The 57,671-nt window shown below is 61.1% G+C and carries 45 protein-coding genes and 1 pseudogene (1 of these 46 running past the window's edge); 11 read left to right on the top strand and 35 right to left on the bottom strand.

Annotated elements, in window-relative coordinates:
• Window positions 1-276: 276 nt before the first annotated feature.
• Window positions 277-582 (top strand): hypothetical protein, encoded by a 306-nt coding sequence (locus X756_RS140070; RefSeq protein WP_245264575.1) that lies wholly within the window; start codon window positions 277-279, stop codon window positions 580-582.
• Between the two features lie 41 nt (window positions 583-623).
• On the opposite strand, the gene X756_RS140065 is transcribed toward X756_RS140070, so the two are convergent.
• From X756_RS140065 to X756_RS140005, 14 genes and pseudogenes are all read right to left on the bottom strand, one after another.
• Window positions 624-2,243, bottom strand: coding sequence for an ABC transporter ATP-binding protein (locus X756_RS140065; protein WP_023687204.1), 1,620 nt, complete (start codon window positions 2,241-2,243; stop codon window positions 624-626).
• Between the two features lie 47 nt (window positions 2,244-2,290).
• Window positions 2,291-3,418 carry an ABC transporter permease subunit gene (locus X756_RS140060; protein ID WP_023705465.1) on the bottom strand — a complete coding sequence of 376 codons (1,128 nt, stop codon included), beginning with the start codon at window positions 3,416-3,418 and terminating at the stop codon, window positions 2,291-2,293.
• A gap of 9 nt (window positions 3,419-3,427) precedes the next feature.
• Window positions 3,428-4,351, bottom strand: coding sequence for an ABC transporter permease subunit (locus X756_RS140055; protein ID WP_023684574.1), 924 nt, complete (start codon window positions 4,349-4,351; stop codon window positions 3,428-3,430).
• Window positions 4,352-4,525: 174 nt separating this feature from the next.
• Window positions 4,526-6,118, bottom strand: coding sequence for a peptide ABC transporter substrate-binding protein (locus X756_RS140050; protein WP_023670734.1), 1,593 nt, complete (start codon window positions 6,116-6,118; stop codon window positions 4,526-4,528).
• Window positions 6,119-6,567: 449 nt separating this feature from the next.
• Window positions 6,568-8,217, bottom strand: coding sequence for an alpha-glucosidase family protein (locus tag X756_RS140045; protein ID WP_023731346.1), 1,650 nt, complete (start codon window positions 8,215-8,217; stop codon window positions 6,568-6,570).
• Entirely contained in the window at window positions 8,217-10,217 is a 2,001-nt protein-coding gene (gene glgX, locus X756_RS140040) for a glycogen debranching protein GlgX (protein ID WP_023731347.1), read from the bottom strand. Before glgX ends, X756_RS140045 begins: the two co-directional genes overlap by 1 nt.
• A 271-nt stretch (window positions 10,218-10,488) precedes the next feature.
• A complete protein-coding gene (locus X756_RS140035) occupies window positions 10,489-12,117 on the bottom strand; it encodes an alpha-D-glucose phosphate-specific phosphoglucomutase (RefSeq protein WP_023731348.1) in 1,629 nt (542 codons plus the stop codon).
• A gap of 3 nt (window positions 12,118-12,120) precedes the next feature.
• Entirely contained in the window at window positions 12,121-13,566 is a 1,446-nt protein-coding gene (gene glgA / locus X756_RS140030; RefSeq protein WP_023731349.1) for a glycogen synthase GlgA, read from the bottom strand.
• A gap of 19 nt (window positions 13,567-13,585) precedes the next feature.
• Complete coding sequence (gene glgC, locus X756_RS140025) at window positions 13,586-14,851, bottom strand: glucose-1-phosphate adenylyltransferase (protein WP_023670729.1); 1,266 nt, start codon at window positions 14,849-14,851, stop codon at window positions 13,586-13,588.
• Window positions 14,852-14,958: 107 nt separating this feature from the next.
• A pseudogene (gene glgB, locus X756_RS01000000166020) lies at window positions 14,959-17,248 on the bottom strand (1,4-alpha-glucan branching enzyme).
• Window positions 17,249-17,318: 70 nt separating this feature from the next.
• Entirely contained in the window at window positions 17,319-19,781 is a 2,463-nt protein-coding gene (locus tag X756_RS140020) for a glycogen/starch/alpha-glucan phosphorylase (RefSeq protein WP_023670727.1), read from the bottom strand.
• Between the two features lie 140 nt (window positions 19,782-19,921).
• Complete coding sequence (locus X756_RS140015; protein ID WP_023670726.1) at window positions 19,922-20,704, bottom strand: ATP-binding cassette domain-containing protein; 783 nt, start codon at window positions 20,702-20,704, stop codon at window positions 19,922-19,924.
• Window positions 20,701-21,762, bottom strand: coding sequence for an ABC transporter permease (locus X756_RS140010; protein WP_023670725.1), 1,062 nt, complete (start codon window positions 21,760-21,762; stop codon window positions 20,701-20,703). Before X756_RS140010 ends, X756_RS140015 begins: the two co-directional genes overlap by 4 nt.
• 150 nt (window positions 21,763-21,912) lie before the next feature.
• Window positions 21,913-22,929 carry a sugar ABC transporter substrate-binding protein gene (locus X756_RS140005; RefSeq protein ID WP_023670724.1) on the bottom strand — a complete coding sequence of 339 codons (1,017 nt, stop codon included), beginning with the start codon at window positions 22,927-22,929 and terminating at the stop codon, window positions 21,913-21,915.
• Between the two features lie 225 nt (window positions 22,930-23,154).
• On the opposite strand from X756_RS140005, the gene X756_RS140000 reads away from it, so the two are divergent.
• From X756_RS140000 to X756_RS139985, 4 genes are all read left to right on the top strand, one after another.
• Window positions 23,155-24,381 (top strand): ROK family transcriptional regulator, encoded by a 1,227-nt coding sequence (locus X756_RS140000; protein ID WP_023692756.1) that lies wholly within the window; start codon window positions 23,155-23,157, stop codon window positions 24,379-24,381.
• Window positions 24,382-24,828, top strand: a complete 447-nt coding sequence (locus X756_RS139995; RefSeq protein WP_023684581.1) for an RbsD/FucU domain-containing protein — start codon at window positions 24,382-24,384, stop codon at window positions 24,826-24,828. It begins immediately after the preceding gene.
• Window positions 24,825-25,748 carry a carbohydrate kinase gene (locus X756_RS139990; RefSeq protein WP_023684582.1) on the top strand — a complete coding sequence of 308 codons (924 nt, stop codon included), beginning with the start codon at window positions 24,825-24,827 and terminating at the stop codon, window positions 25,746-25,748. The genes X756_RS139995 and X756_RS139990 overlap by 4 nt, the downstream gene beginning before the upstream one ends.
• A 298-nt stretch (window positions 25,749-26,046) precedes the next feature.
• Window positions 26,047-27,189: a DegT/DnrJ/EryC1/StrS aminotransferase family protein gene (locus tag X756_RS139985; protein ID WP_023692755.1), complete on the top strand. Its 1,143-nt coding sequence runs from the start codon at window positions 26,047-26,049 to the stop codon at window positions 27,187-27,189.
• A gap of 1 nt (window position 27,190) precedes the next feature.
• On the opposite strand, the gene cysQ is transcribed toward X756_RS139985, so the two are convergent.
• From cysQ to cysD, 3 genes are read right to left on the bottom strand one after another with little or no spacing between them, the layout of a single operon-like run.
• The gene (gene cysQ, locus X756_RS139980; RefSeq protein ID WP_031239434.1) at window positions 27,191-27,979 is read right to left on the bottom strand and encodes a 3'(2'),5'-bisphosphate nucleotidase CysQ; all 789 of its coding nucleotides are present in this window, start codon (window positions 27,977-27,979) and stop codon (window positions 27,191-27,193) included.
• Between the two features lie 10 nt (window positions 27,980-27,989).
• On the bottom strand, window positions 27,990-29,927 hold the full coding sequence (gene cysN / locus X756_RS139975; protein WP_023670718.1) for a sulfate adenylyltransferase subunit CysN: 1,938 nt from the start codon (window positions 29,925-29,927) through the stop codon (window positions 27,990-27,992).
• Between the two features lie 2 nt (window positions 29,928-29,929).
• Window positions 29,930-30,835: a sulfate adenylyltransferase subunit CysD gene (cysD, locus tag X756_RS139970; protein ID WP_023670717.1), complete on the bottom strand. Its 906-nt coding sequence runs from the start codon at window positions 30,833-30,835 to the stop codon at window positions 29,930-29,932.
• Between the two features lie 414 nt (window positions 30,836-31,249).
• On the opposite strand from cysD, the gene X756_RS139965 reads away from it, so the two are divergent.
• Complete coding sequence (locus X756_RS139965; protein WP_031198404.1) at window positions 31,250-32,542, top strand: O-antigen ligase family protein; 1,293 nt, start codon at window positions 31,250-31,252, stop codon at window positions 32,540-32,542.
• Window positions 32,539-33,474, top strand: coding sequence for an NAD-dependent epimerase/dehydratase family protein (locus X756_RS139960; RefSeq protein ID WP_023670715.1), 936 nt, complete (start codon window positions 32,539-32,541; stop codon window positions 33,472-33,474). The genes X756_RS139965 and X756_RS139960 overlap by 4 nt, the downstream gene beginning before the upstream one ends.
• On the opposite strand, the gene X756_RS139955 is transcribed toward X756_RS139960, so the two are convergent.
• The 3 genes from X756_RS139955 to X756_RS139945 form a co-directional block, all read right to left on the bottom strand.
• Window positions 33,462-34,001, bottom strand: coding sequence for a sugar transferase (locus X756_RS139955; protein ID WP_023670714.1), 540 nt, complete (start codon window positions 33,999-34,001; stop codon window positions 33,462-33,464). The two genes, X756_RS139960 and X756_RS139955, sit on opposite strands and share 13 nt — an antisense overlap.
• 17 nt (window positions 34,002-34,018) lie before the next feature.
• Window positions 34,019-34,951: a glycosyltransferase family 2 protein gene (locus X756_RS139950; RefSeq protein WP_023670713.1), complete on the bottom strand. Its 933-nt coding sequence runs from the start codon at window positions 34,949-34,951 to the stop codon at window positions 34,019-34,021.
• Window positions 34,952-35,089: 138 nt separating this feature from the next.
• Window positions 35,090-37,078: a nucleoside-diphosphate sugar epimerase/dehydratase gene (locus tag X756_RS139945; protein ID WP_031239436.1), complete on the bottom strand. Its 1,989-nt coding sequence runs from the start codon at window positions 37,076-37,078 to the stop codon at window positions 35,090-35,092.
• Between the two features lie 515 nt (window positions 37,079-37,593).
• On the opposite strand from X756_RS139945, the gene X756_RS1000000168115 reads away from it, so the two are divergent.
• A complete protein-coding gene (locus tag X756_RS1000000168115) occupies window positions 37,594-38,217 on the top strand; it encodes a class I SAM-dependent methyltransferase (RefSeq protein WP_023731352.1) in 624 nt (207 codons plus the stop codon).
• A gap of 120 nt (window positions 38,218-38,337) precedes the next feature.
• Here X756_RS1000000168115 and X756_RS139940 read toward each other — a convergent pair whose 3' ends face one another.
• The 11 genes from X756_RS139940 to X756_RS139895 form a co-directional block, all read right to left on the bottom strand.
• On the bottom strand, window positions 38,338-41,961 hold the full coding sequence (locus X756_RS139940) for a glycosyltransferase (protein WP_023731353.1): 3,624 nt from the start codon (window positions 41,959-41,961) through the stop codon (window positions 38,338-38,340).
• A gap of 89 nt (window positions 41,962-42,050) precedes the next feature.
• Window positions 42,051-42,791, bottom strand: a complete 741-nt coding sequence (locus tag X756_RS139935) for an ABC transporter ATP-binding protein (protein WP_023731354.1) — start codon at window positions 42,789-42,791, stop codon at window positions 42,051-42,053.
• Window positions 42,788-43,603: an ABC transporter permease gene (locus X756_RS139930; RefSeq protein WP_023731355.1), complete on the bottom strand. Its 816-nt coding sequence runs from the start codon at window positions 43,601-43,603 to the stop codon at window positions 42,788-42,790. Before X756_RS139930 ends, X756_RS139935 begins: the two co-directional genes overlap by 4 nt.
• A gap of 202 nt (window positions 43,604-43,805) precedes the next feature.
• On the bottom strand, window positions 43,806-44,951 hold the full coding sequence (locus X756_RS1000000168120) for a glycosyltransferase family 1 protein (RefSeq protein ID WP_245264576.1): 1,146 nt from the start codon (window positions 44,949-44,951) through the stop codon (window positions 43,806-43,808).
• Window positions 44,952-45,020: 69 nt separating this feature from the next.
• Window positions 45,021-45,524, bottom strand: coding sequence for a GNAT family N-acetyltransferase (locus X756_RS139925; protein ID WP_023731357.1), 504 nt, complete (start codon window positions 45,522-45,524; stop codon window positions 45,021-45,023).
• Window positions 45,521-46,648: a DegT/DnrJ/EryC1/StrS family aminotransferase gene (locus X756_RS139920; protein ID WP_023731358.1), complete on the bottom strand. Its 1,128-nt coding sequence runs from the start codon at window positions 46,646-46,648 to the stop codon at window positions 45,521-45,523. Before X756_RS139920 ends, X756_RS139925 begins: the two co-directional genes overlap by 4 nt.
• 28 nt (window positions 46,649-46,676) lie before the next feature.
• A complete protein-coding gene (gene rfbD, locus X756_RS139915; protein WP_023731359.1) occupies window positions 46,677-47,585 on the bottom strand; it encodes a dTDP-4-dehydrorhamnose reductase in 909 nt (302 codons plus the stop codon).
• Window positions 47,582-48,676 (bottom strand): dTDP-glucose 4,6-dehydratase, encoded by a 1,095-nt coding sequence (gene rfbB, locus X756_RS139910; protein ID WP_023670704.1) that lies wholly within the window; start codon window positions 48,674-48,676, stop codon window positions 47,582-47,584. Before rfbB ends, rfbD begins: the two co-directional genes overlap by 4 nt.
• Window positions 48,677-48,701: 25 nt before the next feature.
• Complete coding sequence (rfbC, locus tag X756_RS139905; protein ID WP_023731360.1) at window positions 48,702-49,256, bottom strand: dTDP-4-dehydrorhamnose 3,5-epimerase; 555 nt, start codon at window positions 49,254-49,256, stop codon at window positions 48,702-48,704.
• A 1-nt stretch (window position 49,257) separates the two neighbouring features.
• Complete coding sequence (gene rfbA, locus X756_RS139900) at window positions 49,258-50,139, bottom strand: glucose-1-phosphate thymidylyltransferase RfbA (protein WP_023731361.1); 882 nt, start codon at window positions 50,137-50,139, stop codon at window positions 49,258-49,260.
• Between the two features lie 271 nt (window positions 50,140-50,410).
• Complete coding sequence (locus tag X756_RS139895; RefSeq protein WP_023705510.1) at window positions 50,411-51,004, bottom strand: biotin transporter BioY; 594 nt, start codon at window positions 51,002-51,004, stop codon at window positions 50,411-50,413.
• 117 nt (window positions 51,005-51,121) lie between these two features.
• On the opposite strand from X756_RS139895, the gene X756_RS139890 reads away from it, so the two are divergent.
• Window positions 51,122-52,030 (top strand): MBL fold metallo-hydrolase, encoded by a 909-nt coding sequence (locus X756_RS139890; protein ID WP_023731362.1) that lies wholly within the window; start codon window positions 51,122-51,124, stop codon window positions 52,028-52,030.
• 2 nt (window positions 52,031-52,032) lie between these two features.
• On the opposite strand, the gene X756_RS139885 is transcribed toward X756_RS139890, so the two are convergent.
• A complete protein-coding gene (locus X756_RS139885) occupies window positions 52,033-52,815 on the bottom strand; it encodes a DUF1499 domain-containing protein (RefSeq protein ID WP_023731363.1) in 783 nt (260 codons plus the stop codon).
• A 122-nt stretch (window positions 52,816-52,937) separates the two neighbouring features.
• Window positions 52,938-54,566 carry a fatty-acid--CoA ligase gene (locus tag X756_RS139880; protein ID WP_023731364.1) on the bottom strand — a complete coding sequence of 543 codons (1,629 nt, stop codon included), beginning with the start codon at window positions 54,564-54,566 and terminating at the stop codon, window positions 52,938-52,940.
• Window positions 54,567-54,938: 372 nt separating this feature from the next.
• Between X756_RS139880 and X756_RS139875 the strand changes: the two genes are divergently transcribed.
• Together X756_RS139875 and X756_RS139870 are read left to right on the top strand one after the other, a co-directional pair.
• Window positions 54,939-55,298, top strand: coding sequence for a hypothetical protein (locus tag X756_RS139875; protein WP_023670697.1), 360 nt, complete (start codon window positions 54,939-54,941; stop codon window positions 55,296-55,298).
• Between the two features lie 159 nt (window positions 55,299-55,457).
• On the top strand, window positions 55,458-55,847 hold the full coding sequence (locus tag X756_RS139870; RefSeq protein WP_023731365.1) for a DUF427 domain-containing protein: 390 nt from the start codon (window positions 55,458-55,460) through the stop codon (window positions 55,845-55,847).
• Between the two features lie 165 nt (window positions 55,848-56,012).
• On the opposite strand, the gene X756_RS139865 is transcribed toward X756_RS139870, so the two are convergent.
• Together X756_RS139865 and X756_RS139860 are read right to left on the bottom strand one after the other, a co-directional pair.
• Complete coding sequence (locus tag X756_RS139865; protein WP_050485822.1) at window positions 56,013-56,783, bottom strand: polysaccharide deacetylase family protein; 771 nt, start codon at window positions 56,781-56,783, stop codon at window positions 56,013-56,015.
• Window positions 56,784-56,872: 89 nt separating this feature from the next.
• On the bottom strand, window positions 56,873-57,671 hold the 3' portion of the coding sequence (locus X756_RS139860; RefSeq protein WP_023670694.1) for a glycosyltransferase family 9 protein. It continues 302 nt past the right edge of the window; 799 of the gene's 1,101 nt are visible here — the last part of the coding sequence; its start codon lies beyond the right edge, outside the window; its stop codon occupies window positions 56,873-56,875.

Genomic DNA, 57,671 nt, shown 5'->3' on the forward strand with positions numbered 1-57,671 from the left:
GCTCTCCTTGCAAAGGGCCGAAAGTGTAACCCATGTCTCCGGAATGAACTGTCACCCATCTCTCGGGAAGGGCAACAGACACTTAGGTGTTTGTTCTCCCGACCCACAAGATAGCTTGATGCAAACCGGCCGCGTCGGCGTCGCTGTCAGCATGGTGTTTTGACGCGACAACCATCCGCGCTAACTCGATAATAGGAATGCCGCCGAGACAGCGGCCCGGAACGAGGTTTGCGGAAGATGAATTTGTTTATTTCAAGCGCAGGCCGGCTGTCAGCGATGCTTGTTCTTTTCCTGATGGCAGGCTGCTCATCGCTGGGCAGCGCGGTCAACCCGGCGAAATACGACCGCATGACATGCGCCGAGCTCAACAATGCGGTGGGCGATACCGCGCGCGAAATCTCGCAGACCGCCATCACCCGCGGCAAGGTCGCCAACACCAGCGTGCCGAACTGGCTGCTCGGCGGCACGCGCGTGAAGAGCGCAGTGGCCAAGCGTGAGACGGCCAGAATCGAACTGCTGAAGCAGCGGCAAGAGGCCATTGTCGCGACAAGGGCCAACAGATGCCCCAGGTCAGCGGGCTAAGCGAACTGGCCCTACCCTGACTATCTGCTGAACGTCACGCCTTAAGCACTCAGCCTGAAGCGCGTGACATCGATTGCCGCAGCCATCAGCGTCTGCGTGTAGGCCGCCTTCGGGTTGCTGAAGATCTCTTCCGTCGGCCCTTCCTCGACGATCTTGCCCTGCCTCATGACGATGATGTAGTCGGCCATGGCGCGCACCACGGAGAGATCGTGGCTGATGAAGAGGTAGGACAGTTCGTGGTCGGCCTGCAGCTTGCGCAGCAATTCGACGATCTGCTTCTGCACCGAGCGGTCGAGCGCCGAAGTCGGCTCGTCCAGCACCACCAGTTTAGGCTTCAGGATCACGGCACGCGCGATGGCGATGCGCTGGCGCTGGCCGCCGGAGAATTCGTGCGGGTAGCGGTTGCGTGCGTTGGGATCGAGTCCGACCTCGAGCAAAGCCTCGACGGCGCGCTGATCGCGTTGCTTGCCTGACAGGTTCGGCTCATGCACCAGAAGCCCTTCGGTGATGATCTGGCCGACGGTCATGCGCGGCGACAGCGAGCCGAACGGATCCTGGAAGACGAGTTGCATCTCCCGCCGCAGCGGCCGCATCGCCTGGCGGTCGGCGGTGGAGATGTCGCGGTCGCCGAAGCGGATGACACCGTCGCTGGGCAACAGGCGCAGAAGTGCGCGGCCGAGCGTCGATTTTCCCGAACCGGATTCGCCGACTATACCGATGGTCTGGTTGCGCTTCAGCCGGATCGAAATGTGATCGACGGCGCGTAGCAGCAGCGGTTCGCCGGCAAGGAAGCCGCCGCCGATCTTGAAGGTCACTTCGACATTGCGGCCCTCCAGCAGCACAGGAGCGCTGGGCGGCGGCGCCGCCTTGGTGCCGGTCGGTTCGGCGGCCAGCAGCATTTTGGTATAGGCATGCTGCGGGTTGGCGAAAAGTGCTTCCGCCTCGCCTTCCTCGACCACCTCGCCATAGCGCATGACATAGACGCGGTCGGCAAAGCGCCGGACGATGCCGAGATCGTGGGTGATAAAGACGATGGCCATGCCGAGCTTGCGCTGCAGTTCGGCGAGCAGCACCAGGATCTGCGCCTGGATGGTGACGTCGAGCGCCGTCGTCGGCTCGTCGGCGATCAGGATGTCGGGGTCGTTGGCCAATGCCATGGCGATCATGACGCGCTGGCGCTGGCCACCCGACATTTCGTGCGGATAGGATTTCATCCGCCGCTCGGGATCGGGGATATGCACCAGCCTGAGCAACTTGAGCGCCTCGTTCCGTGCCTCGGCTGCGTTCAGCCCGCGGTGCTTGCGGATCGGTTCGATAAGCTGGTTGCCGATCGAATAGAGCGGATCGAGCGAGGTCATCGGCTCCTGGAAGATCATGCTGATCTTGGCGCCGCGCACCTTGTTGAGGTCGGGCTTGCTCATGGTCAAAAGGTTGCGGCCGCGATAATCGACGTGACCCGTCGCCTCGCCGTTGGACGCCAGCAGGCTCATCGCCGCCATCATGGTCTGGCTCTTGCCGGATCCGGATTCGCCGACCACGGCAACGGTTTCACCTGCCTTGACGTGGATGTTGATGCCCTTGACCGCTTCGACCGCGCCGTCGAGCGTGCGGAAGCGGACGCGAAGGTCCTTGACGCTGAGGATCGTTTCGGGCGTTTCCATCGCAACGGTCCCCATCTTATCGGTCCCCATCTTTATCGGTCCCATCTTCATCGGTCTCTCGGATCGAGCGCGTCGCGCAGGCCGTCGCCGACGAAGTTCAGTGCAAACAGCGTCGACACGAGGAAGAAGGCGGGGAACAAAAGCAGCCAGTTGGCGGTGCCGATGTTCTTGGCGCCGACGGAGATGAGCACGCCCCAGCTGGTCATCGGTTCCTGCACGCCAAGGCCGAGGAAGGACAGGAAACTTTCCAGGATGATGACCTGCGGCACCAGCAGCGTCATGTAGATCACCACTGGTCCGAGCAGATTGGGGATGACATGGCGCAGCAGGATGCCGCGCTGGCCGACGCCCATGGCTTCGGCCGCCTGGACATACTCCTGCCGCCGGATCGACAGCGCCTGGCCGCGCACGATGCGCGCCATGTCGAGCCACAGCACCGCCCCGACCGCCAGGAACATCAGCACGAAATTGCGGCCGAAGAACACCACCAGCATGATGACAAAGAAAATGAAGGGCAAGGAATAGAGCACGTCGACGATGCGCATCATCACCTCGTCGATCTTGCCGCCGGAAAAGCCGGCCGCCGCCCCGTAGAGGACGCCGATGACCACGGCGACAATGCCGGCAAGCAGGCCGATGGCCAGCGAGATGCGCCCTGCCATCAGCGTTCGCGAGAGAAGATCGCGACCGGTGTTGTCGGTGCCGAACAGGAAGTACTGCTGTTTGACCGACGCAGTCATAGTCAATTCGAGCCCGTCGGCCGATTTGCTCTCTATCTTGGTATCGTCGAAGGCATCGGAGCGGTCGAGATAGCGGATGTTGCGGTCGTCGATCGGTCTGGTCGAGGTGACGGTGACGGTGACGCGACTGCCGTCCAGTTTCCACTCCTTGATGTCGACGCGCATGCGCTTGATGGCATCCTTGAGCGCCGTCTCGATCATGTCGGGCTTCGGATAGGCTGAAAAGCTTGGCGGCGTGCGCACATAGTCGGCATAGATGGTGGTGTACTGATGCGGCACGAACCAGGGGCCGAAGATGCTGATGACGCCAATGAAGGCCAGGTAATAGAGGCTGAACATGGCGGCGCGGTTGGCTTTGAGGCGCGCCCATGCGTCGCCCCAGAGCGAGCGGCCGACGACGGCCGGCGGAGCGGCGGCGGCTGTGATGTCAGTCATAGCGCACCCTCAGTCATAGCGTACCCTCGGATCGACGACCGCGTACATGACGTCGACGATCAGGTTGAAGACGATGGTGAAGAGCGCGATCACCACCACGGTCCCCATCACCAGCGTGTAGTCGCGGTTGAGCGCGGCATCGACGAAATAGCGGCCGACACCGGGAATGGAGAAGATGGTCTCGACGATGACCGAACCGGTGAGCAGCGCCGCGGCTGCCGGGCCGGTGAAGGAAACGATCGGCAGGATGGCGCCGCGCAGCGCGTGCTTGACCACCACCGACCAGTCGGAGAGGCCGAGCGCACGCGCCGTTCGGATATGATGCGAACGCAAGCTCTCGATCATCGACCCGCGCATCAGGCGGGCAACGATGGCGATCTGCGGCAAGGCCAGCGTCAGCACCGGGCCGATCTTGTTGATCAATGCGCCATCACCCCAGCCGCCGATCGGCAACAGCTTCCAGGTCAATCCGAACACCAGCTGAATCACAGGAGCGATGACGAAGGTGGGGATAGTGCTGCCGGCGGTCGCCAGCGCAATCACCGTATAGTCGCCAAGCTTGTTCTGGTTGAGCGCGGCGATGGTGCCGAGCACCGAACCAAGCAGCAGCGCCAGGATCAGCGCGGAGGTGCCGAGCTGGACCGATATCGGCAGCCCCTTGGCAAACAGTTCGGTGACGGTGAAGTCAGGCAAATTGTAGCTCGGCCCGAAATTGCCGCGCAGGAGATTGCCGAGATAGTGGGCATATTGCAGCCAGAGCGGATCGTCGAGGCCGAACTGTGCTTCCAGATTGGCCCTGATCTCGGGACTGAGGCCCCGCTCCTGATTGAAAGGGCCGCCCGGTGCGACGCGTATCAGGAAGAACGCCATGGTCACGATGACGAACAGCGTCGGAATGGCGGTCAAAAGCCGCCGTAAGATGTATCGCAGCATCGGCGCCCCGCTTCGGCCAGAGCGACATACGTCCATACGGACGCATTGCCACGCTCCGGCGCCAAATCTTCGCACCGGGCTTGCCGAAAATCGACCACGACTTTCGGACCGGTGCGATGACCGACCAGTCCGCCGCGCCCAAATGGGGCGCGGCGGTCCAGTCAAGGATGATTATCAGTCCTTGGAGACGAAGCGGGACGGATGGATGTCCATCACATTGTCATCGAAGCCATGCAGCTTCGAGGAAACGATATCGTGGAAGCTGTAGTAGAGAAGCGGAATGTTGCCGACGTCATCGACAAGGATGCGCTCGGCCTCGGTGAGGTCCTTCATGCGCTCTTCCGGCTTGCCGCCGGCAGCCGCGGCCTTGTCCATGGCCGCCTCATATGCCGGGCTGACGTAGTTCGAATAGTTGTTGCCGCTGGCCTTGCGGGTGATGCCGAGGAAGGTCTCGGGATCCTTGTAGTCGGCGATCCAGGCGGCACGCGCCACGTCGTAGTTGCCCTTCTGCTCGAGGAAGGAATAGTGGGTCTTGGTATCGGTGTTGAGCAGCGTGATCTCGACGCCAAGCGGCTTCAACTGTTCCTGGATGGCAACCGCGGTGTTCTTGTGGTTTTCCGAGGTGTTGTAGCGGATCTCCATCTTCAGCGGATGCTCGGGCGTATAGCCGAGTTTCTCAAGGATCTTCTTGGCGGCGTCCTCGCGGTCGATCTGCGGCATGTCGGCGTATTTGGCCATTGCCGGCGTGTAGCCGGCGATGCCCGGAGGCACCATCGAATAGCCAGGCAGCATGGAATTCTGCCAGACCTTTTCGGCCAGGAAGTCGCGGTCGATAGCCATCGAGATGGCGTTGCGCAGCTCGACATTGTCCCAGGGCGCCTTGTCGGTCTTGATCGCGTAATAATAGGTGCCGAGATACGGTCCGACGCGGACCTGATCGCCGAACTTGGTCTTGAGGTCAGCGAGCTGTTCGGTCGGCAGGTCGCCGTAGCTGTCGAGTTCGCCGGCCTCGAAGCGCTTCATCGCCGAAGAGCGGTCTTCGGTCGGGATGTAGTTGACGACGTCCATCTTGACGGTCGCGGCATCCCAGAATTTCGGATTCTTGACCAGCTTCATGTGGTCGTTGGGAATCCACTCGGCCAATGTATAGGCGCCGTTCGAAACGAGATTGCCCGCCTTGATCCAGTCGGCGCCGAGCTTGTCGATCGAGGCCTTGTTGACCGGGTAGGTAGCCTGGTGGGTCAGCATCTCCAGGAAGTATGGCGTCGGCGCCTTCAGCGTCACTTCCAGGGTGTTGGCGTCGATCGCCTTGACGCCCATGTCCTCGGGCTTGCCTTTCTTGGTGTTGACTTCCTCGGCGTTCTTCACGGGATAGAGCATGGAAGCGTATTCGGCGGCGGTCGCCGGATCCTCCAGCCTACGGAAGGAATAGACGAAGTCGTCCGCCGTCACCGGGCTGCCATCCGACCACAAGCCGTCCTTGCGCAGCTTGAAGGTGTAGACGGTGCCGTCATCAGATACCGTCCAGCTTTCGGCGGCGCCCGGGATGAGGTTCGTCTTCTGATCGTGCATGACCAGTCCCTGGAACAGGTCGCGTATGATATCGGCTTCGTAGACGGTCGAGGTCTTGTGCGGATCGACCGTCTCCGCTTCGGCGGCGCTGCCTCTGTTATAGACGGTCTCGGCAAGGGCCGGCGTCAGGAACGTGCCTGCGGCAAAGGTCATGGTCGCGGCGACAAGCGTCGCCTTCAGCATATTTTTCAGCATGAAGTCTCTCCCTGTGGCGCTGCCCATCGGCTGCGCCTTACGAGTGTTGACGCCCCGGAACCGATTTCTGGCCCCTTCGAGCGCGCCGCCGGTTCCCGTTCCGGCAGCTGGTGGCAGGAGACTAGACAGACGGAAATATTATTTCAACCGAGTCTTGCTTGACGCTAAGTGAGCATCCTCACCCTAAACCAGCCATAGCTAATCTATACTATCAGGTTCAATTGGGTGCAGCTTGCGGTTGTCCTGCAATTTTGCATTTTGCCCTCAGCAGTTGTCATTAGCGCAACCATCTGGAAACATTCCAGGAATGCAGTTCGTGGCGAAGCTCAACGAAAGTACCTAAGAAGCCCGAAAATGAAAAACGTGGCGCCGGTGACGTTGCGCGGATCACTCGGCACGGTTGCATGCGGACTCGATCTTTTTTGAAGCCGGACGGCGTCCCTGAAAGATCAGCCAACCTTGCCGACAAACCAGCCCAGGGCCGGCAGCAACAGCCCCTCCTCCTGCAGGACGGCACCGCCACCCAGAGCGATCGCCTCGACAGGCTGGAGATCCGGCGGCAGCCGCCAGTCGGCCGGCTTGTCGGCGAAATTGAAGACGCAGGGCAATATCTCGTCCTCGCCCTGCCGGATGAAGGCAAGGACATCGCCGTCGGTATCGAGAAAGCGGATCGGGCCCTTGACCAGCGCCAGATGCGCCTTGCGCAAGGCGAGCGTCGTCCGGTAGCCGGCGAGCACGGACTTGTCGTCGGCGTTCTGGATATCGACCGCCCGAGCGCGGTGGCTTTCCGGCACCGGCAGCCAGGGTTTTCCCGAGGAAAAACCGGCATTGTCGGCGCCCGCTTCCCAGACCATCGGTGTGCGGCAGCCGTCCCTGCCCTTTACCCCCGGCCAGAAACGGATGCCGACGGGATCGCGCAGATCCTCGAAGGTCAGTTCCGCCTCCTCCAGCCCAAGCTCTTCGCCTTGGTAGAGACAGATCGAGCCCCGCAGGCAGGAGAGCAAAGCGATAGCGAATGTCGCCACCGCATCTGGATCGCCGCCCGGCCGCGTCCAGCGGCTGACATGGCGCACGACATCGTGGTTGGAGAACGCCCAGCAGACCCAGCCGTCGGCGACAGCTGCCTCGAAGGCCTCGACGCAGCCGCGCACATGGGCGGCTGAGAATTGCTGACCGAGCAGGTCGAAGGTGTAGCACATGTTGAGCTTGTCGCCGCCGGATGTGTAGGCGGCCAGCGTCTGCAGCGAACGGCCTTCGTCGCCGACCTCGCCGACACTGGCGCGGCCGTCATATTCGTCGAGCAAAGCGCGGAAGCGCCTGAGGAAACCGAGGTTTTCCGGTTGCGTCTTGTCGAACAGATGCTCCTGGAAGAGATAGGTGTTGGTTTCGCCATTGGTGCCGGCGACGCTCGACGCCAGCGGCGGATTGCTGCGCAGCCAGCGGTCGTGGACATAGTAGTTGACCGTATCCAGGCGGAAGCCGTCGACGCCGCGCTCGAGCCAGAACCGCACCGTCTGCAACAACGCGTCTTGAACCTCAGGATTGTGGAAGTTGAGGTCCGGCTGCGAGGCGAGGAAATTGTGCATGTAGTATTGCCGGCGGGTCGCGTCCCACTCCCAGGCCGGGCCGCCGAAGACCGACAGCCAGTTGTTGGGCGCGTTGCCGTCCGGCCTGGTGTCGGCCCAGACATACCAGTCAGCCTTGGGATTATCCTTGCTGGCACGGCTCTCTACAAACCATTCGTGCTTGTCGGAGGAGTGCGACAACACCTGATCGATGATCACCTTCAGGCCGAGCCTGTGCGCCTCGGCAACCAGCGCGTCAAAGTCGTCGAGCGTGCCGAACATCGGATCGACCGCCTGATAGTCGGAGACGTCGTAGCCCATATCGGCCATTGGCGATTTGAAGAAGGGCGACAGCCAGACGGCGTCGACGCCGAGCGAGGCGACGTGCGCCAGCCGTGAGGTGATGCCTGAGAGGTCGCCGCTGCCGTCGCCGGTGGTGTCCTGGAAGGAGCGAGGATAGATCTGGTAGATGACGCAGCCGCGCCACCAGTCGGCGCTCTGTTCGGGTCCCGGCTGGGCATTGTCGTCGGCCATCACGGACCCTTCCTGGCGCGGGCCTTTGCGGTCCGGCGCTCGATCATGAAACTGACACTGCGGCCGGGCAGCGGCCACGCGAGGTCGACCGCTTGCGCTTCAACAGCCGGCTGCCATTCAAACCCTTGCCGCGCGGGCAGCGTGAAGACGCATTGGCGGCGATCGCCATTGACGATCACAGCCAGGCGGCCTTCCCCGCCATCGCCGAGCAGCATGACGAGGCGATGGCGCGAGCCATCGTTCCAGTCGGCTTCGCCGAGCGGCGCGCCGGTCTCGGTCAGCCAGGCGACGTCGGGCGTTTCAGAACCGGCCGGCGGCTCTCCGGTCAGGAAGCGCGTATCGGAAAGCGCCGGCACCGCGCCGCGCAGAGCTGCGAGCGCGGACACATGGGCTTCCAGCCCGACGTCGCGCCCGGCCCAGTCGAGCCAGGTGATGGCGTTGTCCTGCGCATAGGCGTTGTTGTTGCCCCCTTGCGTGCGGCCGAATTCATCGCCCGCCGTCAGCATGATGGTGCCGCGCGAGGCGAACAGAGTGGCGAGCAGCGCGAAGCGATCATGGGAACGGGCCTCGGCAATCGCCTTGTCCGAGGTTTCGCCCTCGACGCCGTTGTTCCAGGACAGGTTCTCATTGTGGCCGTCGCGGTTCTTCTCGCCATTGGCCTGGTTGTGCTTGGCTTCATAGGCGACGATATCGGCCAGCGTCATGCCATCGTGCGCGGCGATGAAGTTGACCGTGCGGCTGGCGGATTGGCCCTCCCTGCCGAACACATCGGAGGAGCCGGCGAGCCTTGTCGCCAGCGCACCGACCGCGCCGGCATCGCCGCGCCAGAAGCGCCTGACGTCGTCGCGGTAGCGGTCGTTCCATTCGAGGTAAGGCGGCCGGAAATTGCCGAGCTGATAGCCATTCGGGCCGATGTCCCAGGGCTCGGCGATCAGCACCCTGTCGGCAAGGATGGGATCGGTTGCGATGGTTTCGAGCAACGGGGCTGCCGGATCGAATGCGCCATCGACGCGACCGAGGACCGGCGCCAGGTCGAAGCGGAAACCGTCGACGCCGGCTTGGCGGACGAAATGGCGCAGCGTGTCGAGTACCATGTCGCGAACGACCGGATGGTCGCAGGCGATGGTGTTGCCGGTGCCGGTATCGTTGGCCAACCTGCCGTCCGGCTCGCTGCGGTAGTAGGCTTGATTGTCGAGGCCGCGCAGCGACAGCGTCGGCCCGAGCCGGTCACTTTCGCCGGTATGATTGAAGACGAGATCGAGGATGGTGCCAATGCCAACCCTGCGCAGCACCCCCACAGTATCGCGCAACTCGGCGAGGCCGCCGGGCGCCAGGCGCGGGTCGAGCGCCATGAAGGTGACTGGGTTGTAGCCCCAGGCATTGCTGAGGCCCAGCGGCGGCAAATGGCGCTCATCGACCCATGCCGTCACGGGCATCAGCTCAACGGCGGAGACGCCGATCTTTCTGAGGTGTTCGAGGATGGCCGGATGGGCGAGGGCTGCAATGGTGCCGCGCTGCGCTTGGGGCACGTCCGGATGCAGTCTGGTGAAGGAACGGACATTGAGTTCGTAGATCAGACCGCCCGGCTGGAACAAAGGCGCCTTGGCCGGCAGCGGCTTGGGCAGCGCGCGGGCGACGGTCTTCGGCATCAGCGGCGCGGTATCGGTGCCTTCGTTGCGCCGGGCGGCAAGCCGCCAATGATGCTGGTAGGGCCGGTCGATCTCGACGGCGTAGGGATCGGTGAGCAGCTTGTCGGGATCGAACCACAGCCCGCGCTCCGGCGCATATTCGCCGTCGGCGCGAAAGCCGTAGCGCGTACCCGCGGCAAGGCCGGCGACGAACAGCGCATGGACGCCCTCGCTTTCCGGCTGAAGTTCGAGCCGGTCGATTTCACGGGCGCCGGTGTCGTCGAAGATCGGCACCCACAGGCGCCGCGCAGATGACGACCAGGCGGCGAAGCGGATGCCTTCGGGAGTGACCGTTGCGCCGAGTTGGGTCATCGGCGCATCCTCCACCCTCCCCCTTGTGGGGAGGGTCGCGAACGAAGTGAGCGAGGTGGGGGTCGGCGCGGGGAAAGCGCTTTACGAGCACCCCCAACCCGATCCGCTGCGCGGATCGACCCCCCCCNCCCTCCCCCTTGTGGGGAGGGTCGCGAACGAAGTGAGCGAGGTGGGGGTCGGCGCGGGGAAAGCGCTTTACGAGCACCCCCAACCCGATCCGCTGCGCGGATCGACCCTCCCCACAAGGGGGAGGGTAAAGACGTCACCACCCTCAAGTAATCACGCTCGGCTTGTTGCGCCCGGTGTGGCTCTTGATCCCGGCGATATCATCGGCAGCCGCGATCAGGTCAGCGAGCGCCTCTTGCGTGTCGAGATCATGCCGCGCTCTGTCCGGCTCGTAGCGCTCGATGTAGACGCGTAGCGTAGCACCCGACGTGCCGGTGCCGGACAAACGAAACACGACACGCGAGCCGCCTTCGAACAGGATGCGGATGCCCTGGTTCTTGCTCACCGAACCGTCGACGGGATCGTGATAGGCGAAGTCGTCAGCATTGGCGATCTTCAGGCCGCGCACGCTAGTGCCGGGCAGCGAAGCGAGCTTGGCGCGCAACTCGTCGACCAGGGCGTTGGCGCGCTCGGTTTCGACCTCCTCATAGTCATGACGTGAATAGTAATTGCGGCCGTAGGTCGCCCAATGTTCGGTGACGACGTCCTTGCAGCTTTCGCCGCGCACGGCCAGGATGTTCAGCCACAACAGCACCGCCCACAGCCCGTCCTTTTCACGGACATGGTTCGAGCCGGTGCCGGCGCTTTCCTCGCCGCAGATCGTTGCCATGCCGGCATCGAGCAGATTGCCGAAGAACTTCCAACCGGTCGGCGTTTCGTAGATGCCGATGCCGAGCTGTTCGGCGACGCGGTCTGCCGCGCCGCTGGTCGGCATCGAGCGGGCGATGCCTTTGAGGCCGTCCTTGTAGCCCGGCGCCAACTGCGCATTGGCGGCAAGCATGGCCACCGAATCCGACGGGGTGACGAAAATGCCCTTGCCGATGATCAAGTTGCGGTCGCCGTCGCCGTCGGAAGCGGCGCCGAAATCGGGCGCATCCGGTCCCATCATCTCGTCATAGAGATGCTTGGCGTGGACCAGGTTCGGATCCGGGTGATGACCGCCGAAATCGGGCAGCGGCTTGTAGTTGCGGCAGGTGCCATTCTCCGCGCCAAGCCGGCGCTCGAGGATTTCCTTGGCATACGGGCCGGTGACCGCATGCATGGCGTCGAAGCGCATGCGGAAGCCGTATTTGAAATTGGCGCGGATGGCGTCGAAGTCGAAAAGGCTTTCCATCAGCTCGGCGTAATCGGAGACCGGGTCGATAATCTCGACCGCCATGCCGCCGGCGGTCACCGTGCCGATCTTGTCGATGTCGATCTGGTCGATGTCGGCGGTCTTGAAGCTCGAAATCGTCTTGGTCTTTTCGAAGATCGCGTCGGTCAGCTTTTCCGGCGCCGGGCCGCCATTGCCGGCATTGTACTTGATGCCGAAATCCTCGTGCGGGCCGCCCGGATTGTGACTGGCCGACAGGATGATGCCGCCGAAGGTCTTGTATTTGCGGATGACATGCGACGCCGCCGGCGTCGATAATATGCCGCCCTGCCCGACCATCACCTTGCCGAAGCCGTTGGCCGCCGCCATGGCGATGGCCTTCTTGATGACCTCGCGGTTGTAGAAGCGGCCGTCGCCGCCGATCACCAGCGTCTTGCCCTCAAAGCCCTCCAGCGCGTCGAAGATCGACTGGATGAAGTTCTCGGCATAGTGCTCCTGCTGAAAGACAGGCACCTTCTTGCGCAGTCCGGACGTGCCGGGTTTCTGGTCGAGATAGGGTTTGGTGGCGACGGTCCGGATCATGCTTCAGGCAACCCTTTTCGAAAGCAGCAGGCGGTAGAGTTCAACGTATTTGTCGGCGCTCTTGTCCCAGGAGACATCGGCCTTCATGCCCTGGCGCTGGATCTGTTCCCAGACGGCCGGGCTCGAATGCGCATCGACCAGCCGGCGGATGGCGTGCAGCATGGCGCCGCCACTATTGGGCGCGAACTGGAAGCCGGTGGCGACACCGGCCGAGATCGCTGCTTCATTGGCGTCGATGATGGTGTCGGCAAGGCCGCCGGTGCGGGCGACGACCGGCACGCAGCCATAGCGTAGGCCGTAAAGCTGGGTCAGCCCGCAAGGCTCGAAGCGCGACGGGATGACGATGGCGTCGCAGCCGCCCTGCATGGTGTGGGAAAGCTCCTCGTCATAGCCGACGACGACGCCGACACGGCCGCGATGGCGGGCGGTGGCAGCCAGCAGCGCGCCTTCCAGGCCGGCGTCGCCTGAGCCGAGGATCGCCAGCCGCGCGCCGGTGGCGACGACGCCGTCGACCACAGCCGCCAGTATGTCCATGCCCTTCTGCCAGGTCAGCCGGCTGACGACGCAGACGATCGGACTGTCGTCGCGCTCGAGGCTGAAGCGGTCCTCGACAACCGCCCGGTTGGGAAGCCGAGCCTTGAGCGTCGCGGCGGAGTAGGCCGACACCAGATGCTTGTCGGTCTCCGGGTTCCAGATGTCGGTGTCGATGCCGTTGACGATGCCGTAGAGGTCGGAAGAGCGCATGTTGATCAGGCCGTCGAGGCCCATGCCGAATTCCGGCGAGCGGATTTCCTGGGCATAGGTGGGGCTCACCGTGGTGATCGCCCAGGCCGCCTGCAGGCCGGCCTTGAGGAAGCCGACGCCGCCATAGTATTCGACGCCGTCGAGCGCCATCGCCGCGGCCGGCAAGCCGAGCTCGCCAAAAATGCCGGCGCCGAACTGACCCTGGAAGGCAAGGTTGTGAACCGTGATCAGCGACGGCACGCCGACCGCCTTGCCGTAGCGCATATAGGCCAGCGTCATCGCCGACTGCCAGTCATGGGCGTGGACGAGATCCGGCTGGTAGCCGGAAATGGCGCCGCCGGCGATATCGCCACCGACCTGGCTCAGCGCGGCAAAACGCCGCCAATTGTCGGGCCAATCGGCGCCGGCCGCATTGCCGTAAGGGCCGCCGGGACGGTCGTAGAGATGCGGCGCGTCGAGCACGAACAGGTCAAGCCCGGCGATCTTGACGGCATGGACCGAAGCCTTGCCGCCCTGCAGCAGCGGGTATTGGTAGACAGCCTTCTTTTTCTTGAAGGCGTCCATCACCTGGGGAAAGCCGGGGATGAGCGTGCGCATGGTCACGCCCTTGGCGGCCAGCGCGATCGGCAATGCGCCGGTCACGTCGGCAAGTCCGCCGGTCTTGATCAGCGGGAATATCTCGGGCGTGACCGACAGAACCTGCATGCGTTTATGGTACCCCGTCTTACAGCTTCAGCTTGTCGATCATGTCCTGCGTGACCAGGCAGATGCCCTTTTCCGAAACCCGGAAACGCTTGGCGTCGAGAACAGGGTCTTCGCCAACCACCAGCCCTTCCGGTATCCTTACACCGTGGTCGATGACGACGCGCTTCAACTTTGCGTTCCGGCCGACATGAACGTCGGGCAGCATGACGACCTCTTCCAGCGTCGAATAGGAGTTGATGCGCGCGCCGGTGAAGATCAGGCTGCGCTTCAGCGAAGCACCCGAGACGATGCAATCGCCTGAGACCAGCGAGGAGACGGCCGAACCGCGCCGGCCATCCTCGTCATGCACGAACTTTGCCGGCGGCTTCAATTCGGCATAGGTCCAGATCGGCCAGTCGCGGTCGTAGAGGTCGAGTTCGGGAGTGATGTCGGTCAGGTCGATATTGGCTTCCCAGTAGGCGTCGACCGTGCCGACATCGCGCCAATAGGCCTCGTTCTCGGCCGTCGAGCGCACGCAGGATTTGGCGAAACGGTGCGCGATCGCCTTACCGTGCTGTACGATGTAGGGGATGATGTCCTTGCCGAAGTCGCGGCTTGAACCCGGCTCGGCGGCATCGCGGCGCAGCTGCTCCATCAGGAACTTGGTCTTGAAGACATAGATGCCCATCGAAGCCAGCGCGAATTCCGGCTTGTCGGGAATGCCGGGCGGGTCGGCGGGCTTTTCGACGAAGGCGATGATGTTGTCCTTGCCGTCGACATGCATGACACCGAAGCCGGTCGCTTCCATGCGCGGCACTTCGAGGCAACCGACGGTGACGTCGGCATTGGCGTCGACGTGCTGACGCAGCATCAGCTCGTAGTCCATCTTGTAGATGTGGTCGCCGGCGAGGATGACCATGTATTCGGGGCCATAGGCTTCGATAATATCGATGTTCTGGTAGACGGCGTCGGCGGTGCCTTCATACCACTGCGTTTCCGAGACACGCTGGCTGGCCGGCAGGATGTCGAAGCTTTCGTTTCGCTCCGGCCGCAGGAAGTTCCAGCCGCGCTGCAGGTGGCGGATCAGCGAATGCGCCTTGTACTGGGTGGCGACACCGAGGCGGCGGATGCCGGAATTCAGCGCATTGGACAGCGCGAAATCGATGATGCGCGTCTTGCCGCCGAAATAGACAGCCGGCTTGGCCCTGCGGTCGGTCAATTCCTTGAGCCGGCTGCCGCGGCCGCCGGCCAGCACATAGGCCATGGCATCGCGCGCCAGCGGCTGGGTTCTCTTCAAGTCTGCCATTTTTACCCTCCCAAATTACCAGTCTGGAGCATCGCCCGGTCCGCAACGAGTCGACGGACCTAATCCGAAACGAGTTGACGGATCTAGTCCGCAACGAGTTGACGGACCTAGTCCGCAACGAGTTCAAGCATGATCGTCGACAGCGGCGGCAAAAGCATCGTTGCCGAAATGCCTCCTCCTTCCGCCCTGGCTTCGACCACACCGCCATTGCCCTTGCCCGAACCACCGTAGTCCGAAGCGTCGGTGTTGATGATTTCGCGCCATTTGCCGACCTTGGGCAATGGCACGCGATAATTGTCGCGCGGCACTGGCGTGAAGTTGGAAATGACGGCGATCGGGTTGCCGCCGGGCGCGCTGCGCAGCCAGGCGAAGACCGAGTTTTCCTTGTCGTCGACGATCAGCCAGGAGAAGCCGTCCGGCTCGCAGTCGCGTGCATGCAGCGCTGGGCGCGAGCGATAGAGATAGTTGAGGTCGCGCACCGTCTGCCAGACGCCGCGATGCGGGTGGAAGTCGAGCAGGTTCCAGTCGAGCGCGCGCGCCTCGCTCCACTCGCGGCGCTGGGCGAATTCCTGGCCCATGAACAACAGCTTCTTGCCGGGATAGCCCCACATGAAGGCGTAAAAGGCGCGCAAAGTCGCGAACTTCTGCCAGTCGTCGCCGGCCATCTTGCCGAGCAGCGTGCCCTTGCCGTGCACGACCTCGTCATGGGACAGCGGCAGCACGAAATTCTCGGAGAAGGCGTAGGTCAGGCCGAAGGTCAGGTCGTTGTGGTGATGTTTGCGGAAGATCGGCTCCTTGGCGAAATACTCCAGCGTGTCGTGCATGAAGCCCATGTTCCATTTGAAGCCGAAGCCCAGCCCGCCTTCATGCACCGGGGCCGAGACCTTCGGCCATGAGGTCGATTCCTCGGCGATGGTCATCACGCCGGGATGGTGGCCGTAGACCTCCCTGTTCATCTTCTGCAGGAAGGACACCGCTTCGAGGTTTTCGCGGCCGCCCTTCTCGTTGGGGATCCATTCGCCGGCCTTGCGCGAATAATCGAGGTAGAGCATCGAGGCCACCGCGTCGACGCGCAAACCGTCGACATGGTATTTCTCGGCCCAGAACAGCGCGTTGTTGACGAGGAACGACACCACCTCGCGGCGGCCGAAATTGTAGATCGCGGTGTTCCAGTCGGGATGAAAACCCTTGCGCGGATCGGCATGCTCATAAAGCGCTGTGCCGTCGAAATTGGCCAGGCCATGCGCGTCGACCGGGAAATGCGCCGGCACCCAGTCGAGGATGACGCCGACGCCGGCGCGGTGCGCACCGTCGACGAAACGGGCGAAGCCGTCGGGGTCGCCGAATCGCGCCGAGGGGGCATAAAGTCCGGTTGTCTGATAACCCCATGACGGGTCATAGGGATGTTNCGGGGTCGCCGAATCGCGCCGAGGGGGCATAAAGTCCGGTTGTCTGATAACCCCATGACGGGTCATAGGGATGTTCGGAGATCGGCAGGAACTCGATGTGGGTGAAGCCGGTCTCGACAGCATAGGGGATGAGCTGGTTGGCGAGTTCGTCCCATGACAGGAAGCTGCCATCATCGTGCTGCTGCCACGAACCGGCATGGACCTCGTAGATCGATATGGCTTCGCGCCGCGGATCGGCCTTTCGCCAGTAATTGCGATGCGCCTCGTCGCCCCATTCATGCGCCGGCGGCACCGCCGTCACGGATGCTGTGGCCGGGCGCAGTTCAGACTTGAAGGCGAACGGATCGGCCTTGAGCGGCAGGCGCACGCCGTCGGGGGCAATGATCTCGTATTTGTAGGGGTGGCCGGCGCCGATATCGGGAATGAACAGCTCCCAGATGCCGGTGTCGCGGCGGTCGCGCATCGTATGGCGGCGGCCGTCCCATTCGTTGAAGTCGCCGACCACGGAGACGCGCCTTGCATTGGGCGCCCAGACGGCGAAATGGACGCCCGACGCGCCTTCATGGTCGAGGAGATGGGCGCCGAGCTTGTCGAACAGCCTGAGGTGCGACCCTTGCGCGATATAGTAGTCGTCCATCGGGCCGAGCACCGGGCCGAAGGAATAGGGATCGGTCAGCCACCAGTCGCCGCCGGCATTTTTGGCGTGATAGCGCAGCGGCTGACGCTTCTTGATCGACAGTCTGCCTTCGAAGAAACCGGCGTCGTCGCGCCGCGTGAGTTCGCCGGCGTTCTTGCCGGCCAGCGTGTATGCGGTGACGAACTCGGCATTGGGGACGAAGCAGCGGGCAACCAGGCTCTTGCCGGCATCATGCACGCCCAGGATTGCAAAAGGATCGCCATGCGTGCCTGCAACAATTGCGGCGACATCGCCGGCTGACGCCAGCCCGTCCGACCCGCTCGTCGTCGCGGTCGCGCGCGGTTTCTTCATCAGGCGGCGTCCCTCCCTGGGAACCAGTTCTTGTGCACAAGACCCATTGTCGTGGCCTCATGCAATCATATCAGGCGGGCACGTTCCAGATTTCTTTCGCATATTGGCGGATCGTGCGATCGGAAGAGAACCAGCCGACCCGGGCAACGTTGCGGATAGCGCGCGCGTACCAATCGGGGCTGTTGCGCCAGACGGCGTCGACATCGCGCTGGGCGGCGGCATAGGCGTCGAAATCCGCCGCCACCATGAACCAGTCGCTGTTGTAGAGACCGTCGACCAGCTCGCGGTAGCGATCCGGCTGGTCGGGCGAGAACACGCCCGACGATACTGCGGCGACAGCCTGCGCCAATTCAGGGGAGCCCTCGATCACGGCGCGCGGGTTGTAGCCATTGCTGCGCCGCTCGGCGACTTCCGCCGTGCTCAGGCCGAAGATGAAGATGTTGTCGTCGCCAACGCATTCCTTGATCTCGACATTGGCGCCGTCGAGCGTACCGATGGTCAAGGCGCCGTTCAGCGCGAACTTCATGTTGCCGGTGCCCGACGCCTCCATGCCGGCAGTCGAAATCTGCTCGGACAGGTCGGCGGCCGGCATCATCACCTCGGCCAGGCTGACATTGTAGTTCGGCACGAACACCACTTTCAGCAGCCCGCGTACCGACGGGTCGCTGTTGATGACCTTGGCGACGTCGTTGGCCAGTTTGATGATCAGCTTGGCATTGTGGTAGCTGGGCGCCGCCTTGCCGCCGAAGAATTTGACGCGCGGCATCCAGTCCTGCTCGGGATGCGAGCGGATCTGATCGTAGAGCGCGATCGCTTCCAGGATGTTGAGCAGCTGGCGCTTGTATTCGTGGATGCGCTTGACCTGGATGTCGAACAGCGCCGACGGGTCGAGCTTGATGCCGAGCCGGTCGGCGACCAGATTGGCGAGCTTGATCTTGTTGGAGCGCTTGACGGCGGCGAACTTGTCGCGGAAGGCGGCGTCACCGGCAAAGGCTTCGAGCCCCTTGATGGCGTCGATGTCGTCGAGGAAACGGTCCCCGATCGCCGCGCGGGCGAGCGCGGTGAGGCCTGGATTGCACTGGATCAGCCAGCGCCGTGGCGTGATGCCGTTGGTCTTGTTGTTGATGCGATCGGGATAGAGCTTGTGGAGATCGGCAAACACCGTCTCCTTCATCAGTTCGGTGTGCAACGCCGACACGCCATTGATCGAGTGCGAGCCGACAAAGGCCAGGTTACCCATGCGCACGCGGCGGTCGCCATTTTCCTGGATCAGCGAGATGCGGCTGATCTGCTCATTGGAAAACTGGTTGGTGGCGCGGGCCTCAAGCAAAACCTGCGCATTGATGGCGTAGACGATCTGCATATGGCGCGGCAAAAGCCGTTCGAACAGCGGCACCGGCCAGCTTTCCAGCGCCTCGGGCAGCAGCGTGTGGTTGGTGTAGCCGAAGGTGCGCTTGGTAATATCCCAGGCCTGGTCGAAATCCATGCCATGGACGTCCATCAGCAGGCGCATCAGCTCCGGCACGGCGATCGCCGGATGGGTGTCATTGAGGTGGATCGCCGCCTTGTCGGGCAGCGAGGCGAGATCGCCATACTGGCTGAGATGGCGCTGGACGATGTCCTGCAGCGACGCGGTGGAGAAGAAATATTCCTGCCGCAGCCGCAGTTCCTGGCCGGCCTTGTGGGAATCGGCGGGGTAAAGCACGCGCGACAAGGCATCGGCCTTGTTGCTTTCGGCCAGCGCGCCGATGTGGTCGCCGGCGTTGAACTTGTCGAGCAGGATCGGATCGACCGGCATGCCGGACCAAAGCCGCAGCGTGTTGACGCGGTTGGCCCGCCAGCCAACCACCGGGGTGTCGTAGGCGACGGCCTGGACATGCTCGGTCGGCTTCCAGACGTGACGTTCGAGCCGGCCATCCTTGGAGGTGATCGATTCCACCGAGCCGCCGAAGCCGACTTCGAAGGCGCGTTCGCGGCGCTCGAACTCCCAGGGGTTGCCGTGGTCGAGCCAGGTTTCGGGCAGTTCGACCTGCCAGCCATCATGGATCTCCTGGCGGAACATGCCGTTGGCGTAGCGAATGCCGTAGCCATGCGCGGGAATGTCGACGGTCGCCATGCTTTCCATGAAGCAGGCGGCGAGCCGGCCGAGACCGCCATTGCCGAGCGCTGCATCCGGTTCGAGCCCGGCGATGAGGTCGAGGTCGACGCCCAGCGACTTGAGCGCTTCTCGCATATTGTCCATCAGGCCGAGATTGGAGAAGGCATCGCGCATAAGCCGGCCGATGAGGAATTCGAGCGACAGGTAATAGACGCGCTTTTCCTGCTGGGCGTAGGCCTCCTGCGTCGCCTGCATCCAGTGATCGACGATGCGGTCGCGCACGACCTTGATCGAGGCGGTCAGCCAATCATATTGCGTGGCAACGGACGTGCCTTTGCCGACCCGGTATTTGAGAGCCAGCAAGACTTCGTCGGCCAGCGTCTTGGGATCGGGTATTTCGAGATCGGGGGCTTTGGCTGTCATTGTTCGCGTCATACTGCCTCTCGTGATCGTGCTGCGATCATACCGGCTTTCGCTCTCAGTCCCAGCCTATCCTAGTGCATCGCAACATACGTTCAATCGATTTAGACCAGCATGCCGCCAGTTCCCCTGCGGCAATTTATCCGTCGAGCGGATCAGGCAGCGAGTGCAGCCTCCGGCGGAACCTTCGCTCCCGTCATGAAGGCGACGGCGTCGGACATGGTATATTGCTTGGGATCGATGACGCAGAGGCGACGTCCCAGCCGATGGATGTGGATACGGTCGGCCACTTCGAAGACATGCGGCATGTTGTGCGAGATCAGCACGATCGGCAGGCCTCTTTTCTTGACATCGAGGATCAGTTCCAGCACGCGGCGGCTCTCCTTGACGCCGAGTGCCGCGGTCGGCTCGTCCATGATCACCACGCGGCTGCCGAAAGCGGCGGCGCGCGCCACTGCCACGCCCTGACGCTGGCCGCCCGACAGCGTTTCCACCGCCTGGCTGATGTTCTGGATGGTCATCAGGCCAAGCTCGGTCAGCTTGTCGCGGGCGCGCTTTTCCATTGCCGGCCGGTCCAGCATGCGAAGCCAGTCGCCGAGGAAGCCGGGTTTGCGGATCTCGCGGCCGAGGAACATGTTGTCGGCGATCGACAGGGCCGGCGACAAAGCCAGGTTTTGGTAGACCGTCTCGATGCCCGCCTCGCGCGCCTCCATGGGCGATTTAAAAGCGACAGCCTTGCCTTCAAGACGGATCTCGCCTTCGTCGGGCACGGCGGCGCCGGAAATCGCCTTGATCAGCGATGATTTGCCGGCGCCATTGTCTCCGATGACGGCCAGGATTTCGCCGGGGTAGAGGTCGAAGTCGGCATTGTCGAGGGCGGTGACACGGCCATAGCGCTTGATCAGGCCGCGCGCGGTGAGGATGGGTTCCACGGTCATGCCGAAACCTTTCTGATCCATTGGTCGATCGCCACGGCGCCGATGATCAGCACACCGGTGAGCAGCACCTTCCATTGTGGATCGGCGCCCAGCATGTTGAGGCCCATCGAGACGACACCGACGATCATCGCGCCGAAAAGCGTGCCCAGAATTGAGCCGCGCCCGCCGAACAGTGAAATGCCGCCGATCACCGTCGCGGTTATCGCCTGCAGGTTGTAGTCGGTGACGGCGGCTGACGGTGAGATCGAGCCGTTGCGGCCGATGGAAACCCAGGCAGCGAAAGCTGCGATCAACCCGGCAAGGGTGTAGACCGTCATCAACACCTTCTTGGTCTGGATGCCAGACAGCTTCGCCGCCTCCTGATCATCACCAACGGCGTAGACGTGGCGGCCCCAGGCGGTGTGATTGAGCACGTACCAGAGGATCAAAACGAGCACGACCGTGGCGATGACGCCCAGTGTCAGCACCGCCGTGCCGATCTTGAAACTCAGGGCAAAGAGATGCAGCAGCGGCGCCTGGGCGTCGACATCGGTATCGCGGATCGTCTCGTTGGCCGAATAGATGAAGTTCGTCGCCATGACGATGTTCCAGGTGCCGAGCGTGACGATGAACGGCGGCAGCTTCATGTAGGCGACCAGCAAACCGTTGAGCAGGCCGCAGGCTGCGCCGGCGGCAAGCCCGATGGGCACTGCGAGCACGGCCGGCATGCCGTAGCTGACCGCGCAATTGCCCATGATCACGGCCGAAATCACCATGATCACGCCGATCGACAGGTCGATGCCGGCGGTCAGGATGACCAGTGTCTGCGCGGCACCGAGGATGCCGACGATGGCGATCTGCTGCAGGATCAGCGTCAGCGTATAGGATGAGAAGAAACGCCCGCCAATGGCGATGCCGAAAATTACGATCGACAGGACCAGCACAATCAGCGGCACCGCCGCCGGCGTGGAGTGCAGGAAATGCTGGATGCGCTTGACGGCCGATTTGTGCTCGTCAAAGGCGGCAACGCTTGTGTCGCTGCTCGAGAGAACCTTCTCGAATTCCTGTGCTTGAGCCATGTTTCCTCCCCTGGGCTTCAGCTCCATGCCGATACCCGCTCGCGCCTGTCCGGTCTGTTGCCGGGATTATTCGCGTGACGCATCGTCCACCCGAAGCGGCCGGGGATCAAGCCCCCGGCCGTCAGCTTGCCGCTGGCTGTCAGGCAGCCATCAGCCCCAGCACTTGGCGAGGCCTTCCTTGGTGTCGATCGACTTCACGCCATTGGCCGGCTTGTCGGTGACGAGGTTGACGCCGGTGTCGAAGAAGTTCTTGCCTTCGGTCGGCTTCGGCTTGGCGCCGTCCTTGGCGAAGGCGGCGATCGCCTCGATGCCGAGTGCCGCCATCTGCAGCGGGTATTGCTGCGAGGTGGCGCCAATGACGCCTTCGGTCACCGACTTCACACCGGGGCAGCCGCCATCGACCGAGACGATCAGCACCTGGCTTTCGAGACCGACCGCCTTGAGCGCCTGGTAGGCGCCGACAGCGGCGGGCTCGTTGATGGTGTGGATGACGGTGATGGAGTTGTCCTTCTGCAGAAGGTTTTCCATCGCCTTGCGGCCGCCTTCTTCATTGCCGTTGGTGACGTCGTGGCCGACGATGCGGGCATCGTCCTCATCGCCGATCTTGTTGGGATCCTTCACGTCGATGCCGAAGCCCATCATGAAGCCCTGGTCGCGCAGCACATCCACGGTCGGCTGTGAGGGGGTCAGGTCGAGGAAGCCGATCTTGGCGTCCTTGGCCTTGTCGCCGAGGGTCGCGGCTGCCCAGGCGCCGATCAGCTTGCCGGCTTCCAGATTGTCCGTCGCGAAGGTCGCGTCGGCGGCATCGATCGGGTCCAGCGGGGTATCGAGCGCGATCACCAGCAGGCCGGCGTCACGCGCCTTCTTCACCGTCGGCACAATGCCCTTGGTGTCGGACGCGGTGATCAGGATGCCCTTGGCGCCGTCGGCGATGCAGCTTTCGATCGCCGCCACCTGGCTCTCGCTATCGCCGTCGATCTTGCCGGCATAGGTCTTGAGGTCGACGCCAAGTTCCTTGGCCTTGGCGGTCGCGCCCTCCTTCATCTTGACGAAGAAGGGGTTGGTGTCGGTCTTGGTGATCAGGCAGGCGCCGACGCCGGCGGCCGATGCTGTCGAAGCAAACGCCATCAGGCCGAGGCCCGCCGCGGCGAACACGGTGGACTTCAATAAAGCTTTGGTCACGATCTTCCTCCCATGGAACCATGCGGATGCCGCCAACCGGCATCTCGAGCGCATCCACTGAAGTTCTCCCAGTGTGGACGCGCCCTCAAATGACACCAGCGGGAGCCGCCTGTCAATAATTAAATCACTCTTATTTATTATTGACAGCTTTGCGCGGTTCACTCATTCTGCCGCAAAAGCAGTAAGAATAAACCAAGGGAAGGAACAAGGGTGGAGACCGGCATTGCGAGGCACGGTTCGCCCGAGGCGGCCGCCAGCCGTCTCCACCGTGGCACCAACCAGAGCGGCATGCGCGACCACAATGAGCGGCTGGTGCTGTCGTTGGTTCGCCAGCACGGCAGCTTGGCCAAATCAGACATTGCGCGCATGACCGGGCTTTCAGCGCAGACCGTCTCGGTCATCATGCGCGAACTGGAGGAAGACAGCCTGCTGCTGCGCCAGGCGCCGTTGCGCGGCAAGATCGGCCAGCCCTCCATCCCGATGGCGCTGAACCCCGAAGGCGCCTTCTTCATCGGCCTCAAGATCGGCCGCCGCAGCGCCGAACTGGTGCTGATCGATTTCCTCGGAACTGTGCGTTCCATGCTGCAGCACTCCTACCGCTATCCGGCGCCGCGCGAGACGGTTGAGTTCGTCACCGAAGGCATGAAGACGATGCGCGCCGAACTGACACCTGCGCAGGACAAGCGCATTGCCGGGCTCGGCATCGCCATGCCGTTCGAACTGTGGAACTGGGCCGACACCGCCGGCGCGCCGCGCGACATCATGGACGAATGGCGCCATCGCGACATCCGTGCCGACATCCAGGCGCAGTGCGAATTCCCGGTCTATCTGCAGAATGACGCCACCTCCGCCTGCGGCGCCGAACTGGTGTTCGGCCAGACCGGCGGGGCGCGCGACTTCGTCTATTTCTATATCGGCGCCTTTGCCGGCGGCGGCATCGTGCTCAACGGCCGGCTGTTCGGCGGGCCAACCGGAAATGCCGGGGCGCTGGGTTCGATGCCGGTGCCGGGACCAGACGGCAAGCCGACGCAGCTCATCGACGTCGCCTCGATCGCCATGCTGGAAAAGGCGCTTAACGCACGCGGCATTGACGGCTCCTATCTCTGGACCTCGCCGCAGGAATGGGGCGAGATCGGCGCCGATCTGGACGACTGGATTGCCACCGCCTCGCAGGCGCTTGCCTACGCCATTGTCGCGGCGTCCTCGGTGATCGATTTCGAGGCCGCGGTGATCGACGGCTGGATGCCGCTCGCTGTCCGGCGCCGGCTCGTCGATGCGATCAGGCAGGCGATCGGTACGATCGATGGCGAAGGGCTGAAGCTTCCGGTGGTGCGCGAAGGCACCGTCGGCATCCATGCCCGCGCGCTGGGCGGCGCCAGCCTGCCGCTGTCCGAACGCTTCCTCATCGGTTCGACCACGATTTCCAGGAGCATCTGAATGCTGATCGGTATTCCGTCGCTGCTCGGTCCGGAGCTTCTGGCGACATTGCGCGCCATGGGCCATGGCGACGAGATCGCGCTCGTCGACGGCAACTATCCGGCGGAAGAACAGGCAAACCGGCTGATCCGCGCCGACGGTCTTCACCTCATACCGGTGCTTGACGCCATTTTGAGCGTGCTGCCGGTGGACGACTTCGTGCCGGAAGCGCTGTTTCGTGCCTCGGTAAAAGGCGATCCCTCGGTCGCCGATCCGGTCCACCATGAAATCGAAACGATCTGCACCAGGCGCGCGCCGGGCCGCAAGGTGGTTGCGCTGGCGGGCGCCGACTTCTATGCACGCGTCCGGTCGGCATATGCGATCGTCGGGACCAGCGAACCCCGGCTCTACGCCAACATCATCATCCGCAAGGGCGTGATCTATCCGCCGGAGAACAAGAAATCATGATCCTCTGCTGCGGCGAAGCCCTGATCGACATGCTGCCGCGCACCACGACACAGGGCGAGCCGGCCTTTGCGCCCTATGTCGGCGGCGCGGTGTTCAACACGGCGATCGCGCTTGGCCGCCTCGGCGCGCCCGCCGGCTTCTTTTCCGGCCTGTCGTCGGATCTGTTCGGCGGCCAGTTCCGCGAGGCGCTCGGCGCAAGCAAGGTCAGCTCCACCTATGCGCACACCTCCCCTCGCCCGACCACGCTCGCCTTCGTGCGGCTCACCAACGGCCAGGCGACCTACACTTTCTACGACGAAAACACCGCCGGGCGCATGCTGACGACAGAGGATCTGCCGAAACTGGGCGCCGAGATCGAAGCCATGCTGTTTGGCGCCATCAGCCTGATTTCGGACCCGGCGGGTGCTGCCTACGAAGAATTCATGAAACGCGAGCACGAACGCCGCGTCATGATGCTCGACCCCAACATCCGGCCGAACTTCATCCCCGACAAAGCCAAGCACCTCCGGCGCATCCGCTCGATGATGGCGATGGCCGACATCGTGAAGCTATCGGATGAGGATCTGCACTGGTTCGGCGAGGCCGGCTCGCATGAGGACGTCATCCGCAACTGGCTGGATCGCGGCCCGAAGCTGATCGTCGTTACCCACGGCAGCGAAGGTGCCGTCGGCTACAGCAGGGAACACAAGGTCACGGTGATGCCGCATAAGGTGGAGGTGGTCGACACGGTCGGCGCCGGCGACACTTTCAATGCCGGCATTCTGGCCTCGCTGCACGAGCAAGGCCTGCTCACCAAGGCCGGGATCGGCGGCCTTTCGGAGGACGCCATCCGTCAGGCGCTGGCGCTCGGCGCCAAAGCGGCGGCGGTGACCGTGTCGCGGGCCGGCGCCAACCCGCCCTGGCGGCACGAAATCGCCTGATCCACGCTTAGTCCGCCGCCAGCCGCTGCAAGCAGCCGATCACTTTATGTTTCCGCGAGCCGGAAAGACGCACTGAATTAGCCGGATTAATAGGCGGCGAAGCCCGGATTTCCGGCATCTTGCGGCAATGCAGGGAAAGCCTGAAGTAACAGGCTGCGACACCTAGACAACCCGTCCCGCGGCCGGTCCGGCTTTCTAGACCGGCCCAACTCTGGTACCAGCGGCCCGGTTAAGTTGTTGTTTCTGTGCGTGTCATTGTCCCCGGGGCAGCCCGCACCACACCGTTTTTGAGGCCGACATGCAGTTCATCGATCTTGGCGCGCAGCGCGAACGTATCCGCGACCGGCTGAAGGCCGCGATCGACAATGTCGTCGAGGAAGGCCGCTATATCCTCGGACCGCAAGTCACCGAATTCGAAAACAAGCTCGCAGCCTATATCGGCACCAAGCATGTCGTGGCCTGCGCCAACGGCACCGACGCGCTGCTGTTGCCGCTGTTTGCCGCCGGTATCGGCCCCGGCGACGCGGTGTTCGTGCCGAGCTTCACCTTTGCCGCGACGGCGGAAGTGGTGGCGCTTGCCAAGGCCGAACCGGTTTTCGTCGATGTCGACGCCGAGACCTACAACATCGACATCGCCAGCCTCGAGGCGGCGATCGCCATGATCAAGAAGGAAGGCCGGCTGAAGCCGAAGGCGATTGTTCCCGTCGACCTGTTCGGGCTTGCCGCCGACTACGAGGCGATCATGGCGATTGCCAAGCGCGAAGGGCTGCTGGTGATCGAGGATGCGGCGCAGTCGATCGGCGGTTCGGCCGACGGCACAATGTGCGGCGCCTTCGGCCATGTCGGCTCGACCAGCTTCTATCCGGCCAAGCCGCTGGGCTGCTACGGCGATGGCGGCGCGATGTTCACCAATGACGACGCGCTGGCCGACCAGCTGCGCTCGTTTGCGTTCCACGGTAAGGGCGAGACGCAGTATGACAATGTCCGCGTCGGCATCAATTCACGCCTCGACACGATCCAGGCGGCGATCCTGATCGAGAAACTCGCCATCCTCGAAGACGAGATGGTCGCCCGCCAGGTGGTGGCCAAGCGCTACGCCGAAGGTCTCGGCGACATCGTCAAGACGTCACGCAATCTGGGCGGTGGCCGCTCGGCCTGGGCGCAATACGCCGTCGAGACGCCGAAGCGCGACGGGTTGAGGGCGCATCTCGGCGAAAAGGGCATCCCTTCGGTGATCTATTATGTGAAGCCGCTGCACGAGCAGGTCGCCTATCGCGACTATCCGCGCACGCCGACCGGGCTTGCGGTTTCGGAGGAACTGCCGAAGCGCATCCTGTGCCTGCCGATGCATCCCTATCTCAGCGAAGCCGACCAGGACCGCATCATCGAGACGATCCGCAACTACATTGGCTCGAACTCGGCGCATGTAGCGGCGGCGTAAGTTACGCCGCGTCCGCCGCCTTCCCGCTCGCAATAAAATGCGGGTTGGCGAAATCCTCGTCGTCGCTCTGTTTGCGCTTGCCATAGGTGAGCGGCTCGCCGTCCAGCGTGCGCGTCATGCCGCCGGCGGCGCGCAGTACGGCGTCGCCGGCCGCCGTGTCCCATTCCATGGTGCGGCCGAAGCGCGGATAGATGTCGGCTTCGGCTGCGGCGAGCAGGCAGAATTTCAGCGATGAGCCGACCGAGACGATCTCGGCGGCGCCGAGATCCTTGATGAAGGCTTCGGTCTCCGGGGTGTTGTGCGAGCGGCTGGCAACGACCGCCAGCGGCGTGACCGCCCTCCTAACCGAAATCCGCCGGCGGGCGACGATACGGAAGTCGCCATCGACCTCGATTGCTTCGGCCCAGCCCGGCCGTCCAGAGAAGAACCGCCCGCTGCACGGTGCGAAGACGACGCCGATCTCCGGCACGCCGTGCCGGACAAGCGCGATGTTGACGGTGAAATCGGTCCGGCGGTTGACGAATTCCTTCGTTCCATCGAGCGGATCGATCAGGAAGAAGGCGCCATCCAGATCGGGCGGCACAATGCCTTCGGCGACCTCTTCCTCGGCCACGCAGGGAACATCGGGATAGGCCGCACGCAGGCCGGCGAGGATGATCGTCTCGCTCTCGCGGTCGGCTTCCGTGACCGGCGAGGAGTCCGACTTGCTGTCGACCGCGCAGCCGGCCTTGAAGACCCGCATCACCTCGCGTCCGGCTTCGAGCGCCAGGCGCTCGAACACGTCGAGCATCACTTCGTCGTCAGATGCCGCCGCCGCTGTCATATTGGTCTTCGGCAATGTCGCGCTCATTCAGCCAGTGTTCCAGAGCCTCTACCATCTCCTCGGCCGTCTTGCCGAGTGTCTTGAGATGGATTTCGGGATTTTCGGGAGCTTCATACGGGGAATCGACGCCGGTGAAGTTCTTGATCTCGCCATTCAGCGCCCGTGCGTAAAGGCCTTTCGGGTCGCGTCGGGCGCATTCCTCGAACGGCGTATCGACGAACACTTCGACGAACTCGCCGTCGGCCATCAACTCCCTGGCCATGCGCCGCTCGGCGCTGAAGGGGGAAATGAAGGAGACGATGACGATCAGCCCGGCATCGGCCATCAGCTTTGCCACTTCGGCGACACGGCGGATGTTTTCGACCCGATCGGCGTCGGTGAAGCCGAGATCGCGGTTGAGGCCGTGGCGGACATTGTCGCCGTCGAGAATGTAGGTGTGACGCCCCGAAGCGAACAGCTTCTTCTCAAGCAGATTGGCGATGGTCGACTTGCCCGAGCCGGAAAGACCGGTGAACCAGAATACGGCGGGGCGCTGGCTCTTGAGGTCGGAGCGGCCGCGCTTGCCGACATCGAGCGACTGCCAATGGATGTTTTCGGCGCGGCGCAAGGAATGCAGGATCATGCCGGCGCCGACCGTGGCATTGGTGATGCGGTCGATCAGGATGAAGGCGCCGGTATCGCGGTTGTCGGCGAAGGTGTCGAAGGCGATCGGCGCCCGGGTCGAGATATTGCAGATGCCGACTTCGTTCATCTCGAGCGACTTCGCCGCCTCGCGAGCGAAGTCGTTGACGTTGACGCGGTATTTCAGGTCGGTGACGGTGGCGCTGGTCTGGTCGGTCTCGGTGCGCAGTATATAGGAGCGTCCCGGCAGCAGCGCTGCCTCGTCGAACCAGACGATGTTGGCGGCGAACTGGTCGGCGACCTGCGGCCGTGCCGCCGGCGACACCAGCATGTTGCCTCTGGAGACCTCGACCTCGTCATCGAGCACAAGGGTGATGGCCTGGCCGGCCACCGCCTGGGCAAGATCGCCGCCTTGCGCGACGATGCGCTTGACCCGCGAGGCCTTGCCGGATTTGGCGACCACCACCTCGTCGCCCTGCGCGACGGAGCCGGACGCGATGGTGCCGGCAAAGCCGCGGAAGTCGAGATTGGGCCGGTTGACATACTGCACCGGAAACCGGAACGGCAGTTCGACCGCGGCCTCGTCGACCGATATGGTTTCGAGATGCTCGATCAGCGACGGGCCGGAATACCACGCCGTCTTGCCGGAGCGGCTGGTGACATTGTCCCCATAGCGGGCCGACATCGGGATCGGCACGATCGTCTGGAAGCCGAGCTCGTGCGAGAACTGCCGGTAATCCTCGACGATACGGTCGAACACCGCCTGGTCGAAATCGACGAGGTCGATCTTGTTGACGGCAAGCACGATATGGCGGATGCCGAGCAGCGAAGCGATGATCGAGTGGCGCCGGGTCTGGCGCAGCACACCCTGGCGCGCATCGATCAGCACGATGGCGAGATCGGCAGTCGATGCGCCGGTCGCCATGTTGCGGGTGTACTGTTCATGGCCGGGGGTGTCGGCGACGATGAACTTGCGCTTGGGCGTGGCGAAGAAGCGGTAGGCGACGTCGATGGTGATGCCTTGCTCGCGCTCGGCCTCGAGGCCGTCGACCAGAAGCGCGAAGTCGATGTCGTCGCCAGTGGTGCCGTGCTTGCGGGAATCGCGCTCGAGTGCGGCGAGCTGGTCCTCGAAGATCTGCTTTGTGTCGGACAGAAGACGGCCGATCAGCGTCGACTTGCCGTCGTCGACCGAGCCGCAGGTGAGGAAGCGCAGCAGCGACTTCTTCTCCTGCGCCGCCATGTATTCGCGCACGCCGTCGGTGGGAGCGAGGCTCTTGGCCAGGATATGGCGCATGCTCAGAAATATCCCTCGCGCTTCTTCTTTTCCATCGAGCCGGCTTCATCGCGGTCGATGAGGCGGCCCTGGCGCTCGGAGGTGCGCGCCGTCAGCATCTCGCCGACGATGGCTTCGAGCGTGTCCGCGTCGGATTCGATGGCGCCGGTCAGCGGATAACAGCCGAGCGTGCGGAAACGCACCAGACGGTTCTCCATCGTCTCACCGGGGCGCAATTGCATGCGATCGTCATCCTTCATGATCAGCATGCCGTCGCGTTCGACCACCGGCCGCTCCTTGGCGAAATAGAGCGGCACGATCGGGATGTTTTCCTGCAGAATGTACTGCCAGATATCGAGCTCGGTCCAGTTCGACAGCGGAAACACGCGGATCGATTCGCCCGGCGCGATGCGGGTGTTGAAGATCTTCCACATCTCCGGCCGCTGGTTCTTCGGGTCCCAGACATGCTGGGCGTTGCGGAAGGAAAAGATGCGCTCCTTGGCGCGCGACTTCTCCTCGTCGCGCCGAGCCCCGCCGAAGGCAGCGTCAAAGCCGTATTTGTCGAGCGCCTGGCGCAACGCCACCGTCTTCATGACATGGGTGTGGGTGTTCGAGCCATGGTCAAAGGGGTTGATACCGTCGCGCACGCCGTCTTCATTGACGTGGACCAGCAGGTCGAAGCCGAGCTTCTGCGCCATCTGGTCGCGAAAGGCGATCATCTCGCGGAACTTCCAGGTGGTGTCGACATGCAGGAAGGGGAAAGGCGGCTTGGCCGGATAGAAGGCCTTCATCGCCAGATGCATCAGCACGGAGGAATCCTTGCCGACGGAATAGAGCATCACCGGCTTGGAGAAGGAGGCGGCAACCTCACGGAAGATGTGGATGGACTCGGCCTCGAGCCGCTGCAGGTGCGTAAGCGCGATGTTCATGGACTGTGAGCGTTCTCTCGTGCAATCCAGACCTTGCATCAGATGGATCGGGCGTCCTTTTCAGCCGCCCGGTTCAAGCTTCACTGCTGGACACTATCGGTTCGTGCCGGCGTTCTAGCAGATCGCCACCTGATATAACAACGCTGGAAAGGCCGGCGGCCACACCGATCGGCAACGAATTTTCCATGAAAAGCCTAGAATCCGAAAATTCCTGCCCGACGGAGCGATAGCATTCAAAGGCCGGGAAAAATCTTGCCTGGACCGAAAGAAACGCCGGCCGGACCTCGTCGCACTTTCGAAAACCGCACCCAGCCGCTATACCGGCTCCTGAACCTGCGCCGGGCGGCATGCCGCAAATGCCGCCGCCAAACATTGTCCGTCGCCACGCGACCCAGCGCATTGTGAACCAGAGCATTGACCCCGATCTCCGCCATCAAGCAGCACGTTTCGCCGTCACGGATCAACGTCACCTTCTCCATTTTGTGCTTCTTTTTCCCTCCGGTACTGGGATCGGCGGTCAGCTTTTTGTTCAATGGCGGCGGCCTGTGGTCGGTGCTTCTGCTTGCGCTGAAAAGACGGCGTTTCAACATCGACCGGCCGATGACCGCGATGACGGTGGCCATCTATGCCTATTGCGCAGCCAGCGTGCTCGCCTCCATCGTCAACAATTCGATCGCCAGGGATGCGCCGCATCTGGCAGGGCTGATCACCTTCCTGTTTTTCCCTGTCTCATACGCGACCTGGAGCATTACCGAGAAAACCACGCTGACGCGCATCGTCGTGCTGGCGAGCGCCGCCGCCTGTTTTGGCGCCCTGCTGCTGGCGGTCGTGCAATATCACGGGCTGGGCATACGGGCCGAAGGCGGCGCCGGCAATCCGATCGTGTTCGCGACCGTCGCCTGCCTCAGCATGATGATGTGCCTGGCAGGCGCCTTATCGGGTGTCGAAAAGAACAGGGCGTTGCTGGCCTGCGCGACACTGGCCGGCGCGGTCGACATTGTCTATTCGGGGTCGCGGATCATCTGGCTGGCGATGCTGGTGGCCGGCATCGCGGTCCTGCTGATCAACCGTCGCAAGCTCAACAACAGAAACGCCATTCGGCTTTTGCTGATTGCGGGCGCGATCGGCATCGTTATCGCGGTCATTGGTCTCCCCATCATTTCCGAGCGCGCGGCCTTCCTGTTCAGCGACTGGGATGCGCTCGCCACGAAGGGCGACCACACGACCGCGCTCGGCTTGCGCGCAGCACTTTGGCAGATTGGGCTGAGCGCCTTCCACGACATGCCGATTTTCGGTCACGGCATTGCTGCAAGCCGTGAGCTGATAAAGGATGGATTCCACAATCAGTTCCACATGCCGTCCACGGGCTTCAGCCATTTTCACAATGGCTTCCTGACTGCATTGGTGGAGGCCGGGCTGCTTGGAGCCGTAACGCTCGCGGCTGTGTTCTTCGTTGCCGCGAGAAACGCGGCCATCGTGCTGCGCACCAGCACGGACGCGATCGAGCGGTTCGGCGCCACGATGATTGTCGTCACTGCGATCACCTACCTCATCGGCGGCCTGACCGGCATTCTGGTCGGCCACGACATCCTCGATGCCACACTGATGGTGTTCCTGGTGTCCGGGACATATCTTGCATCGGGCCGGCAACAAATGCTGCCGGAACAACAGGCACCGGCCCCGGCGCCCCAGGCAAGCCGGCCGTGAAAGTGCTGGTCACAGGCGCGACGGGTTTCATCGGCAGGCAGGTCGTCAACCAGCTGCGCGAAGCCGGGTTCGGGGTGCGCATGGCATCGCGCCACCCGGAACGGCTCGATCCCGTGAGCGATGCGGTTTTGTTGCCGGACTTCGACGCACCGGCTCAGGCATACCAGGCGCTGATGCGAGATATCACCCATGTCGTCCACTGTGCGGCGCTCAACAATGACCGCAAGGCGAGCGAAGCCGACTTCATGGCAGCCAACGCGACACTGACCGCGCAGCTGGCGCGCGCGGCCGCCTCGCGGACAAGCGGGCGCTTCATCTATCTGTCGTCGATCCGGGCAGTAGCCGGTCCCGGTTTCAGCGGAACGATCAGCGAGGCGACGCTCCCTGCCCCGCAATGCGCCTACGGGCGCTCGAAACGCGAAGGCGAGATCAAGACACTGGAAGCCTATGCGTCCAGGCCCTCCGATGCCACGGCGCTGCGCCTGCCGCCGGTCTATGGCGAAGGCATGAAGGGAAACCTGCGTGGAATGATGCGGGCTGCCGCCATTGCCTTACCATTGCCCTTAGGCGCTTTCACCGCAGTTCGTTCGCTGATATCGCGCGACGCGGTGGCTGGCGCCGTGGCGCATCTTTTGACTCGTCCCACGCCACCGCGCCCGACCTATGTCCTGGGCGATGCTTCCCCCGTTGCGATGTTCGAAATCTTGACTGCATTCAGGCACGGATACGACGTTCCGACCCGGCTCGTTCCTGTGCCGGCCTGGCCATTCAGGCTGTTCGCCACACTGCTTGGCAGAAAAGCAGCGTACGACGCTTCCATGGCGACACAGATTTGCGACCCGTCACTGCTGATCTCGGAAGGCTGGATGCCGGAAACCGACACGCTCGGCCGGATTGAGGAACTTGCACGACAGGCCCGTCAGGTCCGGTAGATTGTGCCAAGCAGGATTTTGACGTCGAGTCCGATCGAGGCCCCCCTGAGATATTCGGCATCCGTTTCGGCGCAGAGTTTCGGATCCGACATGTCGATGCCTTTCATCTGTGCCAGCCCGGTAATGCCCGGAAGTGCGGCAAGCACACCCAATTGCCTGCGGCGTTCGATCAATTCGGTTTGCGTGGGCAGGCATGGACGCGGCCCAACCAGGCTCATCTCGCCCTTGAGCACGTTCCAGAGCTGCGGCAGCTCGTCGATCTTGAATTTCCGCAGCACCTTGCCGACGGCAGTGACGGAAATTGCCGGCGCCTGATGCGAGGGCAGAGACGGCGTTCCCACAACCATCGTGCGCAGCTTGTGGCAGGCAAACGGCACCCCGTGCTGGCCGACACGGGTTTGAGAGAAGAGTGCCGGTCCAGGCGACGTCGTCCTGATTGCCAGCATGGCAAGCAGGACGAAAGGCGAGGCCAGTGGCAGCAGCAGCGCCGCCACCGCCAGGTCGAAAGCTCGCTTGGGTTCCCTCATGGCCGTGTCTGCATGCTCTAGATCCGCCGCCAGATGAAGGCCAGATAGAGCCCAAGCGTCCCAGCCAGCGTCTGCCGGTAGACGCCGCTTTTCCTGAGAAGGCGCAGGCGTCGCAGGATACCGCCCTTTCGTGCCCTGATGAACAGGCCGAGACAGGCGGCGGCATCCCTCGAGAGGATGTCGCGATTGACCGCCAGGCCGCTCAGATTGTGATCGGTCCAGACGGCGAACTCGCCCCTGAACAGGCGCCCCAGCCGCGACAGCCTCGCCTTCCACGACACGTTGGCGCCGACCAAGTTTGCCTCATGCTGGCGGTAGCGCACCAGCGGTCGCGGGTCATAGCGGACAATGCCGCCGGCAGCCGTGACGATCAGATAGGTCCACCAGTCATGGCTGACGAACTCGGTCCTTGCCGATGCCTTTGCCAGCAACTTTCGCGCGGCGCGGTTGATCATCATCGTGTTGCCGCCGGCAATGCTTTGCACAAGCGCATTGCGAAATGCGGGTGGATGCTGGAACAGCGGCGAATACCCTTGCGCTGCTCCGGTTTCGGACATGGTCGCGGTTCTGGAGCAAAATAGCAGCGGCGTTCCGGCGTCGTGCCCTTGCATCCAGGCAATGGCGCTCTCCAGCCTGTCCGGCTCCCAGATGTCGTCCTGGTCGCAGAAGGCGTAGTAGTCGGCCTCGATGCGCGGATCGATGATCATCGCGCGGAAATTGGCGGCAAAGCCTTGGCGAGGACCATTCGACAGGGTCAACCGGCCCTTGGACCAGCGGCTCTGCCAGGCGCCGATAATGGCCGAAGTGCCGTCTGTCGAACCGTCGTCGGAAACCCAGAGGTCGACAACAGGATGCGATTGCGCAGCCAGCGACGCGAGCTGCTCGTCAAGGAAAGCCGCGCCATCTTTCGTGCCCAGCAGCACGGCCACGCGCTGATCTTGTCTGCTCACTGGTTCAAAATCATCTGCAAACGCCTGGGAACGGCCATCGGATCGGTTTCAATAGCCAATCCCGGTCGATCAGGACAGGCTCTTTGTTTTGACGCAATCCCGGACGGAAAACCGCTCCACACTTTTCCTGGAATTGCTCTAACCAGCTTGCCCGACTGTTTTCGCAACGGTTTCCCGGCGTGCGTCACTTGGAGGCTCTTCCGCCTGATAGAGGCCGGCCATGACGGCGAGCGCCGAGGCCTTGTCCTGATCGCGCATGGCCGCCTGCAGCAATGTCAGCGCCTCCTGGACCTTGGGCCATCCCACGACATCGGTCCTGAGGCCGAAGATCTTGGGGATATCCAGCGCGACGATCTCCTCATTGCCGCCATGCAGCACCTCGTGAAGCTTCTCGCCCGGCCTGATCCCGGTGAAACGGATCGGAATGTCGGTGTAGGGGCTTTTGCCGGCCATGCGGATCATGGTTTCAGCGACTTCGAGGATCGGCACCGGCTTGCCCATGTCGAGCATGTAGATGGCGTAGTCGTCCTTGCCCTGGCGCCGCTCGGCGTCGGCCGCCGACATGATGACGAGGTCGACGGCTTCGGCCACCGTCATGAAGTAGCGGGTCATGCGACGATCGGTGATGGTGACCGGACCGCCGGCCTCGATCTGCGCCTGGAAGATGGTGGCGACCGAGCCATTGGAGCCGAAGACATTGCCGAACCGCACGGCGATGAACTTGGTGCCGGAGCGACGGCCGCTAGGCCCGGTGGCATGCGTTTCGTGCAGCGAAGAGACGATCTGCTCGGCGGCGCGTTTCGTCATGCCGAGCACCGAGGTCGGATCGACCGCCTTGTCGCTGGAAATCAGCAGGAACTGCGGCACCCCGCATTTGGCGGCAACCTCGGCGCAGACGAGGGTGCCTAAAATGTTGGTCTGGATCGCCGATTCCCAATTTTCCTCGAGCAGCGGCACATGTTTGAGCGCGGCGGCATGGAAGATGATGTCGGGCTTGAAATCGCTGACGACGCGGGTGATCTGGCGCCGGTCTGTGACATCGACGATGCGGCTCTTGAGCCGGACATGGTCCTTTTCGTCAACCTGCTGGTCGAGCTGGAAAATACCGAACTCCGAGATATCGGCGACCAGAACCGCCTCGGCGCCAAGTTCCAGCGACCGCTTGACCAGGATGCGACCGATTGAGCCGGCGCCGCCGGTGACCAGGACGCGCTTGCCACCGATAAAGCCGCCGATCCGCTCCATATCGGAAGCAACTGTGGAGCGGCGCAGGATGGTTTCCATCTCGACAGCGTCGAGTACCAGCTTTCCGCCTTGGCCGAGCTCCGAAACGCCGGAGAATTGGACGACGGCGATACCGCTGTGACGGGCGACACGGACCAGTTCCGAATATTCCTCGATCTCGCGTTCGGTGCCATTGCCGAAAATCAGCATGTCGAGGCTTTTGGTGCCTCTTGCATATTCTTCGAGGACCTCGACCAGGCGGGGCCGCACGGCCACCACCGGAACGCCCTGTATCTGCGTGCCCAACGGCGCGCCGTTCTCGATGGCCATGATGCCGGCGATGGAATATTCGGCCGGCTCGGCCGTGCGTGTGAAGCGGATGATGACGTCTGCTTCGCCAAGCCTGCCGACGAACAGCGCTTGTTTGATCGCCGCATTGTTTGCGTTGCGGCTCAGGATTCGCCAGCTCGCCCCGTCGCGCAGGAACCGGTAATAGAGCCGAGGCGCCGATATGATGGTGAAGGAGACGAGGAAAAAGACGATGAACTGGCGCTCGTTGAGGCCGGTCACCGGCTGAAACGATCGAACCGCCAGCGAGACGACATAGAGCGTGACGGTCAGGATGGCGCAGCTCTTCAGGATGTTGAAGAAGTCCGGCGTGGAGGCGAAACGCCACACGGTGTTGTAGAGGCCGCAATAGCGAAACAGCATATGGCTGAGAAAAACAATACTTGCCCAGCACGCCAGGCCGGCCGTGGAGAGCGCGTCGAATGAAAGTCTCGACTGAGAAAGCCCCAGACTCAGCGCCACCGCGACCAGGACCATGACCAGATCCTGGATCATTATAATGGCGCGCCGCATCTTCGGCCGAAGTCCGGACACGACCTCTACATAGGATGTCATTGGGTAGTACTGAACTCCAGGCGCAAGGACTTGGACACTAACATTGGTGCAAGAGCGACGGAAACCCGTCATCCACCACTTGATTAGAGTGCCAATCCCCAGCCCCCGCTGCCCATATCGCATAGCGCGGAGTTGCGGTTACCGCCAGATATTTTTTGGATGGCACGTCCGGTTGATGAATCGGGCGCTCAAACAGCCACCCTTTTGAGGAGTGATCTCAAGCCAGCCCGTGCATACGTCAGCCCTCGATCGCTATAATACCGGCGATGGAACGGTCGAGATTTCGAGATGTCATGCCCAACCCGCCTGTGGCGCATATCGCGCGACAGGAGGCGCAACCAAAGGCTGGAGGCGAGCCAACAGCCAGATACTATATGCCAAGCGGGCCGGAGACAATCCGCATTCCATGCGACCGGCGTCCATGTGGGAAGCCGTGCCCTGATAAATCCTAGATTACTGGCTAGCGGAGGCTGCTGGTATCGTCGACCAGACACTCAAATCAGAGGAAGTGACCCATGGTTCGAGCTTGGGACAATTGGGATGTTGATGGAATTGCAGATGAAATTCAGTCGATCTGGCAGAATTCCCCAACCGAAGATGCTCATCGCGAAGAGCTAGTCCACATAGTATCGCATCATGTTGATTCCCATGCACCTTCCATTCTCGAAGTTGGCTGCGGGACCGGCCTCATTTACGAAAAACTCACCAATGGTATACTTAGCGATTCCAGATATATTGGTATCGACTCATCTATAAAAATGCTGGAGAAAGCGATAGGCAATTTCCCAGAAGGCAAATTTATTTTAGGTGATGGTTATTATCTTGCTTTCGGAAAGGAGGAATTCGATGTGGTTCTGTGTTTTGAGGTGCTCGGCCACATTCCTGAGATAGACCAGTTCGTAGCTGAATTGCTTCGTGTCACGCGGAAGACCTGCATCTTCACAACTTGGCCAAGCGACGAACAGGAAATAGAGGAAAATTACGAGACGATTGGCGGCGTTCAGTTTTTACACCGACGATATTCAGATGCTTTTATTCGGAAAATTATCCGTGCCATAGGGCCAAGGGACCTAGGCGAAATTGAGACCGTTAGCCTTCGCTCCGGGGGCCAAGCATACATTGTCACGCGCCATTCTTGACAATTGCTAAGCGCGAATTGGCTAATGCGCTCCACTGGTCACGGATTGTATGCACATCACGCTGCGCGCTCATCCAAATCGTGCAACCTCCGTCACTCGCTTTAGACGCAGCGACCGTAGCTACTCGAATCTAGCGAAGGGAAAACGCTTTAGTGCGCCGTAGATCACCGGTGGCCGCACCACCTCATAGATGGTGACCGGTACGTCCGCTTCGCGCACGAAAACTCTGAGCCGCCACCCCGCCTGAAGATCACGAACAGGCGTGTCAAACGAAAATCTTGCGGGGAGGCCCTCTTCAATATCGGCGAGTGAGCGGGTCACGGAACCCATAATCTTATCATTGCTGGACACGATCTCTATGCCTATGAGCCCTGCCTGCGTCCGAATAAGTGGCACGATGCCAAGATGGACAACCGATAGGGAGGTAAGCGCGAAACGAACGGTATATTCTCTATAAGATATGCTCGAGAGATCCTCGCTCAGACGCAGTTCATCACGTCGCATGCGGCCGAAGTGCTGGCGGCTGAAAAGGTCAAGCGGAGCGAAAACGGAAGAAACCATGTCCCACATTTCGCTCGTCCGCCAGTTAACGGCTCTCGCAAGCCTGAGTGGACGTGAGAAATGTTGAGCTTCAACCTCCGAATGGAGCCTGGCAATTGTGGAAACCACAGCGGGCTCAAATCTCTCTGGGAGCACGTCCGGTCGAGCCATCGAGACATCAGCGACCGCCTCGATCGACTTCTCGGACGCCGCCTTGCTGAAGGCTGCCCCATAGAGATCCATCAATTCGGCACGGACATAGCTTGAACGTCCCAGGACGCTTATCGTCCGATAAGCACTTCTTAACATCTCAGATCGCCGCACAACTGGATATCCAAGAAACTCCATAACAGCATTCGCCAGTTCCTCGGGGGACGTATCCTTGGCAATCAACCCGTTGTAACGATGCTTGATCAATTCGGATACGCCGCCAACACTGGGCGAGATAACAGCGACACCAGACGCCATAGCCTGAAGCATCGTCTGCGGCATAGATTCGTCCAGGGCGGAAATGAGCAACACGTCGCAGCCTGCGTAGAAGCGTTCCGGATCGGAAACGAACCCATGAAAGATGACGTGGTTTTCCAGACCTTGTTCCGCCACATAATCGCGGCACTCCTTGGCGTACTCAACATGAAGGTCATCGTAACCGATCACGTGGACAGTAACGTTGTGCCCAGCCTTTCGCAGAAGCACGGCCGCGTTGATGGCGGCGAGTTGATTCTTGCGAGGCTGCANGCAGACGATACGGCGCACGGCGACCCCAGACTCTTTCTTCCACCGCTCCCCATGTGTCGCCGAGGAGCAATGAATTGCATGGGCGAAGCCCGTCGTATTGGCGCCCTCATAGTATTGATGAACGCTAGCGACAACTGGAACCCCAAGTTCGAATCCAAGCGCCGTCATAGCTGGCTGCCAGGTTGCGAAGTGAAGAAGTCCTATATTAAGCCCAGCTAATCTTTCGCCAATGCGTTGGGCACCCTCCCGATCTCTCTCATGAAGCGACCGGATTTTCGACGCATCGACACCATTCATTCCGTTCTGCCAGTTCTCCTCCAACAGCGGAGCATCCTTCGTTGCCGCGCACCAAAGACGAGCAAATTCTGGTCCAAACCTCTCGTCCTGCGGAACCAAACCCACAACGTCGAAACCGAAAGAAGATACCAGCGCCGCATGCCGCAGCAAATGAAGGGTTGCTCCTCCCAGCGCGGCCTCATGAAAGCCATAGAGAATTGCCTTATCCTTCAAACGCGAATGAAGTGCTGTCGCGGCGAGCGCACCATAAAAATCGTAGTATTGATTTTCCGTGGTATAATGGGTTTCTACATATCTACGAACCTTCTCCAATATTTTGTCGCGTTGCTCGGCCTTCATCTTGATCAGACCTTCAATCGCGTTTGCCCAGTCATCAGGTCGATTGCTCACCTTGACACAAACCGAATCGGGCAAGCGGCTATACGGCGCCACATTACTCATTACGCTAATCGCACCTGCCGTGACCGATTCTAACAATTTGACAGGGCTCTTACTCCGTTCAGCACGTGTCTCACCCTCAAGAGGCGTGAGCGAAATATCGAAATAAGTGCTGCTTAGTTCAGCAAGATAGCTGTCATATGAATGGGTGAACGGCTTGAAATAGACATCGCACTCCAGAGCAGGGAAATCACGCGGATCGATTCCCCAGAAGTGAAATTCGACGTCATCCTTATAATCTGACGCCACACGTTGTAGCCCAGCCCAGATTTTTGTGATAATAACACCTCGAAATTTATTGCTAAAAATCGCTATTCGAAATTTTCCAGACCTGCCGTATTCTCGTTTTTCAATATAACGACGACGTATATTGGATTGAAGTCTAATCCTATGGCGATTATACTTTCCAAAATCGTCAATAATTTCATCGCTGTACCCGATAACAGCATCGGCTGCGGATATCTGCGTCACTATGCTTCGGTATCCAGGCGTACCAGGCGCGATAGAGGAATGTTCTGCCCCCACTTCATGGAAGCGAAGCATGTTGTCGTCCATCAAATAGGCACACGGAATGCCCCTTCGCCCCTTACCAGCCAACAGTTGCTCTGCGGGACCCACAGTACGGTATAGGATGGCCATGTCCGTGTCCGACGTGTCGAAGTGCCGTACATCTCGCTCCCTTACGAAGGTACTGCTAAAGCCTCTTTGATTTTCAAGGTTCTCAAAATTACGAACGGCCACATCCACAGACGTGCTGTAATCAGGCTTCGTCACCAGTATACGCTTGTGCTGCATAGCCCCGGATGCGGCAACGGCCAGCTCTGAGGGGCTACAGTAGTCATTATACCTCGAAACAAACGGCAGAGCCTCTTCTCTATAGTACCTCTGTATCTCGGACTTCGAGAATCTGTTCCTCCAATGTTCGGCGCCAATCAGATCATAGCCAGCAATATTGTCAGGCTTCAGCTGATTGTCTCGCGCAAGCTGCAGGTATTTCAAGGTGCGGGTAAAATCTGACCGCACATCCCGGCCAAGCGAGTTCTCCATGTCGGCGCGAACGATCGAACACGTCGCATCCACCCATTGAAAGGGAGCACTTCTTCCGAAACGAAGCCAGAGATCGTAGTCCGAGTATCGCCTGGCCGCCACGTGAGGGTCGTACATGCCATGCCTTTCAAAAAGAGCAGCATGGTGAATTACTGAGTTGTTTGCGATATAGTTGCCATGCAGCAGGAGTCCATAATTGAACTCCTGCCCAAGCACCCGCAGAAAGACATCGCCTTTGTCCGTCGCACGATAGGCGTCGCAGCTACCATAGGCGACGCTTGGAACAGCTTGACGCCCAAGCCAAGCCATACGCACCTTTAAGCTGTCCTCCGTCCAAAGATCATCATCAAACTGATAGGCAATGTACTTGCCGCGACCGTGAAGCGCGGCCTGATTGACGCGCAAGGCTGGAAGACCACTGTTGTGCTTGTACGAATGTATGATGACCCGTGGATCGGCAAGCTGGTACTCACTCAGCACATCGGCAGTTCCATCGCGCGAACCGTCATCCACAATGATCAGCTCGAAATCGCCATAGCTTTGCGAAAGCACGCTCTCAATTGAAAGCCGCAAGGACCCGTTAGCACGCGCAAAAGTAGGAAGGATCGCCGTCACTTCTGGTACCGACCGCCTTCTGTCGATGTGGCTAATGGAAAGATCGTGGCCACAATCACCGAATCTCATATTTCCTCCGAATTCAAATATCTATTGAGCTCCGCGTACAAGCCGACGTGACGTCGATCTCCGCTCTACTCCGCCGCAAGGCAGACAGTTTATCGCTGCGAGGCCTCATATCCAGATATCACCTCTGATGTGTCGCCATCCATAACAATTATTCCCTTATCTATCCAAATAGTTCTTGCGCAAAAACTCTTCAACAAATCAAAGTTATGAGATGAGAAAACAAGAATCTTACCCTGCTCCATAAATTCAAACATACGACGTTTTGCCTTCTTCGCAAAACGAATATCTCCAGCGCCCATCACCTCATCTATAAGCAATATTTCCGGATTTATGCTCGTTGAAACAGCAAATGCGAGGCGAATGAACATACCCGCGGAATATGTCCGAACGGGATATCCCAGGAACTCGCCAAGCTCCGTAAACTCCTCAATCTCCGGCAGCTTCGCCTCGATCTCATCGGGCGTCATGCCAAGCAGCAAGCCGCGGATGCGGATGTTGTCCCGGCCGGTTTGATTCATCTCGAAACCGGTTGCGAACTCGAACATCGGGCAAACATGCCCTTCGGTTTCGACGACTCCGCTGGTCGGCGCGTAGATGCCGGCCATCACCTTCAACAGCGTGCTCTTCCCCGCCCCATTCAGGCCGATAAGCCCCACCCTCTCGCCCTGCTCGATAGCAACAGTGACATTCTTGAGGGCCTCAACCGCATAGGCGCCGGGAGCCGCTCCCGCGCTGCGTCTCCTGGTCAACCAGCCTATCAGCCCATCGGTATTCATATCGCCGGTGAAAATTACGCCGGCGTTATGCAGTCGTATGAAGTTCTGCGTCAAAGGAGGAACACCACTTTTTTGTCCAACCGCGAAGCCACGCACCAAGCAATCCCGTACAAGATCAGAATATAGGCAGCCACAAATTCGTATGAAAAAAGCGGAGCGAAGCTTGCATACAGAATTGGATGGCGCACGATATCGATCAAATGGTAGATGGGGTTAATCATATAGACGAGCTCCAGGCCGTGATCCTTCAGAACACTGGCAGGAACCACGATCGGCGTTAGATAGAACAGGACCTGCAAAACACCAGATAAGGCATGCGGAAGATCTCGAAAAGCAACACCTAGGTAGGAGAATATCGTGATATGACCAATCAGGGCAATATATAACATAAATAGACCAGGAACAGCCGTAAGCCATCCGGTAACTTCAAAAATACCAAGCGCAATCTGCAATATTCCGATAGCGAACAGGCCAATTACAAAATTCATACTGCTACTTACTAAAGTCCTCATAATGTATATTTGCTTTGGGTATGAGAACTGCTTGATATAGCCCTCCGCATTTATGAAAACCATGCCAGCATCGATGATGGAGGCGGAAATCAACCCCCAGATAACGAAACCCAGCATCAGGTAAGGAAGAAAGGCCCCCAGATCCTGCCCGAACATGACGCCGTAAACGAAACCTATAGCCCCCACATAGAGTCCAAGGTTGAGCAGAATCCACAGCGGACCGATGAACGAACGGTGATAGCGACGCTTGATGTCTTGCACGCCGATAAAAAACCAGACGCGATGAAGCAGAAGCGAGCGCAAGACGTCACGGAGCAGCCTGTTCTTGTCCGCACTTGAATAGCTGTGTTTCATGAGCAGTACCGAGTTTGCCGTTTCGCTTGAGGCGCGCCGCCATGGAGGGTGATTTCAGCATCGCGTTGCAGTGCTCCCCGACCATGACCGGCGAGATGCTGCAGATGGAGACGGCAAGCCCATGGGCGCGTTGCCAATTCGCAAAAGATCATGTGGCCGGATAACCTGTCAAATGAGCGCCCCATGCGATTGACATAAAGCACTAGGCACGAACCAGTATTTTTCGAATTATTTTCTGGGTGATAAGAAAACACCCTCCATCTCGATAGTTCACCATAAAGTGTACTCTATACCTTTCGAATCTCCCCCATAATTTCCCCCACCTAACTTTTCTCAAATTAAGCTTTTTTACATTTTTCGGACGACGGCCATCCATTTGAATGAATACGTCAGCCCAATTCTGGGAGACCGTACTTAAATTATATCGTTTCTTAGCGTCATCAAATGCGACACCAATCAATTCATTTCGTTTTTCCGGCAACTTAACCAGCATTGATATCGCATCCAGCCACGCTTTCTCGGTATTGTCAACGAGAAGTCCTGTTTGTGCATCCCTTACGACGTCTTTGTATGGAGTAATGTTTGAGTATATCCCGGCTATACGAAGGGCGCCATACTCACGATACTTGTTATCTGTCTTGCTGCGGTTTGCTTCATGGTCGATCAGAGGTGCCAAGCCAATCGCCCAATTTCTCGAAGTCTGGAATTTGATGTAGGCGCCGTAGTCGCCAGTGTGCGGAAAAAACCGAACTCGTGCGCCGGCCTTAACTCCCCATGGAAGGACACCGGCGAACTCGAATACCGTTTTTGGAAATCTCTCCAGGATCGGCTGAATAAGCGGCGATATCAAACTCAAATCAGCAACCCGCGAAGGGCTTCCCGCAAAGCCGATTCGGATTTCGTCAGTAGAAACCGAAGACGGGCCGTCAATGAGTGAAAAATCGAAAAACGACGGCAGAACCGTCACGCGGGCATTAAAACTTGATACGAACCTAGCCAGTTCGGGGGAGTTTACGATAACGGTCTCAGCATGAGAAACCATAAACTCCAACGATTTCCTGACAGTTGGATGCCGATAATACAATGCGAGAGGATTGTCTCCAACAATTCTCCAGAAATTATCATCAATATAGTACACATATGGCCTGCCCGCATCAGAGAGTAGTTTTGCCCATGCCGAAGCCTGTGAGTCGGCGCACCTTACAAACATTGGAATTGTATTTGGTGAAAAGTCACCTACCTGAAGTTCGGTCATGAATTTTACTTCGTGATCGACGCCATGAGCCCGACAGGCCTCCATGATTTGCTCAAGCAAATATGTAGTGGCAATTTTTGCCTCTATGATCATTAGGATCCTGGCCATGTCGAGCTCACATAGCCCGGCGCGGAGGCGTTAGCATGAAATTGCGCCTCGCGGTCATGGAGTTCTACCTCGACCCAAGCCCATGCGGATCAAGCCATCGGAACGGCCTTCCTCAATAAACCCCTCGCGTATGTAAAGGCGAATGGCTTTTGTATTTTGCTCCATAACCTCAAGGAAGAGATAGGAGAGGTTCAGGAATTGCGTGCCGAAGCGGACGATTTCCGCGCATGAGCGGCCGATATAGCCTTTGCCAGCCATTTCTGGCGCGACTAGAAATCGGCCAACTTCCGCGCTCCGGGTATTCTCATCGATATCGTAAATGGCGCACTGGCCGACCGGGTGGCCATTCGCTTCCACCAGAAAGAAAAAATCATTTTTCTTTTTGAGGTAGCTTTTGTACCAGGCGATATGCGCGGCAAGGTTGATCCTGTCGGATGTGTTGAACCAGACGCGTGCGTCGTCACGATTGCGCCAGGCAAGGATTGTCTCGAGATCCCGCTCCTCCACGAGCCTCAAGATAACCGTGCCGTCTCCGAAAGGGGCGATTTGCGGTTTCATTGGGCGTATTTGAGAACCAGTTCGGAAACCAAGTCCACATCCGTCTTGCTCATGCGAAGATGCAGCGGCAACGATATGATTTCCTTGCTTGCCGCCGAAGCATTTGGACAGGTACCTGCCGCGAAGGCGTACATCCGGTAGTCGGTGTTGTCACGATAGTGAACGCCGGGATAGACACCGTGCTCGTTAAGGGCAAGCATCAGATTATCGCGGTTCTGAACGCGTATCTGGAGAAGATGCTGGGCAGACTCACAACTATCCACGGTCGGCACTACATTGACGTGGTTGTGACCCTCAAGATGCTGACGGTACCAAAATGCCAGCTGACGCCGGAACGCGTTGTCGACATCAAGATATTTCAGCTGCACGATAGCAATCGCGGCCATGATCGAGTTGCCGTGATACTTGTAGCCAAGCTCCTCGACGTCATACATCCATTTGTAGGCGCCCTGAGCGGCCGTGCGAGCATATGTATCCTTGTTGATCCCCAACCAAGTCAGCTTACGAACTCGCTCGTCATCCTCTGCCTCCTTGAAGCAGATCATTCCGGAATCGGCTGTGGGAAGATTTTTGACGGCCTGAAAACTGAATATCGTCGCATCGGCATCACCGCCAATGTGCGTTCCGTTGACCCGTGTGCCTGACATATGAGCCGCATCGAGCACCAGCTTGATGTCATGCGCGCGACAAATCTCCAGTATCTCCTGATAGCGGCCCGTATTGCCTCCCATGCCGACAAAGATCAGCGCTTTTGTCTTGTCCGTGATCCGCTTGAGCACGCTTTCGGGGTCGAGGCAGAGGTATTCATCAACGTCTGCGAACACCGGCTTGAGGCCTGTCTGAAGGATGGCGTGATTGGTCGAAACGAAAGTCAGCGGCGTCGTGATAACCTCGTCGTCGTCGCTCCATCCGTGCTTGGATTTGAAAAGCTCAAAAGCCAGGTGAAGTCCAACCGTGTTGGAATTCAGGAAGTGGGCATGCGGAATGCCGGTATAGTTCTTCCACGCCGTTTCAAACTCCGCAGTCTTGAAGCCAAGACCTGTCCATCCTTTTTCAAGGCACTCACGGATTTCCGACAGGCATTCTTCAATACGGAAATTCGGTACAAATAGCTGAACTGACATCAAATGTGCTCCGGTAGCGCCTGCTGGTTCATAGGGTTGGCGTGCATTTCGTCTCCGCGATCAAAAGACGGGATACGACGTCTACGGTGGAACCGTGCCAATCCGGTGCCGTCCAGTTGAATGTGCCTTCGAACTCCGCCGTCGATAACCGAGAATTTCGCGGGCGCAGCGCCTTGGTCGGGTAGTCACGCGTGGATATCTCCTTCACCGCAGCGTAGGGCCCGTCAAGCGCTCGACTCGTAGCCAGGATATGATGCGCGAAGCCACTCCGGTTAGTGTCACCGGTTCCCACGAGATGATACACGCCAAAGCGAGCAAAACTTCTGTCGCCATGCAGGACCGCCGACGAAACCAGGATCGCGTCAGCTAAATCAAAAGCGGAGGTCGGATTTCCCCATTGGTCGGCAACCACCGCGATCTCGTCGCGGTTGGCGGCGAGCCCAAGGATGATCCTGACGAAATTCTTGCCGAACGGGCTATAAGCCCAGGCCGTGCGCAGGATCAGATGGCGCGGATTGACGGCGGCCACGGCCAGCTCGCCGGCAAGCTTGGAGGCGCCGTAGACGCCGAGCGGTGCGGTGGCGTCGGTCTCGACATAGGCGCCGTCCTTGGTGCCATCGAAGACGTAGTCGGTCGACAGATGGATTACGGGCACGCCGAGCTTCGCGGCCGCCTCGGCGACCTTGCCGGCGCCGACGGCGTTCACAGCGAAGGCAAGATCGGGCTCGTCCTCGGCCTGGTCGACCGCGGTGTAGGCGGCAGCCGACACCACGATATCCGGCCGCGCTGCCGCGAGTGCGTCGAACACCGTATCGGGCCGCGCCAGATCGAGCACTGGGCGGCCGAGGGTGACGACCTCGATGCCATCGCGCCTCTGCCCGGCCTCCAGCAGGCTGGCAGCGACCTGACCCTCGCGTCCGGTGACAACCAGCCTCACGCCGCGCCCTTCCTGCCTTCAACCTGGCCGCGCGACCGGACTTGCCCCAGCCGCTCGCCGGCGTAGCGCTGCTCGCGGATCGGTCCCCACCACCATTTGTTGTCGAGGAACCAGTCGACGGTCCTTGCAAGGCCGCTGTCGAAACTCTCCGCCGGCGCCCAACCGAGATCCCGGCCGATCTTGGAGGCATCGATTGCATAGCGGCGGTCGTGGCCGGGCCGATCGGTGACGAAGCTGATCAAATCGCGGTAGCTCCTGCCGCCGCTGCGCGGACGCCTGATGTCGAGCAGGCCGCAGATCGTCTCGACGACGCCAAGGTTGGTACGCTCGGAATTGCCGCCGACATTGTAACTTTCGCCGGGCTGGCCCTTTGTGGCGACCAGTTCCAGAGCGCGGGCGTGATCCTCGACGAACAGCCAGTCGCGCACATTGGCGCCAGCGCCGTAGACCGGCAGCGGCTTTTCGTCGAGCGCGTTGAGGATGACCAGCGGGATCAGCTTTTCGGGGAAGTGATAAGGCCCGTAATTGTTCGAACAGTTGGAGAGCACGACCGGCAGGCCGTACGTCTCGTGCCAGGCCCGCACCAGATGGTCGGATGCGGCCTTGGAGGCGGAATAGGGCGAGGATGGCGCGTAAGGCGTCTCCTCCACGAACATGCCGCCATCGAAGGGCAGATCGCCGAACACCTCGTCGGTCGAGACATGGTGGAAGCGGAAGCGCGCCTTCCTGTCCTCGTCAAGGCCGCGCCAATATTCGAGCGCCGAATTCAGCACCCGGTAGGTACCGACGATGTTGGTCTCGATGAAGGCGCCGGGTCCGTCGATCGAGCGGTCGACATGGCTTTCGGCGGCGAGGTTCATGACGACGTCGATCTCGTCGCGGTGGAGGATGTCGAGAACCGCCCGCTCGTCACAGATGTCGGCCTGCGCAAATTTGTAGTTGTGTGCATTCTCGATGGTGCGCAGCGAGGCCAGATTGCCGGCATAGGTGAGCTTGTCGAGATTGGTCACATGGTAGGCCGGATTGGCGCACAAATGCCGGCACACGGCCGAGCCGATGAAGCCGGCACCGCCTGTCACCAGAAAATTCATGGCGCTCTCCTCACATCGTCGCGCGTCATGCGAACACCTCGGCCTCAGCAAGCGCCGACGCCTTGAGGTCCTTGGCCGAGAGCTCGAAGGCGCCGGCCGGCGACGGCCAATCGATGCCGATATCAGGATCGTCGAAACGGATCGATCGATCATGCGCCGGCGAATAGGTGTCGGTGACCTTATACAGAACCTCGGTGTCCGGCACGAGCGTGACGAAACCGTGCGCGAAACCCTTCGGCACGAGGATCTGGTTGCCTCTCTCGGCCGATATTTCGAGCGCGACCCATTTTCCGAAGGTTTTCGAGCTGCGGCGGATGTCGACCGCCACGTCGAGAATGCGGCCTCTGATTACACGCAGCAGCTTGTCCTGCGCGCGTGGAGGCAGTTGATAGTGAAGCCCCCGCACGACACCTGCGGCAGCCGAATAGGAATGATTGTCCTGGACGAAACGCAGATCGATGCCGGCCTCGGCAAAGGCCTCGGCATTCCAGGTTTCGATGAAATAACCGCGCGCATCGCCGTGCCGCTTCGGCACGATTTCCAGCACGCCGTCCAAACCGAGCTGCCTGACTTCCAGCACCCTATGTCTCCGTCAGCTCGGTGACACGCCGGCGCAGATAGGCGGCGTATTCGTTCTTGCCCAGTCGCGTGGCGCGCTCAAGCACCTTGTCGGCGGTCAGCCAGCCCTGCTCGAAAGCGATTTCTTCAGGACAGGCGACCTTGATCCCCTGGCGGTGCTCGATCGTGCGCACGAAGGAAGAGGCTTCATGCAGGCTGTCATGCGTGCCGGTGTCGAGCCAGGCATAGCCGCGGCCGAGCTGATGCACGTGCAATTTCCCGCGCTCGAGATAGACGTTGTTGACCGCCGTGATCTCGAGTTCGCCACGCGCCGAGGGCTTGATCGTCGACGCGATGTCGACGACCTCATTGTCGTAGAAATAGAGGCCGGTGACCGCCCAGTTGGACTTCGGCTCCGGCGGCTTCTCCTCGATCGTCAAAGCCGTGCCGCTGAGCTTGTCGAACGACACCACGCCGTAGCGCTGCGGGTCCTCGACATGGTAGGCGAACACCGACGCGCCGCTTTGGCGCTGCGCAGCAGTGCGGCAGAGCTGCGACAGGCCCTCGCCGAAATAGATGTTGTCGCCGAGAATCATCGACACATTATCCTTGCCGATGAAGTCGCGGCCGATGATGAAGGCCTCGGCAAGCCCGTTGGGCTGCGCCTGCTCGGCATAGGAGAATTCGACCCCGAATTCCGAACCGTCGCCCAGCAACTCCCGAAACACCGGCAAGTCGCGAGGTGTCGAAATGATCAAAATCTGGCGGATACCGGCGAGCATCAAGACGCTCAGCGGATAAAAAATCATCGGCTTGTCGTATATCGGCAGGACTTGCTTAGAGATCGCTAATGTTAGGGGATAAAGACGCGTCCCGCTGCCTCCCGCAAGGATTATTCCTTTCACAAGCTCTCCTTGAATTGCCGGCCCCCGCCCTGAAATCAAGTTGCTCGTGCTTAGGTTTCGCGCAATGGCTTGTCAATTCAATCTCGGCCGTGGATCGGCGCCAGAATTGCTCTGCATCTGCCGTCTCGCGGCAATTTGATCTACCAGCCACAAGCTGACGATGCAAATGGGCGTGGCGATTTGGCAACCGGCTTGCGCCATCGGCTGGCGGACGCGCGACAACAAAAAGCCGGCGGGCCTTGGACCCGCCGGCTCATTCATTTGTCCGGTTTCAGGGCTGCTTGGGCAGCAGCGACCATACCGCCGGCACCAGGCTGGCGGCGAGCGCAACCTTGATCAAATCCCCGAGGACGAACGGCAAAACGCCGAACTGCCACGCCTTTTCCACGCCGATGAGGGTGGCCAGCCAGGCAAAGCCCATGGCCATCATGACGATTTCGGCGACCAGCATGGCGTTGAACAGCTTGATCGGGTGGCGGTCCCAGCCGCGGTCGGCGGCCCAGCCGACAATGGCTGCCATGACGACGAAGCCGGCGAGATAACCGCCGGTGCCGCCGATCATGTAGGCGATGCCGATGCCCTTTTCAGGCGTGCTCTGGAAGACCGGGAAGCCCATGGCGCCTTCGGCCATGTAGAGAAGCAGGGTAGCGACGCCAAGCCGCAGGCCAAATGCGGTGGCGATCAGCAGGACGGCCAGCGTCTGCATCGAGATGTCGACCGGCCCGAGCACGACTTTCGTCTTGGCCGACAGGGTCAAAAGCAGCGTTCCGGCGATCGCCAGCAAAAGCTGGGTTGCCAGGCGCTGCGCGCCCTCCTGGGGCAAAGCGAGAGAAACAAGCGGGCGCATCGTCGTCGCAAGTGCCATGGTCTTCCCCAATCCGGATTGCCGCAGATCGCGGCCTTGCGTTTTTCTATATTGGCTTCCGTGTTATGCGGCAATCAGTTTTGCCGTCTTCCTGAACAGAGATTCAACGACACCGCCATGGCGCTCAAATTCGACACCAGCTTCGATCCGGCCTATGGCGAGGGCGTCACCGTTGCGCCGGACGTCTTGCGCGTCACCGCCAAAAACCCCAGCCCGTTCACCTTTCACGGCACCAACAGCTACATCGTCGGGCGCGACACGCTGGCGGTGATCGATCCCGGCCCCGATGACGAGGTGCATTTCCAGACGCTGCTCAAGGTGATCGCAAACCGGCCGGTCAGCCATATCTTCGTCAGCCACACGCATCGCGACCATTCTCCGCTGGCCGCCCGGCTGAAAGCGCACACCGGCGCTATTGTACTGGCCGAAGGCCCGCACCGCCCGGCAAGGCCGCTGCGGATCGGCGAGATCAACCCGCTCGACGCCAGCGCCGACACGGTTTTCGTCCCGGAGATCGCGTTGCCCGACAATGCGCTGGTCGAGGGCGATGACTGGACGATCCGGACGGTGCTGACGCCGGGCCACACCGCCAATCACGCGGCATTTGCGCTCGAAGGCACCGGCATCCTGTTTTCGGCCGACCATGTGATGGCGTGGGCGACGTCGATCGTGGCGCCGCCGGACGGCGCGATGGCCGACTACATGGCCTCGCTGGATAAATTGATCGCGCGCGGCGACCGCCTGCTGCTGCCCGGCCATGGCGGCCCGGTGAATGCGCCGCGCAGCTTCATGCGCGGGCTGAAGACCCATCGCAAGATGCGCGAACGGGCGATCCTCGAACGGATCCGGGGCGGCGACCGGACAATCCCGGACATGGTCAAGGCGATCTACAGGGACACCGACCCGCGCCTGCATGGCGCCGCCGGCCTGTCGGTGCTTGCCCATCTCGAGGACCTGGTGGCGCGCGGCCTGGTTGCTACCCAGGGTGACCCGGCCATCGACGGCGTTTTTGTGCCGCTGGGGTAGAACTACTCAGCCGGCGCCGCACCCACCTGGCCCGCAACTTCCTGATCAAGTTCGGCGAGGAACCCGACGATGCGCGCCGCATTGTCGCCGAGGTCGTAGCGGCCGTAGCGGGAGGCCGAGCGCATGTCGACGACGATGGTGTCGCCATCATTGCTGACCCGGATGGCGACGTCGGCGGGCAGGCCCACGACGAAGCTCCGGGCAACGGCCGATATCGTCACCTCGTCTTGACCGTCCGTCACCGGATATGGCGCGGTAAGTTGCCAATCGCGGCGGTCGAGCACGGTTTCAACGGCGTCGACGACGGTTTCGAACGGCAGATTGTAGCTGTGCCCGGTGACCAGCGGATAGGCGTCGGCCTGCAGGCGCGCTTCGCCAGCCGTTGGCGGCGCGAGCACGTTCATGTCCTTGGTGCGGTCGCTGGTGTCGAGCACCGGCGGATTGTCGAGGTCCGTCGAAATGTCCCTCAGGGGCGGCGTGGTCGCCGCCAGATAGGTGGCAAAGCCGTAGGGCGTCAGCACCAGCAGCGCCAGCAGGGCGCCGACCGAGAGGTCGCGGCCGCCACGGTCACCGAAATGCCACAGCCGGGACAAAGCGAGGCCGGCAAACAGCAAAGCGAACGCGGCAAGCAAGGCGACGATCGCCAGCACCCACAGGAAGGCCGGCGTTTCGACTAGTTCGAAATGATGGCCGGCCAGCACGGTGAGCAGCAGGACCAGGGCAAAAGCGCCCGTGCGCCGCGACCAGCCGGCCGCCTTCGATGTCTGCCGCTCGTCAATTTCCATTGTCTTCAGCACCGCCCCAACCCGCACAGACGCTTAGAGCAAAGGATGCTCAAATTGAACATCCCCTGCCCTAACGTTTTTGCCGCCGGTAGCTTGAAGGTCAAGGAAACGCACGGTCCCGGTCAATCCGTCGGCAGGCGGTAGTCGCTGAACTGCTTGCGCAAGGTGATCTTCTGGATCTTGCCGGTGGCGGTGTGCGGGATTTCACTAATGAAAGCGACGTCGTCGGGCATCCACCATTTCGCCACCTTGCCGTCCATGAACGCCAGTATATCGGCCTTGCTCGGCTCCTTGCCGGGTTTGGCGACCACGACCAGCAACGGCCGCTCGCCCCATTTCGAATGATGGACGCCAATCGCCGCGGCCTCGGCGACATCGGGATGGCCGACGGCGAGGTTCTCCAGGTCGATGGTCGATATCCACTCGCCGCCCGACTTGATCACGTCCTTGGCGCGATCGGTGATCTGCATGTAGCCGCTCGCGTCGATATGGGCGACATCGCCGGTGTCGAACCAGCCGTCCTTGTCGAACTGCTCGGCGCCGACGCCGCCATAATAGGCGCTGGCGATAGCCGGACCGCGCACCTTCAGCCGGCCGAAGGTCTTGCCGTCCCAGGGCAGTTCCTTGTCGTCATCGTCCGTCACCTTCATCTCGACGCCGAAGGGCGGGTAGCCCTGCTTGCCCTGGATATCGAGCCGGGCCTCGCCCTCGAGCGCTTGATATTGCGGCTTCATGGTGCACAGCGTGCCGAGCGGCGACATTTCGGTCATGCCCCAGGCATGGATGACTTCGACGCCGTAATTGTCCTGGAATTTCCTGGTGATGGCGCGCGGACAGGACGAGCCGCCGATGACGACTTTGCTGAGATGGGGAAGCTTCTTGCCGGTCTCTTCGAGATGCTGCAGCAGCATCATCCAGACGGTCGGCACGGCGGCGCTGAAGGTCACTTTCTCGGTGTCGAGCAGCTCGTAGATCGAGGCGCCGTCCATCTTGCAACCGGGCATGACCAGCTTGGCGCCGATCATCGGCGCGCTCTGGCCAAGGCCCCAGGCATTGGCATGAAACATTGGCACGACGGGGAGGATCGTGTCCCGCGCCGATAGGCCCATGGCGTCGGGCATGGCGGCGATCATGGCATGCAGCACATTCGAGCGGTGGCTGTAGAGCACGCCTTTGGGATCGCCCGTCGTGCCGGAGGTGTAGCACATGCCGGCTGCGGTGTTTTCGCCGAAAACCTTCCAGGCGAAGTCGCCATCGGCCTCGTTCAGCCAGTCCTCATAGGCAACCACATTCGGCAGCGTCGTTTCAGGCAGATGCGCCTTGTCGGTCAGGACGATCACCTTTTTCAGCGATTTGACCGCGCCGGCGATCTTTTCCAGCAGCGGCATGAAGGTCAGGTCGACGAAGATCCCTCTATCCTGCGCATTGTTCATGATCCAGACGATCTGCTCGGGGAACAAACGCGGGTTAAGCGTATGGTAGATGGCGCCGATGCCCATGATGCCGTACCAGGCCTCTATGTGGCGCGCCGTGTTCCAGGCCAGGGTCGCGATGCGGTCGCCGAGCACAAAGCCATCGCGCTCCAACCGTTGAGCGACCTTGAGCGCGCGGCGATGAACTTCAGCATAGGTGGTGCGAACGACAGGACCTTCGATCGAGCGCGAGACGATCTCGCGCGTCCCGTGCTGCCGCTCGGCATTGTCGATCAGCTTGTGGCAGAGCAGCGGCCATTCCTGCATCAGTCCGAGCATCTGGTTCCTCCCATTGCTTCCTCGTTTTTCCCGTCTTTTGTCCCATTGTGGGACGAACGGACGGATTGTCCAGCCATGACGTCTCCAACCGTTAACGGCTGAAGCAAGCAGTGATCGAAAGGCGGGGAAAACCGCCACAATCCGGCCATCGTCGACGTTAAGGTTCGTTAACGGGGTAGGGGTGCGGATTGGCGACTGAAAGAGGTTCGCATGGACACGCAGCTCGACGACAAGCAGATCGACGACAAGCAGATCGACGGCAGGCAGATCGACGGCAGGCAGATCGACGACAGGCAGATCGACGACAGGCAGATCGACGACAGGCAGATCGACGACAGGCAGCTGGATGACAGCGGGGCCCAAGACGTGCAGTTGGACGATATTCAACTCGACGACAAAGAGCTTGAAGACACGCTTGCCGCAAGTCTGGCCGATCTCGTGCCGGAGGCCAAAAAGGTCTCCGAAGACGAATTTGTCGAGGTGGTCGGCGGCGCCCTTGAAGCGGTCGGCGGCACGCTGCTGTTCAAAATGTGCGTCCAGAACGAAGGCGAAGGCCAGCATGTCGCCGCCGCATCGATCGGCGATGGCGGCAATCGCCAGTTCCTGCTGCTCACCTTGCCGACAGGCGGCGGCCCACTGAAGGTCGAGACGACGTCAAGAAGCACCAACCCGGTAGCCGGTATTGCCGCGGCCTATGCCGGCCTCATGGACGTGTTCAAGACCGCAGCCTGAGCATTCCACGCGGGATCGTTTTTAGTGATCGGAAGGCCAGCTCTGGGCTACTGGCGAAGGCTTGCGCAACGGGTTCTCCAGACACATTTTAGAGACATGGGAAGCATCCCGCACGCTCTCAATCGGACTGTGCTCCCAATCGAACAAGGAGAACCCCGCATGGACCAGATCGCCAACCCCGCCCCCGGCTTTCAGAGCAATCCCGGCAAGGTCATCACCGTCGAACCCTATCGCGGTACCGTGGTCGTGCGTGCCGGCGATACGGTGATCGCCTCATCGACGCGGGCGAAGCTTCTGTCCGAACCGCCCTACCGCCAGGCATTCTACATCCCCTTCGAAGACATCGACTTCACCCAGCTCGGCAAAACCACCCTGTCGACCCACTGCCCCTACAAGGGCGACGCCAGCTACTGGAGCGTGCTGCCGGCCGGCGAGACCGGCAAGGACGCAATGTGGGGCTATGAGCAGCCGTTCGACGAAATGGCTGAGATTCGCGACCACGGCGCCTTCTATCCCGACAGGGTGACGATCGAAGCAGCACCGGCCTGAGCAAGCGACTCAAGCCGCCGTTGCTCGCTTCGTCATCCCAGGGTCTTCGCGACGGAGCTTCGCTCCTGTTTCATCCTGGGATGACGAAGCTCAGAGGCCTCGGCTAATCTCAAACGTCGGCGACGTCAGTCCAAAGGCGGTGAAACTGCCTGCCGCCGCCTGATCCTAATCAGTCGTCCCGTCGTTGCCGACACCGTCGGCGTCATCCAGCCGCACGAACATCAGCCCCTTGGCCTTCAGCGCGAGCAGACCTTGCACGACGCCCTCGCCGGCGGCGTGGGTCGGCTGGTTGATGTGGGCGATGATGACATCGCCATCCTTGGCGGCGGCGATGCGCCGGGCGGTTTCTTTTGCGCCGAGCAACGAGCCGCCATCGCCGTTGATCGAAAAGCCGGCGACCTTGAAGCCAAGCTTGCGGATCATGGCGATAGCCGACGGGCTGTATTCGGCGGTCGCGCCGCGAAACCATTTCGGCGCCGGCTCGCCGGTGCCAGCGAGAGCGGCAGCGCCCGATTCGACTTCGGCCTGCACCGCTTCCGGGCTGCCGGCGCTGCGGATGCCATAGATCTTGCGCGGCGTGTCGACGGCCGGGATGTGATGGCCGCCATGGTTTTCCAGTTCGAACAGGTCCGGATGCGCGCGCATGATCTCGACGGCGGCGGCGTTGCGCTTCAGCCAGATACCGGTGACGAAGATCGTCGCCGGAATCCGGTTCTCCACCAGCGCCGACAGGATCCTCGTATCGGTCTGGCCGCCGCAGGCGTCGAGCGTAAGCGCGACGCGGCCGACACTGCTACCGTCCTCAGCCTTCAGATGCAGCGCCGGCTCGACAAGCGGCGCGGCCTGGGCCGAGGACACGGCCACGATAGATAGCGCCAAGGCGCAAAACAGCTTTTGCAAGGGATGCCTGTCTTGTCTGAGAATCGGCGCTGTCATAGCCGCATCCCAGGACCCGCAACAAGGCGGAAATCGGGATAGTGGCCGTGAGAAAGCTGATATCCCGACAATGTGACCGCCGCGCACCGTCAGACGGCGTGTTCCAGTTCCACATGCGTGCGTGACAGGACTTCGCGCACGGCCGCGACGACCGGTTCGACCTCGAGGCGCCAGACGCAGCAGGCCTTGCTGGGATCGAGCGGATTGCACAGGCTGCCCGCCACGCAATTGCACGGCATGGATGGCTGCAAGGCGAGGCTGGGCACGCCGACCGGTCCCCAGACGGCCGGGCTGGTCAGGCCGAAAAGGCCGACAACCGGCGTTCCGGCCGCTGCTGCCATGTGCATGGGGCCGCTCTCATTGCCGACAAACAGCCGCGCCTGCTGCAACACCGCCAGCAGCGTTTCCAGTGACAGCGCGCCGACGAGGTTGACGATCGACGCGGCACTGGCGAGGATCTGCTCGGCCGGCTTGCGCTCGTCAGGGCCGCCGACGAGTACGAAATCCAGTCCGGTTTCGCGCGAAATCGTGTCGATCACGGCGGCAAAGCGTTCATGCTGCCAGCGCCGGCCGTGAAAACTTGCGCCGGCATGCACCGCGATAAAGCCGTTTGGCCGCAAATGGTGTTTGTCCAGCAATGCCTGGGCCCTCGCCGTCTCCATCGGCAATGGCCGAATCGACGGCACCCGCACGCGCAGGCCGACGCCGAGCGGCTCGAGCGGCGAAAGGTAGCGGTAGAGATAGTGACGTTCGCCAAAACCGAACGGCTCGGCAAAGACATTGGCGGGCTGGCGCTCATGCCAGCGCAGCGGCCTTTCCGGAGGATTGTAGCCGATGCGGGTGCTGGCGTTGAGGAACCTGACGATGAGCCGCGATGTCTTTGAATCG

This window comes from Mesorhizobium sp. LNJC405B00 (genome assembly GCF_000502615.1).
Taxonomy (GTDB): Bacteria; Pseudomonadota; Alphaproteobacteria; order Rhizobiales; family Rhizobiaceae; genus Mesorhizobium.

What these genes read in the sequence shown, in the direction of transcription:
- X756_RS140070 (WP_245264575.1), top strand. Translation starts at nt 277, where the DNA reads ATGCTTGTTCTTTTCCTGATGGCAGGCTGCTCATCGCTGGGCAGCGCG.
- X756_RS140065 (WP_023687204.1), bottom strand. Translation starts at nt 2,243, where the DNA reads ATGGAAACGCCCGAAACGATCCTCAGCGTCAAGGACCTTCGCGTCCGC.
- X756_RS140060 (WP_023705465.1), bottom strand. Translation starts at nt 3,418, where the DNA reads ATGACTGACATCACAGCCGCCGCCGCTCCGCCGGCCGTCGTCGGCCGC.
- X756_RS140055 (WP_023684574.1), bottom strand. Translation starts at nt 4,351, where the DNA reads ATGCTGCGATACATCTTACGGCGGCTTTTGACCGCCATTCCGACGCTG.
- X756_RS140050 (WP_023670734.1), bottom strand. Translation starts at nt 6,118, where the DNA reads ATGCTGAAAAATATGCTGAAGGCGACGCTTGTCGCCGCGACCATGACC.
- X756_RS140045 (WP_023731346.1), bottom strand. Translation starts at nt 8,217, where the DNA reads ATGGCCGACGACAATGCCCAGCCGGGACCCGAACAGAGCGCCGACTGG.
- glgX (WP_023731347.1), bottom strand. Translation starts at nt 10,217, where the DNA reads ATGACCCAACTCGGCGCAACGGTCACTCCCGAAGGCATCCGCTTCGCC.
- X756_RS140035 (WP_023731348.1), bottom strand. Translation starts at nt 12,117, where the DNA reads ATGATCCGGACCGTCGCCACCAAACCCTATCTCGACCAGAAACCCGGC.
- glgA (WP_023731349.1), bottom strand. Translation starts at nt 13,566, where the DNA reads ATGCAGGTTCTGTCGGTCACGCCCGAGATATTCCCGCTGATCAAGACC.
- glgC (WP_023670729.1), bottom strand. Translation starts at nt 14,851, where the DNA reads ATGGCAGACTTGAAGAGAACCCAGCCGCTGGCGCGCGATGCCATGGCC.
- X756_RS140020 (WP_023670727.1), bottom strand. Translation starts at nt 19,781, where the DNA reads ATGACGCGAACAATGACAGCCAAAGCCCCCGATCTCGAAATACCCGAT.
- X756_RS140015 (WP_023670726.1), bottom strand. Translation starts at nt 20,704, where the DNA reads ATGACCGTGGAACCCATCCTCACCGCGCGCGGCCTGATCAAGCGCTAT.
- X756_RS140010 (WP_023670725.1), bottom strand. Translation starts at nt 21,762, where the DNA reads ATGGCTCAAGCACAGGAATTCGAGAAGGTTCTCTCGAGCAGCGACACA.
- X756_RS139995 (WP_023684581.1), top strand. Translation starts at nt 24,382, where the DNA reads ATGCTGATCGGTATTCCGTCGCTGCTCGGTCCGGAGCTTCTGGCGACA.
- X756_RS139990 (WP_023684582.1), top strand. Translation starts at nt 24,825, where the DNA reads ATGATCCTCTGCTGCGGCGAAGCCCTGATCGACATGCTGCCGCGCACC.
- X756_RS139985 (WP_023692755.1), top strand. Translation starts at nt 26,047, where the DNA reads ATGCAGTTCATCGATCTTGGCGCGCAGCGCGAACGTATCCGCGACCGG.
- cysQ (WP_031239434.1), bottom strand. Translation starts at nt 27,979, where the DNA reads ATGCTCGACGTGTTCGAGCGCCTGGCGCTCGAAGCCGGACGCGAGGTG.
- cysN (WP_023670718.1), bottom strand. Translation starts at nt 29,927, where the DNA reads ATGCGCCATATCCTGGCCAAGAGCCTCGCTCCCACCGACGGCGTGCGC.
- cysD (WP_023670717.1), bottom strand. Translation starts at nt 30,835, where the DNA reads ATGAACATCGCGCTTACGCACCTGCAGCGGCTCGAGGCCGAGTCCATC.
- X756_RS139955 (WP_023670714.1), bottom strand. Translation starts at nt 34,001, where the DNA reads ATGAGGGAACCCAAGCGAGCTTTCGACCTGGCGGTGGCGGCGCTGCTG.
- X756_RS139945 (WP_031239436.1), bottom strand. Translation starts at nt 37,078, where the DNA reads ATGACATCCTATGTAGAGGTCGTGTCCGGACTTCGGCCGAAGATGCGG.
- X756_RS1000000168115 (WP_023731352.1), top strand. Translation starts at nt 37,594, where the DNA reads ATGGTTCGAGCTTGGGACAATTGGGATGTTGATGGAATTGCAGATGAA.
- X756_RS139930 (WP_023731355.1), bottom strand. Translation starts at nt 43,603, where the DNA reads ATGAAACACAGCTATTCAAGTGCGGACAAGAACAGGCTGCTCCGTGAC.
- X756_RS1000000168120 (WP_245264576.1), bottom strand. Translation starts at nt 44,951, where the DNA reads ATGATCATAGAGGCAAAAATTGCCACTACATATTTGCTTGAGCAAATC.
- X756_RS139925 (WP_023731357.1), bottom strand. Translation starts at nt 45,524, where the DNA reads ATGAAACCGCAAATCGCCCCTTTCGGAGACGGCACGGTTATCTTGAGG.
- X756_RS139920 (WP_023731358.1), bottom strand. Translation starts at nt 46,648, where the DNA reads ATGTCAGTTCAGCTATTTGTACCGAATTTCCGTATTGAAGAATGCCTG.
- rfbB (WP_023670704.1), bottom strand. Translation starts at nt 48,676, where the DNA reads ATGAATTTTCTGGTGACAGGCGGTGCCGGCTTCATCGGCTCGGCCGTG.
- X756_RS139895 (WP_023705510.1), bottom strand. Translation starts at nt 51,004, where the DNA reads ATGGCACTTGCGACGACGATGCGCCCGCTTGTTTCTCTCGCTTTGCCC.
- X756_RS139890 (WP_023731362.1), top strand. Translation starts at nt 51,122, where the DNA reads ATGGCGCTCAAATTCGACACCAGCTTCGATCCGGCCTATGGCGAGGGC.
- X756_RS139885 (WP_023731363.1), bottom strand. Translation starts at nt 52,815, where the DNA reads ATGGAAATTGACGAGCGGCAGACATCGAAGGCGGCCGGCTGGTCGCGG.
- X756_RS139880 (WP_023731364.1), bottom strand. Translation starts at nt 54,566, where the DNA reads ATGCTCGGACTGATGCAGGAATGGCCGCTGCTCTGCCACAAGCTGATC.
- X756_RS139870 (WP_023731365.1), top strand. Translation starts at nt 55,458, where the DNA reads ATGGACCAGATCGCCAACCCCGCCCCCGGCTTTCAGAGCAATCCCGGC.
- X756_RS139865 (WP_050485822.1), bottom strand. Translation starts at nt 56,783, where the DNA reads ATGACAGCGCCGATTCTCAGACAAGACAGGCATCCCTTGCAAAAGCTG.